The 57671-nt window shown below is 64.0% G+C and carries 48 protein-coding genes and 2 pseudogenes (2 of these 50 cut by a window edge); 32 read left to right on the forward strand and 18 right to left on the reverse strand.

Annotation, left to right across the window (positions count from 1 at the left end):
- Positions 1–9919: the 3' portion of a filamentous haemagglutinin family protein gene (locus AB4Z37_RS16930; RefSeq protein WP_441518029.1), read on the forward strand. It extends 2687 nt beyond the left edge of the window; only the last 9919 of its 12606 coding nucleotides appear in the window; its start codon lies off the left edge, out of view; it ends in the stop codon at positions 9917–9919.
- Between the two features lie 267 nt (positions 9920–10186).
- Here AB4Z37_RS16930 and AB4Z37_RS16935 read toward each other — a convergent pair whose 3' ends face one another.
- A complete protein-coding gene (locus tag AB4Z37_RS16935) occupies positions 10187–10510 on the reverse strand; it encodes a hypothetical protein (protein ID WP_441517905.1) in 324 nt (107 codons plus the stop codon).
- A gap of 63 nt (positions 10511–10573) precedes the next feature.
- Here AB4Z37_RS16935 and AB4Z37_RS16940 point away from each other — a divergent pair, with 63 nt between their 5' ends.
- The 6 genes from AB4Z37_RS16940 to AB4Z37_RS16965 all read left to right on the forward strand — a co-directional run bounded on the left by AB4Z37_RS16940 (position 10574) and on the right by AB4Z37_RS16965 (position 15338).
- Positions 10574–10933 (forward strand): hypothetical protein, encoded by a 360-nt coding sequence (locus AB4Z37_RS16940; protein WP_441517906.1) that lies wholly within the window; start codon positions 10574–10576, stop codon positions 10931–10933.
- Between the two features lie 176 nt (positions 10934–11109).
- A complete protein-coding gene (locus AB4Z37_RS16945) occupies positions 11110–11913 on the forward strand; it encodes an XRE family transcriptional regulator (RefSeq protein WP_441517907.1) in 804 nt (267 codons plus the stop codon).
- A 260-nt stretch (positions 11914–12173) separates the two neighbouring features.
- The gene (locus AB4Z37_RS16950; protein ID WP_441517908.1) at positions 12174–13349 is read left to right on the forward strand and encodes an alpha/beta hydrolase family protein; all 1176 of its coding nucleotides are present in this window, start codon (positions 12174–12176) and stop codon (positions 13347–13349) included.
- Between the two features lie 170 nt (positions 13350–13519).
- Positions 13520–14056 carry a GNAT family N-acetyltransferase gene (locus tag AB4Z37_RS16955; RefSeq protein WP_441517909.1) on the forward strand — a complete coding sequence of 179 codons (537 nt, stop codon included), beginning with the start codon at positions 13520–13522 and terminating at the stop codon, positions 14054–14056.
- Between the two features lie 175 nt (positions 14057–14231).
- Positions 14232–14678, forward strand: a complete 447-nt coding sequence (locus AB4Z37_RS16960) for a nuclear transport factor 2 family protein (RefSeq protein ID WP_441517910.1) — start codon at positions 14232–14234, stop codon at positions 14676–14678.
- Between the two features lie 6 nt (positions 14679–14684).
- Positions 14685–15338 carry a TetR/AcrR family transcriptional regulator gene (locus AB4Z37_RS16965; protein ID WP_441517911.1) on the forward strand — a complete coding sequence of 218 codons (654 nt, stop codon included), beginning with the start codon at positions 14685–14687 and terminating at the stop codon, positions 15336–15338.
- A 92-nt stretch (positions 15339–15430) separates the two neighbouring features.
- Here the strand turns inward: AB4Z37_RS16965 and rpsU are convergent, their stop codons facing one another.
- Positions 15431–15706: a 30S ribosomal protein S21 gene (gene rpsU / locus AB4Z37_RS16970; RefSeq protein ID WP_441517912.1), complete on the reverse strand. Its 276-nt coding sequence runs from the start codon at positions 15704–15706 to the stop codon at positions 15431–15433.
- Between the two features lie 413 nt (positions 15707–16119).
- Here rpsU and AB4Z37_RS16975 point away from each other — a divergent pair, with 413 nt between their 5' ends.
- The 4 genes and pseudogenes from AB4Z37_RS16975 to AB4Z37_RS16990 form a co-directional block, all read left to right on the forward strand.
- Positions 16120–16329 carry a cold-shock protein gene (locus tag AB4Z37_RS16975; RefSeq protein WP_441517913.1) on the forward strand — a complete coding sequence of 70 codons (210 nt, stop codon included), beginning with the start codon at positions 16120–16122 and terminating at the stop codon, positions 16327–16329.
- 97 nt (positions 16330–16426) lie between these two features.
- The gene (locus tag AB4Z37_RS16980) at positions 16427–16669 is read left to right on the forward strand and encodes a transcriptional regulator (protein WP_441517914.1); all 243 of its coding nucleotides are present in this window, start codon (positions 16427–16429) and stop codon (positions 16667–16669) included.
- A gap of 59 nt (positions 16670–16728) precedes the next feature.
- Entirely contained in the window at positions 16729–16944 is a 216-nt protein-coding gene (locus AB4Z37_RS16985; protein WP_441517915.1) for a hypothetical protein, read from the forward strand.
- Between the two features lie 149 nt (positions 16945–17093).
- Positions 17094–17231: pseudogene (locus tag AB4Z37_RS16990) on the forward strand (SDR family oxidoreductase); the annotation flags it as partial.
- Between the two features lie 49 nt (positions 17232–17280).
- Here the strand turns inward: AB4Z37_RS16990 and AB4Z37_RS16995 are convergent.
- The 10 genes from AB4Z37_RS16995 to AB4Z37_RS17040 form a co-directional block, all read right to left on the reverse strand.
- Positions 17281–18372: an LLM class flavin-dependent oxidoreductase gene (locus AB4Z37_RS16995; RefSeq protein ID WP_441517916.1), complete on the reverse strand. Its 1092-nt coding sequence runs from the start codon at positions 18370–18372 to the stop codon at positions 17281–17283.
- Positions 18369–20096 carry a dipeptide ABC transporter ATP-binding protein gene (locus AB4Z37_RS17000; protein ID WP_441517917.1) on the reverse strand — a complete coding sequence of 576 codons (1728 nt, stop codon included), beginning with the start codon at positions 20094–20096 and terminating at the stop codon, positions 18369–18371. Before AB4Z37_RS17000 ends, AB4Z37_RS16995 begins: the two co-directional genes overlap by 4 nt.
- The gene (locus AB4Z37_RS17005) at positions 20075–20923 is read right to left on the reverse strand and encodes an ABC transporter permease (RefSeq protein ID WP_441517918.1); all 849 of its coding nucleotides are present in this window, start codon (positions 20921–20923) and stop codon (positions 20075–20077) included. Before AB4Z37_RS17005 ends, AB4Z37_RS17000 begins: the two co-directional genes overlap by 22 nt.
- Complete coding sequence (locus AB4Z37_RS17010) at positions 20920–21933, reverse strand: ABC transporter permease (RefSeq protein WP_441517919.1); 1014 nt, start codon at positions 21931–21933, stop codon at positions 20920–20922. The genes AB4Z37_RS17005 and AB4Z37_RS17010 overlap by 4 nt, the downstream gene beginning before the upstream one ends.
- 41 nt (positions 21934–21974) lie before the next feature.
- Positions 21975–23621 carry an ABC transporter substrate-binding protein gene (locus AB4Z37_RS17015; protein ID WP_441517920.1) on the reverse strand — a complete coding sequence of 549 codons (1647 nt, stop codon included), beginning with the start codon at positions 23619–23621 and terminating at the stop codon, positions 21975–21977.
- A complete protein-coding gene (locus AB4Z37_RS17020) occupies positions 23618–24901 on the reverse strand; it encodes an acyl-CoA dehydrogenase family protein (protein ID WP_441517921.1) in 1284 nt (427 codons plus the stop codon). Before AB4Z37_RS17020 ends, AB4Z37_RS17015 begins: the two co-directional genes overlap by 4 nt.
- Complete coding sequence (locus AB4Z37_RS17025; RefSeq protein WP_441517922.1) at positions 24894–25994, reverse strand: LLM class flavin-dependent oxidoreductase; 1101 nt, start codon at positions 25992–25994, stop codon at positions 24894–24896. The genes AB4Z37_RS17020 and AB4Z37_RS17025 overlap by 8 nt, the downstream gene beginning before the upstream one ends.
- 162 nt (positions 25995–26156) lie before the next feature.
- Entirely contained in the window at positions 26157–27752 is a 1596-nt protein-coding gene (gene pdxR / locus AB4Z37_RS17030) for a MocR-like pyridoxine biosynthesis transcription factor PdxR (protein WP_441517923.1), read from the reverse strand.
- A gap of 154 nt (positions 27753–27906) precedes the next feature.
- Complete coding sequence (locus AB4Z37_RS17035) at positions 27907–29166, reverse strand: MFS transporter (protein ID WP_441517924.1); 1260 nt, start codon at positions 29164–29166, stop codon at positions 27907–27909.
- Positions 29167–29181: 15 nt separating this feature from the next.
- The gene (locus tag AB4Z37_RS17040; protein WP_441517925.1) at positions 29182–29907 is read right to left on the reverse strand and encodes a hypothetical protein; all 726 of its coding nucleotides are present in this window, start codon (positions 29905–29907) and stop codon (positions 29182–29184) included.
- 569 nt (positions 29908–30476) lie between these two features.
- Here AB4Z37_RS17040 and AB4Z37_RS17045 point away from each other — a divergent pair.
- The 8 genes from AB4Z37_RS17045 to AB4Z37_RS17080 all read left to right on the forward strand — a co-directional run bounded on the left by AB4Z37_RS17045 (position 30477) and on the right by AB4Z37_RS17080 (position 38810).
- Positions 30477–31277: an MOSC domain-containing protein gene (locus AB4Z37_RS17045; protein WP_441517926.1), complete on the forward strand. Its 801-nt coding sequence runs from the start codon at positions 30477–30479 to the stop codon at positions 31275–31277.
- 349 nt (positions 31278–31626) lie between these two features.
- Entirely contained in the window at positions 31627–32283 is a 657-nt protein-coding gene (locus AB4Z37_RS17050; RefSeq protein ID WP_441517927.1) for a YqcI/YcgG family protein, read from the forward strand.
- A gap of 351 nt (positions 32284–32634) precedes the next feature.
- Positions 32635–33780, forward strand: a complete 1146-nt coding sequence (locus tag AB4Z37_RS17055) for an ABC transporter ATP-binding protein (protein ID WP_441517928.1) — start codon at positions 32635–32637, stop codon at positions 33778–33780.
- A complete protein-coding gene (locus AB4Z37_RS17060) occupies positions 33777–34667 on the forward strand; it encodes an ABC transporter permease (RefSeq protein WP_441517929.1) in 891 nt (296 codons plus the stop codon). The genes AB4Z37_RS17055 and AB4Z37_RS17060 overlap by 4 nt, the downstream gene beginning before the upstream one ends.
- The gene (locus tag AB4Z37_RS17065; protein ID WP_441517930.1) at positions 34664–35494 is read left to right on the forward strand and encodes an ABC transporter permease; all 831 of its coding nucleotides are present in this window, start codon (positions 34664–34666) and stop codon (positions 35492–35494) included. Before AB4Z37_RS17060 ends, AB4Z37_RS17065 begins: the two co-directional genes overlap by 4 nt.
- 15 nt (positions 35495–35509) lie before the next feature.
- On the forward strand, positions 35510–36637 hold the full coding sequence (locus tag AB4Z37_RS17070) for an ABC transporter substrate-binding protein (protein WP_441517931.1): 1128 nt from the start codon (positions 35510–35512) through the stop codon (positions 36635–36637).
- Positions 36634–37575, forward strand: a complete 942-nt coding sequence (locus AB4Z37_RS17075; protein ID WP_441517932.1) for an arginase family protein — start codon at positions 36634–36636, stop codon at positions 37573–37575. The genes AB4Z37_RS17070 and AB4Z37_RS17075 overlap by 4 nt, the downstream gene beginning before the upstream one ends.
- Before the next feature lie 5 nt (positions 37576–37580).
- The gene (locus AB4Z37_RS17080; protein WP_441517933.1) at positions 37581–38810 is read left to right on the forward strand and encodes an SfnB family sulfur acquisition oxidoreductase; all 1230 of its coding nucleotides are present in this window, start codon (positions 37581–37583) and stop codon (positions 38808–38810) included.
- A gap of 414 nt (positions 38811–39224) precedes the next feature.
- Here the strand turns inward: AB4Z37_RS17080 and AB4Z37_RS17085 are convergent, their stop codons facing one another.
- Positions 39225–40166 (reverse strand): LysR substrate-binding domain-containing protein, encoded by a 942-nt coding sequence (locus tag AB4Z37_RS17085; protein ID WP_441517934.1) that lies wholly within the window; start codon positions 40164–40166, stop codon positions 39225–39227.
- Positions 40167–40510: 344 nt separating this feature from the next.
- On the opposite strand from AB4Z37_RS17085, the gene AB4Z37_RS17090 reads away from it, so the two are divergent.
- The 11 genes and pseudogenes from AB4Z37_RS17090 to AB4Z37_RS17140 form a co-directional block, all read left to right on the forward strand.
- Positions 40511–42238: an FAD-dependent monooxygenase gene (locus tag AB4Z37_RS17090; RefSeq protein ID WP_441517935.1), complete on the forward strand. Its 1728-nt coding sequence runs from the start codon at positions 40511–40513 to the stop codon at positions 42236–42238.
- On the forward strand, positions 42225–43205 hold the full coding sequence (locus AB4Z37_RS17095) for an alpha/beta hydrolase (protein ID WP_441517936.1): 981 nt from the start codon (positions 42225–42227) through the stop codon (positions 43203–43205). Before AB4Z37_RS17090 ends, AB4Z37_RS17095 begins: the two co-directional genes overlap by 14 nt.
- Before the next feature lie 13 nt (positions 43206–43218).
- Positions 43219–44085, forward strand: a complete 867-nt coding sequence (locus AB4Z37_RS17100) for a VOC family protein (RefSeq protein WP_441517937.1) — start codon at positions 43219–43221, stop codon at positions 44083–44085.
- 35 nt (positions 44086–44120) lie between these two features.
- Positions 44121–44948, forward strand: a complete 828-nt coding sequence (locus AB4Z37_RS17105; protein WP_441517938.1) for an alpha/beta fold hydrolase — start codon at positions 44121–44123, stop codon at positions 44946–44948.
- Between the two features lie 94 nt (positions 44949–45042).
- Complete coding sequence (locus tag AB4Z37_RS17110) at positions 45043–45828, forward strand: 2-keto-4-pentenoate hydratase (protein WP_441517939.1); 786 nt, start codon at positions 45043–45045, stop codon at positions 45826–45828.
- A 102-nt stretch (positions 45829–45930) separates the two neighbouring features.
- Positions 45931–46320, forward strand: a complete 390-nt coding sequence (locus AB4Z37_RS17115; protein WP_441517940.1) for a nuclear transport factor 2 family protein — start codon at positions 45931–45933, stop codon at positions 46318–46320.
- A complete protein-coding gene (locus tag AB4Z37_RS17120) occupies positions 46260–47792 on the forward strand; it encodes an amidase (RefSeq protein WP_441517941.1) in 1533 nt (510 codons plus the stop codon). Before AB4Z37_RS17115 ends, AB4Z37_RS17120 begins: the two co-directional genes overlap by 61 nt.
- 290 nt (positions 47793–48082) lie before the next feature.
- Positions 48083–49657, forward strand: coding sequence for a carbohydrate porin (locus AB4Z37_RS17125; protein ID WP_441517942.1), 1575 nt, complete (start codon positions 48083–48085; stop codon positions 49655–49657).
- A 246-nt stretch (positions 49658–49903) separates the two neighbouring features.
- Positions 49904–50275, forward strand: a complete 372-nt coding sequence (locus AB4Z37_RS17130) for a nuclear transport factor 2 family protein (protein WP_441517943.1) — start codon at positions 49904–49906, stop codon at positions 50273–50275.
- Positions 50276–50332: 57 nt separating this feature from the next.
- Entirely contained in the window at positions 50333–50938 is a 606-nt protein-coding gene (locus AB4Z37_RS17135; protein WP_441517944.1) for a flavin reductase family protein, read from the forward strand.
- A 189-nt stretch (positions 50939–51127) separates the two neighbouring features.
- Positions 51128–51352 (forward strand): annotated as a pseudogene (locus AB4Z37_RS17140) (autotransporter outer membrane beta-barrel domain-containing protein); the annotation flags it as partial.
- A 296-nt stretch (positions 51353–51648) separates the two neighbouring features.
- Here the strand turns inward: AB4Z37_RS17140 and AB4Z37_RS17145 are convergent.
- Positions 51649–52575 (reverse strand): AraC family transcriptional regulator, encoded by a 927-nt coding sequence (locus tag AB4Z37_RS17145; RefSeq protein ID WP_441517945.1) that lies wholly within the window; start codon positions 52573–52575, stop codon positions 51649–51651.
- Positions 52576–52873: 298 nt separating this feature from the next.
- Entirely contained in the window at positions 52874–53794 is a 921-nt protein-coding gene (locus AB4Z37_RS17150; protein ID WP_441517946.1) for a ring-cleaving dioxygenase, read from the reverse strand.
- Between the two features lie 436 nt (positions 53795–54230).
- Between AB4Z37_RS17150 and AB4Z37_RS17155 the strand changes: the two genes are divergently transcribed.
- Complete coding sequence (locus AB4Z37_RS17155) at positions 54231–54569, forward strand: autoinducer binding domain-containing protein (RefSeq protein ID WP_441517947.1); 339 nt, start codon at positions 54231–54233, stop codon at positions 54567–54569.
- A gap of 195 nt (positions 54570–54764) precedes the next feature.
- Positions 54765–55760: a tRNA dihydrouridine(20/20a) synthase DusA gene (gene dusA / locus AB4Z37_RS17160; protein ID WP_441517948.1), complete on the forward strand. Its 996-nt coding sequence runs from the start codon at positions 54765–54767 to the stop codon at positions 55758–55760.
- 13 nt (positions 55761–55773) lie between these two features.
- On the opposite strand, the gene AB4Z37_RS17165 is transcribed toward dusA, so the two are convergent.
- The 3 genes from AB4Z37_RS17165 to AB4Z37_RS17175 form a co-directional block, all read right to left on the reverse strand.
- Entirely contained in the window at positions 55774–56298 is a 525-nt protein-coding gene (locus AB4Z37_RS17165) for a TIGR02281 family clan AA aspartic protease (protein WP_441517949.1), read from the reverse strand.
- A 112-nt stretch (positions 56299–56410) separates the two neighbouring features.
- Positions 56411–56611: a DUF1289 domain-containing protein gene (locus tag AB4Z37_RS17170; protein WP_441517950.1), complete on the reverse strand. Its 201-nt coding sequence runs from the start codon at positions 56609–56611 to the stop codon at positions 56411–56413.
- A 51-nt stretch (positions 56612–56662) separates the two neighbouring features.
- Positions 56663–57671, reverse strand: partial view of a sensor histidine kinase gene (locus AB4Z37_RS17175; protein WP_441517951.1) — the 3' portion only. The gene runs 596 nt beyond the window's last position; 1009 of the gene's 1605 nt are visible here — the last part of the coding sequence; its start codon lies off the right edge, out of view; its stop codon occupies positions 56663–56665.

Consider the following 57671-nt stretch of genomic DNA (forward strand, 5'->3'; position numbering starts at 1 on the left):
CGCGGCCAACGGCAACATCAAGGGCGGCAAGGGCGGCAGCGTCACACTCGCCGCCGACGTCGAAATGTCAGGCATCACCGCCGTCGGCATCCTGACCCTCGACGGCAAGGTGGCCGGCTACGGCGTCAACGGCGGCGGGACGCTGAAACTGTCCTCCGGCACCGGCATCTCGATTGGCGGCAAGCTGACCGCGACCGACGGCGTGCTGGCGGCAGGTGAAAGGGCTGTGGTCGATCTCGTCCTCACCCAGGATTATCAGGTGAAGGCTGGCGAGATCCTGCCGATCGACTACAAATACACGGTCAAGATTGCGCAGCCGGGCGAGGCCGTTCCCTCGGTCGGTATCCAGCCCGGCGCGAGATTTACGCTTCAAGCGAATTGGACGCCCCCGCCAAACGGCGAATATCACTTGCGCGCGGATGCGTCGTTCTATGTCGACGGCAAGGGGCCTTATAGCCCCTTCATCGATGTCGGAACCTGGCGAGGGCCGCTCACGGCCATGAATATGCAAACGGGGCAAACCGAGCGCTTGCCCTATCTTCCGGCCGGCGTGTCTCTCTACGCCAGTGACAGCGGTGATGCCGGCCATTTTGGCGGGTATGTCGTTCCTAGGGACGTGTTTCCCAATGGCCTGCCGGTTCCGAAATACGCGAAGACCGTGAAGGTAGGTCGTCCATCGCCGGTCGATCTGTTGATCCCGGCAGGGGGCGTGTTGGCCGCGGGCGCGGTGCTGGCCAATCCGGCTCAGGTCAAACCCAACCTTCAGCTCGACAGCGCGCTGTTCCAGACTGGCTTCACCACCTACGACATCACCGGGCGTACGGGCGTGGCGGTGATGGCAGGCACCAGCATTGATGCGGTCGTGCCGGTTTATCGTTTCAATGCGGCGTCCTTCGGTGTCGCGACCGGCACCGAGCCGGCTGCAGCGCTGGAGCTGTGGACGCCGCCCGACTATCTGGCGGACGCCGTCAAGGGCGTTCTGAGCCGGCGCATCGGCGCCAGCCTGACGTTGCGGTCTGTCGCGACCAATGCCTCCACCTTGATCGTGGGCGCCAGCGGTCCCATCACTGTTGCGGCCAATGCGGCGGTCAATGTCGATGCCGCTCAGTCCATCAGCCTGGTGGGGCGCGATATCGTGGTGGACGGCCGCCTGACGGCCCCCGGCGGCACCATCACCATGGAGGTGCCGAACGCCAAGGCCTTCAAGGAAATCGGCGACACCAGCCCCGGCCTGATCTGGGTCGGAGGCGGTGCGGTGGTGGATGTGGCGGCGCGGGCGGCGACCGCCCTTGATCGGAGCGGCCGTCCCTACGGCATGGTGATGGATGGCGGCAGCATCCGCATCGGCGGCGCGATGGATTGGGAGGACAAGGGCGAGGCCTTCGCCCCCGATGCCTTTGTCGTGATCCAGAAGGGGGCAAGGCTGGATGCCTCGGGGACCACGGCCATGATCGGGTCCATCGAGGGCATGACGGCGGCGGCGAGCAACGGTGGCGTGATCATCGCCAAATCCAATACCGGGCTGATCCTCGACGGCACGCTGCGGGCTGAAGCGGGAGGCGCCGGGGCGGCCGGGGGCACGCTCGGGCTGGCGCTGGCGACGCCGACCTACGATCGGCAGAGCACCATGGGCGACGTGCTGCGTCACCGCGAATTCCTGCTGACGCAAACCCAGGGCAACAGCGGATTGGCCGCCGACGCCACGGCGCAGAGCGTGCGCGCGACCCTCGTTCCGGGCATGGCGCGGCTGGGTGTGGACCGCATCACCGCCGGCGGGTTCAGCTCACTCTCGCTGCTGGTCGACGGTCCGCTCAGCTTCGACGGCAATGTCGCGCTGAACCTGGGCCAGAGCCTGCGCCTCTATGCCGGAGCTTTCGGTCTGGCCGACGGCGCGGCATCCGACGCCACCGTTGTGCTGACCGCGCCCTATCTCCGTCTGGCCGGCGTCATCCGGACCGCGAGGGATGGACAGATCTTGCCGAGCGTTAAATGGGGGAGCGGCCCGTCGCGGCAGGCGACCAGCGCCGTTTTCCAGGCGCACGCATCGCAGATCGACATCCGCGATCGCGTCGGGTTCGGCGTGCGCGGTATCGATCAGGCCACAGGCGCGGAGGTGGACCGGCTGGGCTTCTCGCTGGTCGATCTGACCAGCACCGGCGACCTTCGCCTGCTAGGCGGCGCGATTGGCCGCGGCTTGTCTGGCAGTCTCACCACTGAACTCGCGACCTCCGGCAATTTGCTGCTGACGGCGGCGCAGATCTATCCGGCAAGCGATGCGAGCGCACGGATCATCGCCGGCTATGTCGGGGACACCGCGCCGTTCGTCGCGGGCACTTCGCTGACCATCCGCCGGGCCGGCTCCGGCATTGTCGCCATGCCCTATTCGGCGTTCGGTTCGCTGCAACTGAATGCCGAGACCATCAATCAGGGCGGTATCGTGCGGGCGCCGTTCGGCATGCTGATGCTTGGATCGGTCCCCTTCGGGGCTGTGTCCGACAGCGTCAACCTGCTCGCAGGCAGCATTACGTCGATCAGCGGCGCCGGGCTGATGATGCCCTATGGCGGCACCGTGGACGGCATCACCTATAGTTACAACGGTGCGGCGATCACGCTTAAACCGGTCGCCAACATGACCGACAGCAATCCGGCAAACGGGATCGGGTTCAATACCGCGCATCTGTCCGCCGATGCCGGCGCGACACTGGATCTGTCCGGCGGCGGCAGGTTGACCGGCGCCGGCTTCATCTCGGGGCGCGGCGGCTCCATCAACATTCTGACCGCGCCGCTCGCCGGCGCCGGTCCTGGCTACGGCTTCAGCGCCATGGGCAATGCCGTCTATGCCATCGTGCCGGGACGCACGGCGGGCTATGCGCCGGTGGCGGCAGAGAGCGGCTACGGTGCCCCATTGGTGGGACAGCAGGTCACCATCCCCGATGGCGTGCCCGGCCTGCCAGCCGGCACCTACACGCTGATGCCGTCGACCTACGCGCTGCTGCCTGGCGCCTTCCGTGTCGAGATCGGCGCCGGCAACCAAACCATGTTGGCCGGCGCCACGGCGCAGGGCAACGGGTCCTACAGCGTCGCCGGCCGGCTCGGCATTGCCGACACGGCGGTCCGCGAGGCGCTGCCCCATCATATCATCGTCACGCCGGCCAGCGTGGTGCGCCGCCACTCCGCCTATAACGAGATGGACTACAACGCCTTCGCGCAGGCCGATGCGGCAAGGCTCGGCGTGCCGCGCGGCCTGCTGACGATCGATGGCCGCGTTCTCGACCTCAAGATGCTGAAGAGCACCCTGCCGGGAGACGTGCGGGCGCCACTCACCTTCGCGGGCACGTTGCTGCAGGACGCGGAGAGCGGCAGCACCGGCTATGCCGGATTGGTCCAGGTCCGCGGCATCGGCGAGGTGCTGGCGACCGGCGAGGCGGCTGCGGCGGGCCTGAACGGCGTTTCCATCACCGCCGATGCGCTCGACGCACTCGACGCTCCGCGCCTGCTGCTCAATACCAGCCTCATGACGACGAACGGGCAGAAGGGCCGCTATGCCGAGCTCTCTGGCACCGGTGACCTGATCGTCCGCAGTGGCGCGAAGCTCATTGCCGGTGAAATCGTCCTGGGCGGCAGCCGCTCGACTTTCCCCATCAGGGACGGTGCAATCACCATCGAGGAGGGCGCATCGATCATCGCCCGGGGCAACGGACGGCGCATCTTCGATTCCCGTGATGGCTACGTGTTCCGGGCTGACGGCGTCCTTGTGGTGTCCAGCGGCTGGATCAACCTCATCTTGAGCGAAGCGCCATCGGGCAGCGACGCGAACTTCGGCGTCAACATGACGGTCGGCGCTTGCGTCACCGGCGAATGTGCCACGCCGACCCGGCTCCTGGCGGACGGCACCATCGCCGTCGCCACCCGCCGTTCGCTGGTCATGGCCGACAACGTCGCCTATGGCGCGAGGAATCTGGTGCTGGGTGTCAGCGCCGTCAACATCGGCGAGACCGCCGCGATCGCGGCGATGCAGGCCGCCGGCGAACTGCCCCCGGGGCTGGTGCTCAACCAGGCGAGGCTCGCGGAATTGCTCGCGGGCAACACCGCAGTCGGAGTGCCGGCGTTGCAAACCCTGGTGCTCAATGCCCACGACGCCGTCAATGTCTTTGGTGGGGTCACCCTCGACGCCACGTCGCTGGAACGCGTCGTCTTCGGCACGCCGGCGATCTACGGTTATGGCACCGCGGCCGACACCACCGTCATCCGCGCCGGCGAATTCGTCTGGACCGGTGCGGACGGTGTCGCCGGTGCGCCGATGGCCGACCGGCTCGGCGGCGGCCGGCTGGCCATCGATGCGAGGTCCATCCGCTTCGGCTACGGCCCCAACACCCAGCCATCCAGTGCCGCGGTGGACGGTCGCCTGGCGCTGGGATTCGCCGGCGTCAGCCTGAGCGCCAGCGAGACGATCGCCGCCAGCGGGACCAGCAGCCTGTCGGTCTATCGCGATCGCGGCGCCTATGTGACCGGGCAGGGCTGGCAGTATAGCGGCGGCGACCTGGCGATCTCCACGCCGCTGCTCACTGGCGGTGCCGGATCCAGGTTCACCGTCGCAGCAGGTGGCGATGTGACGATCACGGGGCAAGCGGCCGGCGCGAGCGACGCGCTGGGCGCGCAGCTGTCGGTGTCCGGCCGCACCATCACGGTGGACACCGCGGTGGTGCTGCCTTCGGGCAAGCTGACGCTGGCCGCCGTCCAGGACGTGCGTCTCGGCGATCACGCCCGCATCGATCTGGCGGGACGCGAGATCACCATGTTCGACACCCGGCGCTACAGCTGGGGCGGTGATCTCGTGATGTCGAGCGAGCAGGGCGACATCAGCGCCGCGGCCGCTGCGGTCATCGACCTGTCGGCGCGGGTCAACCGCGCCGGCACGTTGACGGCCACGGCGCTGAGCGCGACCGCCGGCCGGGTCAACCTTGGTGGCGTCATTCAGGGCGGTGCCAGCGGCAGCTACGATGCCGGCGGCACCCTGGTTCCGTTCGATGCCGCCGAACTGACGGTGCGGGCCCGCGTTCTGGCGGAGGCCGATTTCGCCGCGCTCAACGCTCGCCTGAACGCGGGGCAAGTGTTCGGCGCACGGCGCTTCCGGATCGGGCAGGGCGACCTGACCGTCGGCGACGGGGTCAAGGCGCGCGATGTGCAGATCGTCCTGGATGCCGGACGCCTGACGGTCAACGGCGACATCGACGCCAGCGGCGTCAAGGTCGGCAGCATCCGGCTTGCCGCCAGCGACGACCTGGTGATCAACGGCAAGCTCGATGCCCATGGCAGCGCCCTGCGGGTGGACAGCTATGGCAAGGTCATCGAGAGCCCCAACCGTGCCGTGATCGATCTGACCTCGACAGCGGGCCGTCTGATCCTTGCCAACACCGCGGCTTTCGACCTGCGGGCGGGGACCGGTGGCACGGCGGTGTCACTGGGCACGCTCGGCCTGAACGCGCCGCGTCTCGGCAGCAACGATGTGGCCGTGGATGTGATCGGCTCGCCCGTCATCCAGGGCGCGCGCAACATCAACGTCAACGCCTTCCGCACCTATGACGACGCGCCGCTGGCCGCATCGCCCGACGTGTCCGGCAGCCGCGCGCAGGACATCACGCAAGGCTATCTCGACGCCATCGATGCGGACAGCAGGACCTTCATCACCGCCGCGCTGGCCAATCGCGCGCTGTCCGGTCGCCTCGCCGGGCTTGGTGCCTATCATCTGCGCCCCGGCGTCGAGATCGTCAGCAAGACGGCCACCAATCCGACGGGCAATCTGACCGTGTCGGGCGACCTCGACCTGTCGGGCTATCGCTACGGGCCGGGCGCCGAACCCGGTGTGCTGGTGCTGCGCGCCAGGGGCGATCTGACCGTTCACGGCAGCATCACCGACGGCTTCGCCACGCCGGCGGCGACGCCGGACGACAGCGGCTGGACGCTGGTCCAGGGGATCACGCCGTTCGGCAGCGACATCATGGTGCCGCGCGATGGCGTGACCCTGGATGTCGGCACCACGTATCCGGCAGGAGTGACGCTCAACTATTCCGTACCGGTGGCGGCGATGACACTGCCTGCGGGCACGGTCCTGCCGGTCGATGCCACGTTGACCGCGTCCATGACGCTGCCGGTCGGAACGGTGGTGGCGGCCACCATCACCAATCCCGACGGCAGCGCCATTGCCGCCGGTACCGTGCTGAACGGTGCGGTGACCTTGCCGGTGGGCGCCAGGCTGGCGGCGGGGACGCCGCTGATGTCGGATACCGCGGTGGCGGGCCTGACCTGGCCCAAGGGCGTCAAGCTGCCGATCCAGATGGTCATCACCGCCCAGGTGCCGCTGGCGCGCGGCGCCCTGATCCCATCCATGACCGATGTCAGGCTGCTCAACGGCCAGATGGTCGACCTGCGCGGCGGGGCCATCAGCAGGAACTGGGCCGTGGCTCCCATGCTGCCGGCGGGCACTCCATCGTGGGATATTTCGCTGGTGGCCGGCGCAGACGTCGTCTCGGCCGACCGCCGCGCGGTGGCCCCGAATTCGCACGGGACGATCCGGCTCGCCGACACCCACTACGTCTATACGTTCAAGATGGGGTCCGTCGGCGGGACGCCGGCTCTGGTCTGGACGCAGACCGGGCAAGACTGGGCGTTCGGCAACCGCGGCGACCCCGTGGGCGACGATCCGGTCAAACAGGGATGGTGCCGGGATTACCCTCAGACATGCGAAATGGGATCTATTGGCGGCACCCCGGTCGTCCAAAAGGACCTGCCGCGTGACACCGCCTTCAGCGTGATCCGCACCGGCACCGGCGACCTGTCGCTGCTGGCGGCCGGCGACATCGGCGTGAACTCGCTCTACGGCGTCTACACCGCCGGCACGGCGACCAATGCCGACAGCCGCTATGACCAGCCGCGCGGCGTGCTCGGGGGCGGTTCGGTCCTCGGCGATCAGTTGGTCGATTATTCCGGCGCGCTGGCTGGCTATCACGCCTGGTATCCCGACCACGGCGGCAATTTGCTGATTGCCGCCGGCGGCAACCTGACCGGCGACATCGCGTTCGGGACCCTCGATTCCACCACCACCTCGCTGGTCGGCAACTGGCTGTGGCGCCAGGGCTCGGGCAGTGCCGCGGTCGCCACCCCGATCTCGACCGCGTGGTGGGTCAATTTCGGCACCTACGCCGGAAGCAAACCGTTCCTGGTCGGCTTCACCGGCTTCGGCACCCTGGGCGGCGGCGATGTCACGCTGCGCGTCGGGGGTGATGCCGGCAAGATCGTTCAACGGGGACTTGTCGGCGGGTTGGATGTCACGAGCCGCAGCCAGGGGCTGGTGGTCGCGGTGGGGTCCAGCGGCCGGGTCGGTGACGATGGCACGCTAACCCTGACCGGCGGCGGCGATCTCGACATGCGCATCGCCGGCGCTCTCAACCCGTTGGCGACGACCGACCTCGACTACGTCAGCACGGCGTTGTCCGGCAGCATCGTCAACCTGCGTGGCACGGTGCGGGGCGAGGCGGCCTCTATCGGCACGATCCGTACGTCCTATGGTGGCATCGGGAAAAACGATGTAGATCCGCGCGGCTTCGATCCGTTTGCCACCCCCAATGCCAGTTCCTATCTGGGCTTGACGCTGGTGCCGGGCGATTCAGCCGTCTATCTCCGCACCCTCGGCGACATGGTGATCGCCGGAGCCGGGGACGGCACCCGCAGCCGAATCCTGAACTCCGTCGGCGGTGACAATTGGTTCACCCTGTGGACCGATCACACCGCCATCAATCTGGTGTCGGCCGGCGGCAACATGGCTCCGAGCAAGGTGGCGAACGATCCCACGGCCGGCGTCCACGACGTCGCCGATACCTGGCCGGCGACGCTGCGTGTCGCCGCGCTCGGCGGCAACCTCTATTTCGGTCGTTCCGCCGGGGCCGACAATATGGCGAACTACACCCACGACGTGCTGGCCCCGTCGCCGTCCGGCGCACTGTCGATCCTGGCCGCAGGAGCGATCTACGGTGGCACTTTCTTCCCCAGCGATCCCTATATGGCACGCCACGCCCTCGTCATGTCCACAACCGGCACCCGTCTGCCGACCCCGTTCGATCCCGCGTTCACGGGGCAGGGGACAAGCAATGTCGATCCGTTCGGCGGGGCGGGGCGGGACATCAGAAGCAGCATCTATTCCCTTTTTGCTTTCGGCCCCAACACGGCGACGACTGCGGCTCCGCGCGGCGCGGATGCGGAGCCGATCCGCATCTACGCGATGAACGGTGACATCGTTGGTCTCTCCACTGGCGAAACGCTGACCTACCCAAAACCCTGGTGGATTGGCGGGAATCTCCCCACCTGGTACGTGGGGGGAGGGCCGCTGCGCATGAGGGCCGGTCGGGACATCGTTGCCAGCGGCTCCCTCGACCTTGCCTGGGCGAGCAGTCCGTTCAACGGCAGCGTGCCCAATCTCATTGTTCACAGCAACGCCACTGACGTGTCGGTCGTCCAGGCCGGCCGCGACATTCTGTATTCCAGCTTCGTCGTCGCAGGCCCCGGCACGCTCGAGATCAATGCCGGACGGCATATCCTGATGGAGGACAAGGGGGCGTTGACTTCCATCGGCTCGATCGTCGCCGGTGATAAACGCCCCGGTGCATCCATCGTCATGGCAGCGGGGCTCGGGGCGACGGGGCCGGACTACGCCCGGTTCGCCGCGCTCTATCTCGATCCGAACAACCTCGCCAGGACCGGCGTGCCGCTCGCGGACCAGCCCGGCAAGGTCGCCAGGACCTACGAGCAGGAGCTCGCCGACTGGCTCGCGAAGACTTTCGGCTTCACCGGCTCGATCGACGAGGCCCGGGCCATGTTCGTTCGCCTGCCTGCGGAGCAGCAGCACGTCTTCCTGCGCACGGTCTATTTCGCCGAATTGCGCGCCGGCGGCCGCGAGTACAACGATCCGTCGAGCACGCGCCATCAGTCCTACCTGCGCGGCCGCGAAGCCATCGCGGCGCTGTTCCCGGATCAGGATGCGGCGGGCCGGTCGATCACCTACGCCGGCGATATCACCATGTTCGGCGGCACCGGCGTGCGCACGCTGGACGGCGGCGGCATCCAGTCGCTGACGCCGGGCGGCAGGCTGATCATCGGCGTCGAAGGCGTGGTGCCGCCGGGATCGTCGGGCCTGATCACACAGAAGACCGGCGACATCGAGATCTATGCCAGGGGCTCGATCCTGCTGGGACTGTCGCGCATCATGACGACCTTCGGCGGCAACATCATCGCGTGGTCGGCGGAGGGCGACATCAATGCCGGCCGCGGCTCGAAGACCACCCAGGTCTTCACGCCGCCACGACGCGTCACCGATCTCTACGGCAATGTCACGCTGTCGCCGCAGGCGCCGGCGACCGGTGCCGGCATCGCGACGCTGCCGTTTCCCGAGGTCGCGCCGGGCGATGTCGATCTGATCGCGCCGCTCGGCACCATCGATGCCGGCGAAGCCGGCATCCGTTATTCCGGCAACATCAACCTCGCGGCGCTGCAGATCGTCAACGCCGCCAACATCACCGGGCAGGGCACGGCGACCGGCATCCCGACCGTGCAGGGACCGCCGACCGCGGCGCTGACGGCCGCCTCCAACACCACAGCGGCGACCCAGCAGACGGCGCCGCCGCCGGCCCGCAATGACGGCCAGGCGTCGATCATCATGGTCGAGGTGCTGGGGTATGGCGGCGGTGGTGACGAGCCCGAAGGGGAGCAACGGCGCGGTCCGAAAAGGCAGAGCAGCATCAACTACGATCCCAACGGAATGCTGCGCGTTCTCGGAAATGGCACCTTCACTGCGGAGCAGACCGCCGACCTGACGGCAGAGGAAAGGCGCAAGCTGCTCAGCCAGATCAACACCGGAGGCCCGTTGTAGAAACGGAAACGGCTCGACCTGCTTCGCGGTCGGCGAGGTGGCGGTCGCTTGAAGACCCCGACGGCACCACCATGCCTCCTGCGAGGTGGGGGCAGCACGGCACAAACGGTGCGTAAGGAGTGCGTGTTCGAAACGCGGGCGCGGCGCCGACCGCGTTCGAAGATGCGGCGCAGCCCGTCGTCTGCGCGTTCGCGGAGGCGCGTGTGATGGCAAAGGCCTGATGCGCGTCGGGAAACGGTTCTCCGCCGCAGAACGGACCGTCGTGATCTAGACGGATTTGTCGGTGATCAGCCCAGTGGGCGTTTCGTTGGTTTTTCCGGCCTGCTGCTTGATCATGTCGCGAATCTTGTCCTCGATCTTGTGTCGGGATGCCGCATCCATCGCCTTGAACTGCTCCTCGGTGATTCCCAGCTTGGAAAGCATCGAAGCCCGCATGCGCTGCGCTGGCGTCATTTTCGCGTAATCGAGAAAGGCCTGCTCCGCAGACTTGTCGCTCGCAGACTTGCCGCTCGCGGATTTGCCGGTGAATTTGCCAGGAGGCTGCGTGCTCGCTGAGGGGCCTGCGAGGGCGTTCAAAAGAGAAATGGTCATCGCTCATCTCCAGATCACGATCGGTGGATCAGCAAAGCTCGTGCCATTTGGAAACATGCGGAAATGAACGGAACGATCTCGCAGCGACGCATCGAGGTCGCACGGGCCCGGCAAGTCTTGCCGGGCGTGCTGGGAAAAATTGCCGAGCGCAACAAGGGCGCAGCGCGACATCGACGGCTGGACGAGCGTCAGGGAGAAGAAGTTGAAGGCAGGCATGGCCGACAGGCCAGCCTCCATCCACCGCCCAGGCTTCATGGCGAGCGTCACGCCAAAGCCGACATATTTGCAATCGCGATGCGTGCGCGCGGGGATCGAAGCGGACTGAATGTCGCGATGAGTTTCTCCATCGACATCTGCGACATGGCGTCTATCGCGTCTCGATGGCCGAGTAGATTATCATCGACCAAACGGCAACGGCCGTGAGATCCGGGTGAAGCTGTCCACGCTCGGGGGCGGACCTTGGTGGTCGCGAACTCCCAGAGCGATCTGGCACCGAACCGGCAATTCACCTTGCCGGATGCTTTTTCGATTGCATGCGGCGCCCGTCTGGCCTTTCATCCCGGCCACGCCATATGGCGGCGAGGTGCGGTAGCGATTCGATGACGAAAAAGGCCGGCGCGACGCCGATTTCCAGCAAGGCGGGAAGGTCGCCACGAAAGTCGCCGGGCAAGCGTTCCGTCTGGACGCGAGCGGATGAAGACCGGGATGCCGGCGCGATATTTGGAACGGCGATGCGGTCCAAGCGCGAGGAGCTGCAGCTCACATTGCTTGATGTCAGCAAGGCGACAGGCATCACCAGCAGCACGTTGTCGCGAATCGAGAACAGCAGGATGGCGCCGACATTTGCCGTGCTGCTCAAGTTGCTGTCGTTCTTCAAGATGGAATGGGCGGACCTTGTCGCGACGGCAGCTGCGGATTCCGGGCGCCCCGATGCGGCGCCGTTTTTCAGCGTAGCGAGCGCGGACAGTGCCAGCAGCGTGACGATCAATACCGGCACTTACACCTTCCCTCACGATGATCGTTATCCGTCGCCGTTCATGCCTTTGATTCTCGAAGTGACGGCCTCCAGGCCGGAGCAGTTCGGCGGCATGACCGGGCATGCCGGTGTCGAGTTCTGCTATGTTCTGGAGGGTCAGCTCGAGCTGCATATGGAAGGCCGTTCGCCCGTCTCGGTGAATCAGGGCGGCAGCATTTTCTTCGACAGCACGCAGGCACATGCCTATGTGGCGCGAGGCGGCCGAGCCGTCAAACTGCTCATCGTTTCCACGGCCAGGATTTTCTCGTCGTTCACCAGCTCGGTCCGCGATCTTGCGAGCCGAGGGGCCGTTGCGGGAAAGAGCGAGGCGCCGCTGAAAGCCGCCCGCGATGGTCGCCCTCGCCGGCGCGTGGTTCAGAAGAACTGAATTCGGACGTCGCCCGTGGCGTGAAAGCTCATGTTGTGAGCGCGGCAGAGCCGGCTCGCTCCGGCCGCCGTCGCCGACCCCATCGACAAATCAAGTGCGGAGCGCCATCTTTCTGTTGACTTGCGGATCCGCAAAATGCGAGTTTCCGATCCGCAAATTGATGCGCGATCGTCGACGTCGACGGATCGTCGTCATTTTGCTTCTGCCGGAACCGGTCCGTAGCGGCGCCTTTTCAGGCCCTAACAGTTGAGCACCGCAGCATGCTTCTGTCGCCCGACACCTCGCATCATTTCGAACTGCTCCGCATTATCGGTCACAGCTACTATGGCGGCGCCGACGTGCAGGAGTGCCTGCAGGTCGCCAGCGCTCTCACTCCCGGCGACGATGAGAGCTGGTATCGGGAATGGCATCAGCTTGCCGAGCGCGTGCAGGCCGCCGGCGATGCATCGCTGGTGCGCGGTCACCATCGCAGCGCATCGAAGGCCTACCTGCGTGCCGCGACCTACCATTTTGCCGCGGATTTCTATCTGCACGGCAATCCCGATGATCCGAGAATCCTCGCGTCCAGCCGAGCCAGTCGCCAGAGCTTCATGGCGGCCTCCAGGGGGCTCGATGTCGAAATCGACCGTGTGGAAATTCCCTTCGAGGGGACGACGCTGCCGGCCTATGTCATGAAGCGCCCCGGCCTCGTCGGTCGGCGTCCGACACTCGTCTGTCACTCGGGGTTCGATGGCACCAAGGAGGAAATTGCGATCTGGCCCGGCATGGCAGCGGCGGAGCGCGGTTATGTCGTGCTCGTGTTCGAAGGCCCGGGGCAGGGCGAAGTCGTTCGCGAACAGCGTCTGACCTTCCGCGCCGACTGGCACAATGTGGTTTCGCCGGTGATCGATTATGCGGTCGGTCGCGACGACGTCGATGCTGCGAAAATCGCGCTGATGGGCATCAGCCTCGGCGGTCTTCTGGCACCGCTGGCGGCGGCGCATGAGCACCGGTTGCGCGCGCTGATCGCCAACGGCGGGCTCTACAGCTTTTACGAGATCGTGCGCGGCCGCTATCCGGCGGAGTTGCCTGAAAAGGGCGTGTTGGAAGCGGGGCTGCGTGAGGCGGCCAAAACCAACACCACACTGCGCTGGAGCGTCAACCACGGGCGTTTCGTCTTCGGCTACAGCGATCTGCCTGACTATCTCGAACGTCTCAAGGCGTTCGAGGCGACGAATGCCGATCAGATTCGATGCGCGACGCTGGTGCTGGATGCGGAGCTCGAGGGCTTCTTCGCCGGCCAGCCGCAGAAGCTCTACGATCGTCTGAGCTGTCCGAAGACCCTGATGAATTTTACGATTGAAGAGGCCGCAGGCGCGCATTGCCAGGCCGGCGCCGAGGGCGTTGGCGCGCAAAAGATCTTCGACTGGCTCGACGAGACCATGCAAGTGACCTGACCGTCGGCATGCAGAGCGCTTTCCGTCATATGGTTGATCCTGGGGCGCGCGCTTGTATGACCGAGCAGGTGTTCGCTCAGGGGCCTTGCGGGAGGCGCGGCCTGCGTGCAGCTTCCTTGCGGTGTTGAAGCCGCGCGTGCCGCGCCGTGGCGGGAGCGAGGATCTCGGGAATGGCCTTGAAGGTTGAGCGCGTCCGCCATCTGACTGCTGCAGACATTGCTGCATGCGATTTCTCGTTTGAGGTAACCTCGGAGATGACGCCTCCGTACGAGGACTGTACCCGAGACGTCAAAGAGGTTGCCCCCTACCGAAAAGCCTATGAGTTCGAGGCTGACCTGTTCTCCTCGGACCGGGAACATGATGATTACCTGATCGCCGTGGCCAAGGACGGAGATAGGGTGCGGGGGTATCTTCTCGCGTCGCGCGGCTGGAATAACTATGCCCAGGTCGACGACCTCGCCGTCGATCGGGATGTCCGCAAGCTTGGGGTCGGCCGAGGGCTGATGGATGAGGCCGTGAGGTGGGCAAAGGAAAGCGGATTGCCCGGGGTGCGGCTTGAGACGCAATCCAACAACATGGCGGCCTGCCGTTTTTATCAGCGCTACGGCTTCACGTGCGGCGGCGTCGATCGGCTGCTTTACGCGGCCCTAGGGCACGAGCGCGAAGAGATCGCGCTGTTTTGGTATCTCATCCTGAACACGGCTTGAACGGTCTGCGTTGAGGTCAGACCATTCGCCGCGCGCAATGGCCCCGTCGGGGAGGGGCGTTCCTCGACGTTGGGAACGCGCGCAGCCATTGAGGGACGATCTCGTCCCGGTCACTACCTTGACATGTCAAGGTATATGCAGCTAGCCTTGGCCATCACACATGGGGAGGCTCGTGATGGTGACCAATACGGAGCGTTTCGTCAGTCAGCGGCAGGCTTTCGAGCAAACCTATCTGGATGACGACTGGACGCGCCTTGCGCCCTATTTTCATGACGATGTACGCTATGAAGTCATGAACATGCCGTTTCATTGCGTGGTTGAGCGGCGCGACGCCGTGTTCGCTGCAATGAGGCGATCGGTGGCGAGGTTCGATCGTCTGTGCACTCGAACGCTCGGTTACGATGCGACGCTGCTCGAAGAAGGCGACAATGTCTTCGTCTATGGGGCGATCAAATATCGCCGCGGCGACAGCCCGGAGATGGAGGTGCGCCTGTGGGAGGTCGCGACCTATCGCGACGGTCGGATCGTCCGCCTGATTGATCTCTACGATCTTGGGGCGCGCGCGGTGTATCAGAGCTGGATGGCGGCGTGGGGCGACGGCCTCGATCCGAGCTATCTGTGAGCGCGCATGGGCACCCCCAAGACACAGCGCCGGATTCGACGAAGCCGGGACGAGGCGCGCCAGCTGATCCTGGCTGCGGCGGAACAAATCCTGCGCGAAAGCGGCCCGGAGGCCGTCAATGTGCGGGCGGTCGCGACGCGGGTGGGGCTCACTGACGCGGCCGTCAATCACCATTTCGGCACGCGCGACGAATTGCTCGAAACGCTGCTACGCCATGCCGGCCGCCGCCTGAAGGACGCACTGGATGCCGCCGCGGAGCAATGGAAGGAGACCGGCGCCTCGGTGCGGCAGCTCGTGGACATCATGGCGGATCTCTATGCCGACGGAAGCTATGGTGAACTCGCGCTGCGGCTCCATCTCTCCGGCTGGCGCGACCGTGGCTCCGGCATGCTCGGAACCGTCGTGACCGTGCTGCACGAGCGGAGATCGCAGGCTTGTGTGGCGGCGGGAAGGGGGGCGCCGTCCATGGCCGAGACGCAATTCGTGGTCGGGCTGCTGCACCAGACCGTTGCGCTCGATCCGTTGTTCGGGGCCCCGTTCCGGTTCAGCGCGGGGGCGAGGCGCTCCGATGAGCCGGCCCTTGAGCAAAAGAAGAAGGCGTGGACGGCAATGTTCGAAGCGGCGCTGGCAGGTGAGCCGGCGCTGGCCGGCGGTGAGTGAGGGGCGCGCCTGCGAAGCGCGCGCGGCGAGCAGATACAGAGCGGCGGAGCTCGAAGGAACTCCGCCCGCAATCGTGCTGCGCGGCATTGATTTCAGGCCGCAGCAGCTTTGATCTCCGGCAACGGCGGTTTGCGCTCAAAGGGCTTTTTTTTAGGGGGCGCGGGCAACAATCCTTCCCGGATCGCCTGCTTCCGAGCAAGCTTGCGCGCGCGGCGAATGGCTTCGGATTTCTCGCGCGCCTTTCTCTCCGACGGCTTCTCATAGGAGCGCCGTTGCCTCATCTCCCGAAACACGCCTTCGCGCTGCATCTTCTTCTTGAGAACGCGAAGCGCCTGTTCAACGTTGTTGTCTCGTACAACGACCTGCATTGATTTTCCTCTCTTGAGGCTGCAAATGCGACACGTCCTGCAAGCAGCCAATTGCGCAGAAGCTTCATCGCGATTTTTCAGGATGGCGGCTGCAACATTCGTCGCCAGCTTCGAGGGCGATGCGCTCGACGCGCGATCCAACCTGGTGCGTCACGTGACCACTCTCGCGCGGACAAGTCAATCGACTGGGCCTGCCAGCATTTCGGCAGATCTGATTGCAATGGCCGGCAGAAAACAAATCGGCTTATGCCCTTGTAAAGCAACGGGCAGGGTGTATATTAAACATGTTCGATCAGCCGCTGTGCCTTGTTGAATGCGCCCGCGGGCTCCTTTTCCAAAGACATCGACGAAGTTGAAAATGTCCGCGTGATTGTCGCGCGGCATACATGCGCCATTGCGCTTTGGAGAAGAAAATGACGACAGGCACCGTAAAGTGGTTCAACGGTCAGAAGGGCTTTGGATTCATTCAGCCGAGCGACGGCAGCAATGATGTGTTCGTTCACATCAGCGCCGTCGAGCGAGCCGGCCTTTCGGGTCTTGCAGAAGGCCAAAAAGTGAATTTCGAGACCAAGACCGACAAGATGCGAGGCAAGGTCAGCGCCGAGAGTCTCTCGCTGGCTTGATATCTTGGCGCCGTTTCACGGATGTACTGAAACGGCCGCTTGGCCCGCTCGATCCCCGGATTGAGCGGGTTTCGCCGTCTGCAAAACGGAGTGAAGCATGAGCGCCAGGAAAACGGCCGAGCTGTCACCCGAGAGCATCGCGCGTTCCAATCGTAAGCGCCTGGCCGCTGAAGAAGGAGCGCGGGCTTTGGCCGATGTCGAGAAACGCGCCGTCGAGATTCGCAAGAACATGGCGCGGCTTCGAGAGGTTCGCGAGGCCAAAGAAGCGGCTGACGACGCGCTTCGAGCAAGTTTACCAACCGGCGCTATCAAGAAGCTGCCAAGGAAGCGGCGAACGTAGCAGTTCGTAACGCTTGCACCAAAAGATTGGGGCCGGTCATATGTCAGAAGGAGCGGATCGTGCGTAGAACAAAGTTGGACAGCGGCGGCACGATCACTTTCCTTCTCGCGTTCGGCGCAGATCGGCAGAAGTGCCAGCTTGCGACGACTTTCAGCACGCAGAAGCAGGCCTTCAGCTATCTGCAGAAGAATCGAAGGGAGTTCGAGCGCATCGCGCGGGCGCGTCTTGCGTCAGGCGAGCTCCAAGACGGGATCGTCGTCTTGTCGATGCTTTAATCAGGACTGCAAGTTTGCCGGAGCCAGTTTGCTGATCAGAGTCGGTGACCTGCCCCCCGCGGATTAGGGCAGTATGAACTGGAGTTTTCCATTTATTGAGCCGCCCCCAAAACCACAGCCTGTGCTGGAATTTTCCGGGGTTATAAGGCACGGGGTCCATCCCGCTCGGCCGGTATGGCCGCCCGGAAGAGCATGCGGATGTGGTCACGTTCCTGGCGAGCGTGCGGGCATCCTACATCACGGGCAGCGTTGTGCGCGTCGATGGCGGTCTCATCGCCAGCATTTGAGGACGCCGCGCCAGGTCCGCGCCGTTGTCGAAAGCGGACCTGACATTGGTCACCAGGATGGCTCCCAGCCGAGGTTGGGAGCCACCCTTTCGACGAAGTCGGTCAACAGGCGGATGTTCTCGGACAGGCTGAAGGCGGGCGGCAGGAACAGAACGATCTCGTCCGCGGCGGCGAGGCCGGGATCGCCGAGGATCGCCTGGGTCACCTGGTCGGGCGTACCCTGGAAGACCGGAGAAATGCGACTGCCAGGCGGCTGGTTGGTCGGTGCGACCGGTTCAAGGGCCCCTTTGGGACGTGACGCGGCGACGCCTTGGGTCCGGCGCTCGAGGTCGTACGCGGCGTATTTTTCCCGCAGCTCGGTCGTCGTGCCGGTCAGGATCGAGGCGGCGACAGCGACCGGTGGCAGCGCCTGACCTTGTCTCTCGTGCCAGGTGGCGCGGAAGGCATCGATGCTGCGGGCCTGATACGCCCCGAAGGTCTCGTCCTCGGCGTGATCGTGCTGCACGGTGCCGGCGATCAGCCCGATCCCGAGCTCGGCGGCCTGGACCGCGGATCCCAGACTGGATGATCCCTGCCGGATTCGCGCACGCAGGGTCGGGCTGTGCGGCGTCACGCGCAACTCGGTGCCCACCGGGGCGCCTTGCCCCGGTCCGGTGACGGTGTGCAGCGCCTCGCCGCGGATCGCGGCGAGGAAGCGTGCCTGGCGGCGTCGGGCTTCCGTGCGTGCATCGGTCCCGACGGTGCCGAACACCGCGTCGAACATGGCGTTCGCCCCCGTCGCGATCGCCAGCTCCAGCCGTCCGTCGATCAGCAGGTCAGTGGTGCCGGCCGCCTCGGCGAGCAGGATCGGGTCCTGGTAGCGCATCGGGATGACGGCCGATCCCAGCGTGATGTGGGTGGTGTGCTGGCCGGCGGCGGCGAAGAACGGCAGCGGCGACGACAGATAGTGATCGAAGTGGCGCTGGTAGGCCCAGCCCGACTGGTAGCCCAGCCGCTCGGCGGCCTTGAACAGCGCGATGCCGTCGCGAAGTCCCCGCGCCGGTCCGACGTCGTCATGGAACGGCACGCGGGTGTTGAACCCGATCCGCCGCTTGACGCGGAACGGAGCCGCTGAGGTACCAGCTGGTGCGAGGATGGTCACGCGTGTTCCGCCTGTTTGACGATGGATCGGGGACGCAGGCGCGGCACGTCGCGGTTCGCGACAGCCGCGGACGGGATCGCCGCCAGCAGCGATGCGGTGTAGGGATGCTGCGGGTTGCTGAAAATTTCGGCGACTGTCCCATGCTCGACGATGCGCCCGCGGTGCATCACCGAGACGGTGTGGGCGAGCTGGCGCACGAGGGCGAGGTCGTGGGACACGAAAACATATGTCAGGCCGAGATCGACCTGCAGCGACAGCAGCACCCGGACGATATCGGCCTGGACGCTGACGTCGAGCGCCGATGTCGGTTCGTCGAGCACGATGACATCCGGCTTGAGAACCAGTGACCGGGCGATGGCCACGCGCTGGCGTTGTCCGCCCGAGAGGGCTTGCGGCTTGCGCGCGAGCAGATGTTCGTCGAGCCCGACATTGGCAAGAGCCTCGCGCACGCGTGTGGTCCGCTCCGCCCGGGTCCCGATCTTGAACCGATCCAGCGGCTCGCGCACCAGTTGCTCGACCTTCCAGGTCGGGTCGAGGGAGGTGAACGGATTCTGGTAGACGAATTGAAGATGACGTCGCGCTGCGCGCAGTGCGTCCTGCGAGCGACCGCTGATGGGCTCGCCGGCGACCGAGATGTCGCCAGAATCGGGGTCTTCGAGCCCGAGCAGCATGCGGATGGTCGTCGTCTTGCCCGAACCCGACTCGCCGACCAGCGCGTGGGTGGTGCCGGCCGGGACGGCGAACGACACATCGTCGACGGCCGTCAGTGGCTGGCCGTCGACCGTGAAGGTCTTGGTGACGGCGCTGACCTCGATCTTCGGCGCTGTGCCGGGATTGCTGCGGCGAAAGCCGGCGTCGCGCAGTTCGGCGTAACGATCCGGATTGAGTGCGGGAACGTCGGCGTGCAGCTTTCTGGCGTAGGCAGAGGCCGGTGACGAGAAGACAGAAGCCGTGCGGCCGGCCTCCTGGACGACGCCATTCCTCAGCACCACGAGTTCGTCCGCGCGCTCGGCCGCAATCGCCAGATCGTGTGTGACGAGCAGCAGGCTGATGTCGAGCTCTTGCTGCAACCGTGACAGCAGGTCGAGGATTCGCTTCTGGATCGTGACGTCGAGCGCGGAGGTCGGCTCGTCGGCGACCAGCAGCGCCGGCCGGGGCAGGACGGCGAGGCCGATCAACACCCGCTGCAGCATGCCGCCGGACAATTGGTGGGGATCGGAGTCATAGACACGGCGCGGGTTGTCGAGCCCGACCTGCGCGAACATGTCGAGGATGAGCTCGGTGCGGATGGCCTTGTCGGGTTCACCGAGGAGGGCGGCTGCCTCCTCCGCCTGGACGCCGATCGTCCGTACCGGATTGAGTGCGTTGCCGGGATCCTGCGGGACGAAGCCGATGGCGCGTCCCCGCAGCGGCCGGAATTGCCGCTCGGACAGTCCCAGCACGTCCCGGCCATCGAAGGCGATGCGGCCGGTGGCGCGTCCTTCGCTGGGCAACAGCCGCAGCACCGCCCGGGCGATGGTGGATTTGCCCGAGCCGGACTCGCCGATGAGGGCGAGGCTGTCGCCGCGGCCGAGCGAGAATCCGACATCGGTGACGACGGTGTTCGGCCCGTAGGCCACCGACAGGCGCTCGACCTGGAGCAGGGCGGTCGCCTTCTGTGCCGTCGACCGTGGAGCGCTGGCCGTGCGGATGAGAGAGGCGGTCAATCTGTCTTGCGGAGCCATCGGCTGATCCTGTTCACGGAAAGCACAGTCGCGATTGTCACGAAGGCGGGCGCATACACCAGCCACGGCCATTTGAGGTAGTCCTTGCCGATCGAGATCAGCAGGCCCCAATCCGAGGCGGGCGGCGGGTCGCCATAGCCGAGGAAGGCCAGGCTGGCGATGACCAGGATCGACAGGCCGAATTGCAGCACCGTGAGCGAGAGCACGGAGCGCGATGCATTCGGCAGCACGTGGTGCAGCAGGATGTACCAGCGCGAGCCGCCCTGCAGGAAGGAGGCCTCGACGAAAGTGGCCTTCCGGATCTTGATGACTTCCGAGCGCATCACGCGGGCGAAGACGGCGATCGCGGATACGCCGGTCGCGATGGCGGTGTTGGTGGTGTCGAAACCCAGCGCCGTGACAATGATGACGGCGAGCAGGAAACTCGGAATCGCCAGCAGGATGTCGACGAGGCGCGCGAGCACGATGTCGACCCAGCCGCCAAGGAAGCCTGCCAGCAGCCCGATGAAGCCGCCGGCGACAACGCCGATGACCACGGCGATGAGCGCGCTCGTCACCGAAGAAGCCGTGCCATGAACGACGCGGGCGTAGAGATCGCGGCCGAGGTGGTCTGTGCCGAACCAGTGGGCGGTATTGGGGGCCAGCAGCTTTTCAGCGGGAATGCCGTTGATCGGATCATGGCTGGTGAACAGGCCGGGGGCGAGCGACCAGGCGATTACCAGTGCGATCATCAAAAACGATAATACGACGGTTGGCGGCATCCGCAGGGCGGCGAGCCGGCTGGTCACCGTGGCGCGCGGCGTGGAGGAGAGGGAGGTCATGGTCATGGCGTCACCGCTCCGGGCGTGCCGGCGGTGGGTGTTGTGTCGGCTGCCGCTGGCAGGCGCCGGGCATCCCCCAACAGCTTCACGCGTGGGTCGAGCAGCGGGTAGGCTAGATCGGCGAGCAGGTTGACGAGCACGAACACCACGGCAGCGAGCGATACGACCGCCTGCAGCACGGGCAGGTCCTGCGTGGCAGCCGAGCGCTGCACCAGGCTGCCGATGCCGGTGCGTCCGAAGACGGTCTCGGTGATCAGCGAGCCACCGAGCAGTTCGCCGATGGTCAGCGCGATGACGCTGACGACCGGGAGCGACGACGGCTTGAGAAGGTGTCTGATGAAGAGACGGGTCTGTCCGAGGCCGCGGCTGCGGGCGACGGCGATATATTCCTGTCGCGACTCGTGGTCGAGATTGGCGATCAGGACCTCGGCGATCTGTGCGGAGATGGGGATGCCGAGCGCGATCGCCGCGAAGAACGTCGCCCAGGCGCTCTCGGGCTCGATCACGCGGAACAGGCCGAGCTGGAATCCGAAGGCGTGGATCAGCACCAGCCCGATCACGAAGTTCGGCACCGACAGGAACAGCGACGGCAAGGCCCGCAGTACGCCCTGTCCCAGCCGCCGGGGCAGGAATTGCGTGCCGTAGGCGATCGCAACAGCGAGCAGCAGCGCCACGGCGAGGCCCGCAGACGCCAGGATCAAGGTCGAGGGCAGCACCTCGGCGATCAGCGTCGATACCGGCCGGGTCGATCGCATCGACAAGCCGAGGTCGCCGGTCACGAAGTGGGAGATGGAAGTCCCCAACTGGACCAGAAGTGGCTTGTCCAGGCCCTGGGCGGCAATGATGGCCCTGATCTGATCCTCGGTGAAGCCGTTCTGCGGGTCGCGCAGGATATTGGTGATCGGATCGCCCGGCAGAATGCTGACGACGACGAACGTAAAGACGTACGTCAGCACAATGACGGCGATTGCCTGGGCGAGACGTTTGGCGGCATCCGCCAGATAGGCATTCTTCATGCGCGGGGCCTCTTCACGCCGCCTTGGCAGGCCGCGGGCTCTCAGGTCTTCGTGGCCGTGTAGTAGCTGGCATAGGCGATGCCGTTGTAGGTCTCGCCCTTGAGCTTCGGCGACTGCACGTAAATGCGCTGGACGATCTGCGTTCGCGGGATGAAGTAGCCCTGCGCGAGGACGTAGGTCTGCAATTCGTCGAGAAGCGGGGTGCGGATCTCGATCGAGCCGGCACCGGCGATCCGGTCGCGCAGATCGTTGAGCGTCTTGTCGCTTTCACCGAGGGCGAACCAGTTTTCGCCATTGTTGGCATCGGTCAGGATGCTGGCCACGGTTCCGGCGTCGATGAAGCTGCGGGTCACCTCGTAGGCCGGCACGGCCGGACCACCGACGAGAACCTTCTGGCCGAACGTGACGACGTCATAGGCACGGATGTCGACTTTCCAGCCGATCCGGCCGAGCTGCTGGGCGATGAGCTCGTCGACCGCCTTGGCGGTCGCGAGATAGGGGTTGGAGTAGAGCGTCAGCGACAGCGGCTTTCCGTCCCTGGTGCGGATGCCGCGGGGACCTTTGGTCCAGCCGGCCTCATCGAGAAGCTTTTCGGCCTTGCCGGGGTTATAGGCGAGCAGGTCGCTGTGGTCGGTTGCGCCGGGAACGTTGCTCTGGATGAAGGAGGTCGCGAGCTTCCAGTCCGGCGTGTAGACGGTATCGATGATCTCCTGACGATTGATCGCGGCCTGGAGCGCCTGGCGCACCCGGACGTCGTCGTATGGCGCGAGCTTGGTGTTGATCGCCCAGCCGTTGACGAAGCCGAGGTAGCGCGGCGTCGCGACAGTGAAGCCGAGCTCCTTGAGAGACTTCAACTCCTGCGGCGACGGGCTGTAGGCGACGTCCGCCTGGCCGGATTGTACGGCCGAGACCCGCAGCGAAGGCTCGGACACCACCTTGTAGGTGATGGAATCGAGATGGGCCGGGCCGGTGTGGCCGACTGCGGCCGGACCCCAGTTGTAATCCCTGCGCTTCACCAGCTTGACGAAGTCGCCCTCCTTCCACGACGCGACGAGGTAGGGATCGCTGCCCGAGACCTTGGCGAGGTCCGCCTGCTGCGGGGCGGGCAGGGCGATGGTTTTCGGCGAGATCAGGATCGAGCCGTGGTAGCCGAGCGTCGGGATGAAGCCCAGCGTCGGCGCTTTGAAGAACACCTTCACGGTGGCCGCGTCGGTCGCTTCGGCGCGGGCGTAGGTCTTGGGAAAGAGGCCGATCGGATTGATGCCTTCCTTGACGCGGCCGGCGTACCAGATGTCGAGGTTGGCGACGACCGCGGCCGCATCGAGTGGAGTGCCGTCGGAGAACGTCACGCCGCTCCTGAGATGAAGGGTGAACTCGGTCGCATCGGCGTTCTGCTCCCATTTTTCAGCGAGCCAGGGGCTGACCTTGCCGTCGGCGTCGACATAGACGAGCTTGTCGGTGACATGGCCCCAGATATGGCCCTGGAAACTTGAAATTGCGCTGTTGTTGGGAATCCAGGTCGGCCCGAGCGAGTCGATGAGGAAGACAACGTCCCCGCCAGTCGGCCCGGAGAGCGGCTCGTTCGCCGTCAGGCCCGGGCGTGGCAGCGCGCTCGCCGCGGCCAGCGTGGCGGTCGCGGCCAGCAGGCGGCGGCGCGACAGCGATAGCGAAGAAAAGCGGTCGGTCATGAAGAGATCCTGAGGGTTCGGGGCGCGCCCTGCCGTTGCAGGGTGGATTGAGGGGGAGGGGCGAGGTCGCTTCCGTTCGGAACGGTTGCGAGGTGTGGGCTGTCGCGCAGTCCGGTCGCTGCGGCCGTGTCGCCAGGGCGCGCAAGAGCCGCCCGGCCGAGAATGGCAATCACGATGTCCTCCTGCGGCGCATGCACGAGCACCGACTGGATGTCGCGGAAGTGGCGTTCGAGGCTGCCGCCGCCGCTGAGGCCGGGATTGCCGAGCGCGCCGACGGCGATCTGGACCGCCTGCCGCAACTGGCGACCGGCGAGCACCCGGGCGCGCAGCAGCTTCTCGGGCTCGCCCTCGGCATGATCGACGGCGTCGAAGATCAGCTGACGTGCGCCGCCGACCAGGAGATCGATTTCGCCGGCGAGTGTGATGAAGCGTTCGGTGCGCGCGACGGGATAGCCGAGATTGGCGGGGACGCGATCCTCCGCGAAAGCGCGGAAGGCGTCCTGCGCCGCCTCGGCGACGCCGAGATAGATCGCCGTGAGGACCAGCGTGGCGGCCGCGTGGGCGCGATTGTCCTGCTGTGCCACATCCGCAGCCGTCAGGCCGATCACATCATCGCGGCCGACCTCCACCTCGCCGAATTCGACGTCGTGGGAGCCGGTGGCCCGCATGCCGAGGCTTTTCCAGTTCCTGACGATGCGGATGCCGGCGGCGGCGGCCGGCACCACGAAGGTGCCGACACGCGGCGGGCTCTCGTCGGTGCTGGCCCAGACAAGAAAGTACGACAGACCCTCGCATCCGGTAACGAAACGCTTGGTGCCGCTGATCGACCAGCCGCGGGTGGTGCGGCGGGCGACAGTCTGCGGCAGACCGCCACGCGCCGGCGAGCCGAGTTCCGGTTCTCCCCGCGCCGCATTGAGGAGCACGGGTCCTTGCCTTCCTTCCGCGAGCACCCGGCGATAGAGCGCCTCGGGCCATTCGCCGCGCTGCGTCTGGTGGCGATGGCTGAAAAGCGTCATCAGGCTGATGAGTGCGACGGAGGGATCGCCGCGCCCGAGTGCGGCGGTGAGCCGGGCGAGATCTCCGAGCGGGATGTTCCGGCCGCCGTATCGTTCAGCGACCGTCAACTCGAGCAGTCCGGCCTGGTGGACGGCTTCGATGCCCTCACGCGGGAAGGCCGCGGTGGCATCCGCGGCCGGCGCCGCGGCGCCAAGCCTGGCCACGACGCTGGCCAGTTCGATCCCCGCGACGACCGGTCCGTCCTGACGATGTTGGTCAGGCATGGACGGGCTCTTGGACGGTGCGGCGTTCGAGTTCGGCACGGACGAGGGGCAGGACGTAGCGTCCGTAATCGATGGCGTCGTTGAGATTGTCGTAGCCGCGAATGGAGATCAGGTCCGCGCCGAGGTCGATATAGTCGAGGATGGAATCGGCGATGGTCTGCGGTGAGCCGACCAGAGCGGTCGACGCGCCGCGCGCGTTGGTCGCCGTGACCGTCGGGTACCACAATGCGTGGTCATGCACCTCGCCGCGTGCTGCGATCTGCAGAAGCCGCTGGGATCCGACATTTTGTGGCGGGCCATTGGAGAGAGGGCGTGTCGGAGGCCCTTTGGCGGCATTCGCCTTGAGCGTCTCGAGCACCCGGTGCGCTTTCGCCCAGGCGAGCTCGTCGGTCTCGGCGACGATGGGGCGAAACGTCACCCAGATGCGCGGACGATCCTTGCGGCCGGCCTTCGCGGCCTCGTCATGAATGCGATCGATCTGCTCCCGGGTTTCCTTGAGAGGTTCGCCCCACAGACCGAAGATATCAGCCAGCGAGCCGCCCACCCGGTAAGCGTCGTCGGATGAGCCGCCCACCGACACGGGGATGGTTCCGTTCACCGGCAGGACCGCGTTGCTGAAGCCCTTGAACTGATAGTATTTGCCGTCGAAGTCGAACGGCGTGGATGATTGCCAGGCTCGCCGCAGGATGCGGATGTATTCTTCGGTCCGCTCGTAGCGCTGCTCTTTGGTCAGAAAGTCGCCCTCGCGCGCCTGCTCGACGGCATCGCCGCCGGCGATGAAGTGGACGACGACGCGGCCGCCGCTCAATTGATCCAGTGTCGCCAGCGCCCTTGCCGCGACGGTTGGATAGACCGTGTTGGGGCGGAGCGCGATGATCGGCCGCACGTGCCTGGTGTGGGCGATCACCGTCGCACCGAGCACGAAGGGATCGAAAGACGATGAGTGATACGGCAGCAGCGTATAGTTGAAGCCCGCCTCGTCCAGTGTCCGGGCGTAGCGCGCGAAATAGATGGGGTCGAGCGGGGCGCCGGGGCGAGGATCGAGATCGCTCGAGCTGTTCGCGTAGCTTGCGCTGATGAATTCCACGGTCATGGGGACGATGCTGCTTCGATGAAAGCGAAATCATATCGCCAACCGTCACCGGCCGCACCGTTGCACTGTGCTGCGTTTTTAACATTTTTTATCTATTATATAGATTATTATTCCACTGTTGCGTCCAGAGATTGCGGCTGTCAGGTCTGTGCCGGCGGAAGGTCACTGCGACGCTGCGTCGGGTTTCGGCGAGACGATTCTGAATTTTCTCTCGCTCGTCTTCGGCCGGCGGTTGTGATCGTCGAGGCATTCCGCGAGCATATCGATGGACCGCGCCAGCTGGATCTCGCTCACGAAGTTTGCGTAGCCCAGAAGCAGGCCCTGCTTGGGCTGCGCGCTGATATATCTCGAAGACAGATCGGAGACCGCGAGGCCTTTGCGGCTCGCGGCGTTGCGGATCGCGCTGTCGCTCCCTGCAGTATGCGTTGTTGCGAACAGATGCAGGCCGCAACTTTTGGGGCACACCGACAGCTGCAAGCCGAGGCGCGCGGTCAGGGCGTCGATCACCATCTTTCGCCGGGCGGTGCAAATGATGCGCGATTTCTTTAGATGAAGTGCGAAATGTCCTTCGGACATGAAGCTCGCGAGCACTTTCTGCTGCAAGATGGAAATTCCGTCGAGCATGGTGTCGGCGGCTTCCCGAAGGGGGGCGACCGCCGTATCCGGAGAGACGATGTAGGCGATCCGCAGGTTCGGATGCAGGGTCTTGCTGAAAGTACCGAGGTAGAAGGTGCGACCGTAGGCGTCGAGGTTGTGTAGTGTCGGCAGATGCTTGCCCTCGAAACAGAATTCGTTGTCGTAATCGTCTTCCACGATCCATGCGCCGGCCTCGGCAGCCCACTCGATCAGCGCGGTTCTGCGCCGCAATGACATACTGACGCCAAGCGGGCTCTGTTTGGTCGGCGTGGTAATCGCCATGCCGCCCTGCGCGCCGTATCGCCTGCCATGGTCGACGTCGATGCCCTCGGAGTCCACGGGGACAGGCAGGATATGCACCCCCAGTCGCTTGAGAACAGCTGAAGTCGGTGGATACCCCGGATCCTCGATCCAGGCCGATCGCTCCCGTGGCAGCACCGCGTGGAGGAGCAGGCCCAGCGACTGGCGATAGCCTCCGGTCACGAACACCTGCTCCGGGCTGCACCGAATCCCCCGGGCCACACCGAGATATCCGCATATTGCTTTCCGCAGCCCGTAATACCCCTGAACGTCATCAACCAGTTCGCTCATTTCCACACGGTCTCGCAGAATGCGCTGATTGATCTTGAGCCAGGCAGCCCGCGGAAAGATGTCGATCGCAGGAACGGACGTCTGGAACGGGCGCATCCCGCCGTGTTGTGCCGACAGCCCGAGATCATGGTCGGTGGTTTGATCCGGCGATGCATCCCGGAGAGATCCGGCTGTTGCGAGCGTCGGGGCGGCAGGAAGGACATTCTGCACGACCGGCTTGCGGGGGGCGACATAGGACACCGTCGTGCCAGACTGCCCATGGCTGACAAGAAGCCCTTCTCCGACAAGGAGGTCGTAAGCCCGCTCGATTGTCGCGCGCGCGAGGCCGAGCTCGGAAGCGAGGGTCCTGATCGACGGAACACGGGCGCCGTAGGGATAAACGCCCTGCAGGATCGCGTCTTTCAGGCGCTGATAGACCTCGCGATAGCGGGCCTGATGAGTTGTGACCTGAAATGGAGCTTCGCGGGCCGGCCGGGACATTCTTTGCACGGGAGCTCCTTCCAACTGGTAGTGGCTGGTAATCAAAGGCATCGTGCGTGTCGGGGATGACGACGATGCCGTCGGCGTCAGTCGTGCGCAGCGCGACCGGCCCGCACGGCGTGAGGCTCAGGTCAAAGGAATGGTGGTCCGCGATGCCCGCAACCAGGCGGTGATGTCCTGCGCCTCGCTCTTCCCCGGCGTCGGACTAGATTTTCCGTCGCATCAGCAGCACACCGACAATTCCGGAAAGAGAGATGCATGCCAGAATTCCCATCAGCAAGTTGTAGCCGGCGTGGGAATAGACATGGACGCCACCGCGCGTGAGGCCGCCCCAGGTCTGGCTGAGTGCAAATCCGAGAATGGGCTGGAGGCCGGCGGTCAGCAGTCCTGCCGACGTCGTATTGATCGCCGCGCCGGTACCGAGGCGTGCGACCGAATAGATGCTCCTGACGGCTTTGAGGATCATCGGCGTCATGCCACCGGCGATGAGGCCGAGCGCGGTGAAACTGGCGACGACGGTGCCGAGGCCCATCCATCCGGACACCGCGGGGGCCAGCAGGACGAGGCTCGCCGTGCGGACGAGGCACATCGTGACGTGCACGCGTCTCAGGGAGCGTGTGCGGTCCGCAATGAAGCCAAAGCCGATGGAGCCGATCATGCAACTCGTCATGAACAGCAACAGAATCGATGTTGCGCTGTGGCGCGGAAGGTCCAGCGTGTCCATCAGCAGCGGGACTCCCCAGACGCCCGAGATCGTGGTCACAGTGATGAAGTGCGACGAAAACGTCAGCAGACATCCCCAGCTCTCCCGACGTTTCAGTTCGGCAATGGCAGACGTCAAGACGGCCGCAAGAGTTGCCGGTCGAATGATGCCGTCCTGGCGCGGCAGGACGCGGGCAGCGAGGGCAAGGTTGATACAAGACAACAGGCCGATGACAGCAAAACTCGTTCGCCAGCCTGCGGAAGCGACGGCGACGGCGAGCGGCGTGGCGGCGAGAGCGCCCCCCGCGTATCCCGACAGCTGCGAGAGGCCCGACATGAGTCCGAACTGGCGTTCCCGGAATTGTTGCGCGACCAGCTTGATCAGGGCCGTGAAGATCAGTGCGTCGCCGCAGGCGATGGCAAATCGTGAGACAAACGCGAACGGCACGCTGGTCGACGCGGCGAACAGCAATGTGCCGACCGAGGATGCGGCCAGGCTCCATACAACGAGTTTCTTGACGCCGAATGTGTCGACGAGAACACCCGCGGGAAACTGCATCAGCATGTAGCCAATGAAGTAGGACGATGCGATGACGCCGAGTCCATCTGCTCCGATGCCGAAGTCGCGTGCCAGTTCGTCGCTGATCGTCTGCGGGCACACCCGCTGCAGGAAAGCGACGGCGTATGCGCAGGAGACGCAGCCCCAGCCGATGAGATTTCGTCGCGCGGGGGATGCCGCAAGCCGGGCGGAATTGATCAGCATGATGCCGGTCTGAACTTAAGTCGACGGCCGTGCGATGGTTCCAATCGTGAAGATCGCATCTCGCGTGTCCGGAATCACGCGCCTGAATGTCGCCGTGAGCTCGCCGTCGGATTCATAGGCTGGCTGGCTATGGTAGGTGATGTTCGGGTAGGAGTTGCGGATGATCATGTCCGGGAATTCGAGCTCCCGATCCGGATAAAGCGTGCGAGCGATCTGGATGGCCGCATCTTTCAATGTGTCGTCGCCGATGCCCTCCGACAATGACGGCAACAGCCGTTTGCAGACCCGTGCATGGGCGCTCCAGGCAACCGGATTGCGAGTTCTCCAGGTGTAGTAGATCTCCGATCCCGCGGGCACGGCGGACAGCTCGGCATCGAGGATGCCTTTCAGCAGCAGCCCGAACAGCCCCTTGCGCTGATGTTCCGGCCTGAGTTCGATTCCCGAACGACAGATTGCCGGCTGATTGTTGATCGTGAGCCGGCGCCATATGGAAAATCCGGCGATGTCATTGTCAAGTCGGACGAGGCCGATGCCGTACCCATCCTTGAACGGCGTCTCCGATGCGGACCACCAGGGGCTATCGAGACGCCAGTTCGTCGAAATGATCTCGTTGAGCAAGTCGATGATCCCCGACCTGCAATGCCCGGGAATGTCGACGGCAGAACGAAAGACATCGAGTTGATAGGAGCCGAGGCGGTGAGAGTGGGGTGCCGCGCCATTGTGTTTGCTGAACTGCTGCATCAGTGGCTTCCCTCGATCGTCGCAGTCCGCGTTGAGTACAGGACCGCAATCATGATGGCGAGTGAAAATCTGGCGACAACCTGAAGAAGAAAAGTTTGTGGTGCGGGGCGCGCGGATGGGAGCTGAGGCGTTCTCTGCGGGCGCGTTGCAGCCATCGTTTCTTTCAGCTCTCGCCTGTGCTCGCACGACACGACGGGCGGTGGCGATGTGTGGCGAAGGAATTGGCGGGCCCGCTTTCGACGGACCGTCGCTGCCATGGCCCTATGCAATCGGCGAACCATGTCCCTTTGGCATCATGGTCGCGCTTCTATGGTGCTGGTCGAACGGCAGGTGGTGTCGTGCAGGAGTCGGTGTCGATGGCGGCTGTATCCGGACGTGAGGTCCGGCGTCGCGGCGGCGCCGTCGTCAGTCTCGCCGCGCAGCGATGATCGAGGGCGCCTGCGCAATGCAGGCGACCGGAGTGGCGCGGGCGAAAGGCAACAGTCTTCGGAGGCGGGTGGTCTGGTGGAGCACGATTCCTGCCCGCTCGGGTTGGGCAGATATCGATCCCGCCAGCGCTGTTTTATCAAATGAAAATTCGAGAAATCTGGCTCTATCCGGTGAAGGGGCTCCGTGGGCGGTCGGTCCCGGATGCACGTGTCGAGCCATGGGGATTGGCTGCCGACAGGCGATGGATGGTCGTCGATGCAAGCGGACGCTTCGTGACCCAGCGCAAGCTCGCCATCCTGTCGACCATCGGCGCATGCCTATCGCCCGATGGGCTTCTGCTGTCGGGACCTGACGGCTCCTCGGTCAAGCTGCGCGTGCCCGAGCCGGCGGAACGGAGCAAGGTATCGGTGTGGGACGATCACACGGCAGCGGTGCTCGCCAACCACGACGCCAATACATGGATCAGCAGGCTTCTCGATGGCGATTACCGTCTCGTCTACATGGAAAGTCCCGGCACCGCACGTCCGGTCGACCCGAGGTTTGGAATAGCCACGGACCGGGTCTCGTTTGCAGACGAGTTTCCACTGCTGCTGGTCAACAAGGCATCGCTCGATGACCTGAATGCGCGCCTGGAGCATCCGGTCGACGTCAGGCGCTTCAGGGCGAACGTCGTCGTGGAGGACGCTGTGGCCTGGGCCGAGGATGGCTGGCGGGCGCTCGAGTTCGGGGGCGTGAGATTTCGCGTCGCCAAACCCTGCTCGCGGTGTGCGGTCATTACGATCGACCAGGAGCAGGGCCGCAGGTCGCGCGACAACGAGCCGCTGCGAACCCTTGCAACGTTCAGGCGAAATGCGCGTGGCGAGGTGATCTTTGGTCAATACCTGATCCCCGACGGTTCTGGCCGCATCAGGACCGGCGATGCCGTCAGGTGCGTGCGCTAGCGCGCGGGCCCCAGGGGATCGGTCGACGTGCATGTCATGGCTGGCCGTCGGAAGTGTCGCGAGCGGAGCGTCGGAATCATGGCGCCGCTCTCATCGCCGACGCGACGATGTGTGATGGAGATGACCCGATCTTTTTCCGACGTTATGGCCTGCCATGACCTGCCGTGATCGGCGACGCATGGCCCTTCAGGACCGCACGGCCTCTGCCGTATGGCTGATCTCTCCCGAAGACGGATCGATGCAAACGTGAGAGGCAGAGCACATGAGCCTAGTCGAGCAGACACAGGTCCTGAGGAGGTTTGAACGGACAAGCTGGCAGGGGAGGTGCTTCACACAACTGGCCGAGCGTTTGACACCGCCATCCGAGTTTCCCTGTATTTTCTCCCAAAATGCCTTTGGCCGCGGCCTCCTGCTGTTCTCCTTCGTGGATGACGGCTCGCCGCATGGTCTTGCCCGGGCGGCGGAAGATCTCTCGTCCTATGTCGAGCTGTCGCGGGATTGGGACGGCAAGGTCAGCACCGCGCGTCCGCTGGTGGTGGCGTTCTCGCGTGATGTCGCATCGGCGCAGGATGTTTCCGGTTACCACGACATCGGTTGGCGGATCTTGCAGGGCTGGCACGAGATCGACCGAACGCCATGGCCGGACGGTGTCGCAACCGATCCGCATTCGCCCTTCTGGACCATGTGCTTCAATGGCATGCAGCTGTTCGTCAACATGAGCAATCCTGCTCATGTCCGCCGGCGCAGCCGAAATCTCGGCGACAGCCTGCTGTTCATCGTCAATCCGCGCGAGCGGTTCGACATCGTGGCCGGCGATACGCCTGAGGGGCGCCGGGTCCGCCAGCGAATCCGCGACCGCATCGAGCGTTATGACGGCATCGGCCATAGTCCGCAGCTGGGCAGCTACGCCGCCGGCGAGATCGAGTGGTGGCAATACGGGGTCATCGAGGAAAACCGCGAGCGTACGGATCGCTGCCCGTTCCTCCACAAGAAGGCAGTCGCCTGATGAATTCAGGCGTTGGTCCAGATCGCGCGCGATGATGCGTCATGGGCTCCCCTTGCATCGGCGTGGCGGCGTCATTCGCGGCTTTCGACGCCGTCGAGATACCGGTGGACGTGTTGTCTGCGGCAGGACGACGCGTGATGAAATTGTCGGGATCGCCTTCGTGGGAAAACAGAGATCGCGTCGGCGGCGCCGGCGTGGTGGGTTTATCGCTTTTTCGCGACGGCGCTCGACACCGGGCGCAGATGGAAACATCATCGCGGATCTTGTGATCAGCATATCAATTGGGGTGGGCACTGGAATGGCGCCTGAGGCATTGTTTTGGCCGGACGCCGTCGCGAAGGCGAGCGGGTCGTGACGCCACCACCGTTCTTGACCATCGATGGTGTCAGCAAGCGCTTCGGTGAGGTCCGCGTCCTGGAGCGTGTTTCGCTGGACATCGCCCGCGGCGAGTTCTTGACGTTGCTGGGGCCGTCCGGCTCGGGCAAGTCGACGTTGCTGGGCGTTCTCGCCGGCTTCTCTGCGCCGGATCAGGGGTGTGTCTGCCTCGATGGCGCGGACATCACCCACCTGCCGCCGGAGGCACGTCGCTTCGGTGTCGTTCCACAAGGCTACGGCCTGTTTCCTCATCTCACGGTCTACGAGAACGTGGCGTTTCCGCTGCGGGTTCGCGGCGTCTCCAACGCCGGCATCGTCCGCCGGGTCGGGGATGTGCTGGAGCTTCTGCAGATCGGCGGCCTCGGTAGCCGGCGGCCCAAGCAGCTGTCCGGCGGACAACAGCAGCGCGCCGCGCTGGCGCGGGCCCTGGCATTCGAGCCGAAGCTGTTGTTGCTCGACGAGCCCATGAGCGCGCTCGACGCGTCGCTGCGGCGTGATCTGCAGGGCGAACTGGTTCGGCTGCATCGGGAGGTCGGAACGACGTTCGTCTACGTCACCCACGATCAGGAGGAGGCGCTCGCTCTGTCCGATCGCATTGCCGTGTTGAATCGGGGGCGCGTGGAGCAGCTCGGCCCGCCTCGGGCGATCTACGATCATCCGGCGAGCCGCTTCGTCGCGAGCTTTCTCGGCAAGAACAATCTGCTGAAAGCGGTGGCTGCCGGCGCGATCGACGGCCGGCCCCAATTCCACTGGAACGGCTATCGGATTGCGGCGGGGGCCTCGGTGTCAGCAGAGGTCGCTGGAGCGGCGTTCGTCGGGCCTTGCGTGCTCACGATTCGGCCGGAAAACATTGCCGTCGTCCCGGCGGGGCAGGCGTGGCCGGGCCTCGAAGAGCAGGTCCAGGGCAGGGTCGTCAGTCAGACCTATCACGGCGCCTCGGTGGATATCGTGGTCGCTGTCGGGCAGGAAACGCTGACGGTCACGCGGCCGGCGGCGGCCTGGTCGGGCGCGCCGGGGGAGGACATCTCACTCGCTTTCGACGCCGAGCGGCTGTGGCGCCTGCCGGGGGATGGCATGGTCGCAGTCGGTGCCCCGGCCGTGGTACGGGAGCTTGTGGCATGACGTCGACGCTGGCGCTGCAGGGCGAAGCGGCGCGGGGCGATATCCAGGATGTGCTGGTGCGGAGGCGATCGGCCCAGGACGTTCTGTTGACTGCTGCCGTCCTGGCGCTGGTGCTGTGCTATCTCCTGCCGCTGTCCGGGGTCGTTGCGCTGAGCTTCCTGACGCCGGTCCCTGGCATCGGCAACTATGGAGCGCTTCTCCAGAACCAGACGGTTCGTTCGGTCGTCGGCAATACGCTGTGGATCAGCGCGCTGACAGTCAGCATCACATTGATCCTGGCGTATGTGACGGCCTATGGCCTGGTGCAGGCCGGTCCGTTCGCCCGCAAGCTGATGCTGGCCTGTGTGTTGCTGCCTTTGTGGATTTCCGTCCTGGTTCGCAACTACGCCTGGATTGCATTGCTGTCACCAGGCGGAATTGCCAACAGCATCTTGCTGGGGTGGGGTTGGCTGGATCATCCGCTGTCGCTGGTGCGCAATACGTTCGGGGTCGTATTGGGCATGGTCCACTACATGCTGCCGTACGCGATCCTGCCGATCTATGCGCAGATGATCCGTATCGATGCGACGCTGCCACGGATGGCGCGTTCGCTTGGCGCAAACCGGCTGCAGGCATTCGTGCGCGTGTTCTTGCCGCTGTCGCGCCCGGGCGTGGCTGCCGCGGCATTTCTGGTGTCGATCATGTCGCTCGGCTTCTATGTCACTCCGGCGATCCTGGGTGGCGGAAAAACCGTCATGGTCGCCGAGTTCATCTCCGTCCAGGTGACGGAGACGTTGCGGTGGGACATCGCCACGACCTTGAGCACGCTGCTGCTTGTGGTCACGGGCGGGCTCGTGTGGCGGTTCAGCCACCTGCTCGACATGGCGACGGCGAAGCCTGTCACATGAGTGCGCATGCGCTGCGTGGCTCACTGGCGCCGGGGCCGATTGCGGCCGCCGCCGTCGCTGTCTCGGCCTTTCTCGTTCTGCCGCTGGTCGCCATCGTGCCGATGTCGTTCAGCGATACCCGGTTTCTGTCGCTGCCGCGCGATGGCTGGTCCATTCTGCATTATCGGCGGCTGTTCGGCGATCCGGCCTGGCACGACAGCCTGCTGCACAGCGTCGGCGTCGCGGTGCCTGCCGCGTGTCTCGCGCTGGTGTTCGGGCTCGCGTTCTGTTTGGGAGCCTGGCAGCGTCAGGGCGCCGTGGTTCGTGTCCTGCGGGTTCTGATGCTCGGGCCGCTGATCGTGCCCGCGATCATTCATGCGGTCGCCTACCATCGCATGCTGTCGCTGCTGGGACTGTTCGACAGCTTTGCCGGCACGGTGCTTGTTCATGCGGTCAAGGGCCTGCCGTTCGTCGTGCTGTCGATCTCGGCTGCCCTGTCGACGGTGAATCCGATGACTCTGCAACTGGCGCGCAGCCTCGGCGCGTCACAGGCCCGGGCGATCTGGTCGACGCTGGTGCCGCAGATCCACCAGGGGATGGCGATCGGCTTCATCCTGGCGTTTGTGACCTCGTGGGACGAGGTCGTCGTGACGCTGTTCATTACCAGCCGGCATGTGAACACGCTGCCCAAGCAGATCTGGCAGAGCCTGTTCCTCAATCTCGATCCCGCGGTCGCCGCGCTCGGCACCCTCACGCTGCTGGCGACGCTGCTGGTGGTCTTGGCGATGTCGTTGCGCGGCCATCGCGATCGTGCCCTGGCCGGCGCTTCGGAAGACGGTTTGAACTGAAAGGAAATGATGACTATGTCCGAGATTTTCCAGGATCCTGACTATCTGCGTCATCTCGCGAAGTCGGTGCGGCGTGAGACGCACGGCAAGACCGTTCATCGCCGCCACTTTCTCCAGCTGCTGTCGGCGCTCGGCATCGGCACGGGGACGCTCGGCTTCGTCGCATCGGCGAGCGCGCAGCAGAAGGAGCTCGTCGTCGCCAATTGGGGAGGCGATGCGCTGGCGGTGCACCGTGACGTCCTTGCCGCGGAATTCGCCAAGCGCTACCCGGGCAGCCGCGTGGCTTTCGATACCACCGGCCCGACGCCGGGAAAAATCAAGGCCATGGTCGAATCCGGCAACATCGCTTGGGACGTGGCTGACCGAAACTTGCTCTCGGCACTGGAACTTGGTCGTCAGGGGCTGCTCGAGAAAGTCGATGAAAGCATCGTCGACATCAATGCGGTGCCCAGCCAGTTCCGCACCGAATGGGGTGTCGGCTCGTACCTGTTCTCCTATGTCATTGCCTACGATACCGCTCGCTTTGGCGCGGCGCCGCCACGGACCTGGAAGGATTTCTGGGACACGCAGAATTTCAAGGGCAAACGTGCGCTTCGCAACAATGTCGAGGGGATTCTCGAATCGGCGTTGCTGGCTGATGGGGTCGCGCGCGACAAGCTCTATCCGCTGGATGTCGCGCGCGGGCTGGAAAAGGTGCGGGCCATCAAGAAGGACACGATCTTCTACAACAACGCTTCGGACGCCCAGCAGTTGCTGCGGTCGGGGGAGGTGTCGGCGGGCAGTCTCTGGAGTACGCGTGCGCAGGGCGTGAAGGAAGACACCAAAGGGCGGGTCGACTATCATTTCAATGAAGGCATTCTGCTGATCGCCGCCTGGAACGTCTTGAAGGGCGCGAAGAACAGCAAGGACGCCTGGCGCTGGGTTGCGCTGTCGCAAGATTCTGCATTGCAGGTGGTCCTGCTGGCCCGGCTCGGGTGGGGGCCGGTCAATCCGGCCGCCAACAAGCTGGTTCCGGCCGAGTTGCAGGGGCAAAATCCCGGATCGCCCGAGAACGTCGCGCGCCAGATCGCTGTCGATGCCGAATGGTATGCGCGCAACTATTTCGAGGTCCAGAACAAGTACCTCGACGTGCTCGCGACATGAGCGCGGTTTTGAACGGCGCTCTCGATGCCACCGCGCCGCTGACCTTCATGGGGGCGCCGTATGCGCCCGTGCTGCCGCCGGCATCACGGGTTGTCGTCGCCGGAGTGCCGTTCGATGGCGGCCAGCATGCGACGCGGCTTGGTTCTCGCCTGGGTCCGCGCAGCGTGCGTGAGCAATCGCTGCAGTTGCGCGCTGTCGATCCGGATGCCGATCTCGATGTTCTGGCGGCTCTGGGGCTCGTCGATGTCGGCGACGTCCGCGTGACGCATGGCGATCTCGATGCGTCCCAGCGCAGCGTCGCCGATTTCGCCGGGGCGTTGCTGGACGCCGGGGCGCTGCCGGTGATGATCGGTGGTGACGGCAGCATCACCTTGCCGTTGCTCCAGGCGGTGTCGCGGCGCCATCCCGGGCTTGCGGTGGTCCATCTCGATGCGCACACCGACGCCTATCCATTGGCCGGAAATGTCGGGCCGGCGGCGTTTCACCGGGCCGCGGAAGCCGGCCTTCTGGAGCCGGCGGCGTCGTTCCACATCGGTTTGCGCGGCCCTGTCGCGGCGACAGGGCTCTATGCCCATGCTCGCCAGCTCGGCTATCAACTGGTGACGGTGGCGGAACTGCTGGAGCGTGGCATCGCGTCGGTGCTCGACGATGTCCATCGCCGCATCGGCGATCGTCCAACGTATATCTGCTGGGACATGGACGTCTTCGATCCCACCGTTGCGCCAGGGGTCATCACGCCCAGCTGGGATGGCATTACGGCCCGCGAAGGCTTGCAGATCGCAAGGTTGCTGCGCCGGCTGAACATCGTTGCGATCGACGTCAACTGTGTCAGCCCAGTCCACGATGCCGCTGGTCTTGCGGCCTTTCTCTGCGCCCGCATCATCTTTGAATTTCTCGCCGGCCTTGCGATCTCGCGCCGGCCGCCCGGGAGGCTGTGATCGTCATGAATGTCGTGTCCCACCCCACGCAGGTCGATGGAACATCTTCGCGCAACGGTGCGCACCTGATCCGCACCGCGGAGGAAGCGCTGGCGATCGCGCGCCGGCTCGCTCCCGTGCTTGCCGCCGGCGCGTCCGAGCGCGACAGCCAGCGCCGCCTGCCGCACGACGAGGTCAGGCAGTTCGTCGGCAGCGGCTTGTGGGGCATCGGCATCCGCTCCGAATTCGGTGGGGCCGGTGTTTCATTCGAGACAATCATCGAAGTCGTCGCGACCATTTCGGAAGCCGATCCATCGATCGGACAGCTGCCGCAGAACAATTACCTTCTGCTTGAGAACCTTCATCGGATCGGAACGGAAGCGCAAAAGCGCTTCCTGTTTGCGGAGGTGTTGCGCGGCAAGGTCATCGGAAACGCGTTTGCCGAGGCCGGCGGGAAGGACGTGCAGGATATCCGGGGCCGGATCCGCCGCACCCCGGCGGGCCTGCGATTGAACGCGCACAAGGTCTATTGCACCAACGCATTGTTCGCGGACTGGATCCCCATCTCCGGTGTCGATGATGATGGCAATATCGTCTACGCCTACGTGCCGCGAGGCGCCGCCGGGCTCACGGTTCTCGACGATTGGAGCGGATTCGGGCAACGGACGTCGGCAAGCGGTACCATCATTGCCGAGAACGTCGAGGTCGATCCGGCCTATGTCATTGAACGCCACAAATCGGCGGCGAAGCCGGGGCTGAGCGGGCCGTTCGCCCAGCTCTTGCATGCGGCCATTGATCTGGGGATTGCGCGGGCCTCGTTTGCCGATGCCGTGCGGCTGGCCCGTTCAGCATCACGTCCGTGGATCGACAGCGGACTGGAGCGAGCGCAGGACGATCCCCACACCATTGCGCTGCTTGGCGATCTGCAAATTCGCGTGCACGCCGCCAATGCGATGGTGGAACGGGCCGCCCGCATCCTCGATGCGGTGCGGGACCATCATGACCAGGCTGATGTCGCGCGTGCGTCCGTTGCGGTCGCGGAAGCCAAGGTGCTGGCCAACGATGTCGCGTTGTTTGCGTCGTCCAAGCTGTTCGAGTTCGGTGGCGCAAGCAGCGCGCGGACGAGTCTCAACCTCGATCGGCACTGGCGCAATGCACGCACGCACACGCTGCATGATCCCGTGCGCTGGAAATATCATCTGATCGGCAACTATGTTCTCAACGACAGGAATCCGCCGCTCCATAACTGGGCCTGAGGAGAGGGCTGTTGCGGAGGCCGCTCCAGCCGCAAGAATGCAGGGGGACGCGGTCCGGCCGGCATTGTGATGCGACCAGGTTGAGCCGGCAGGGGATTGGGCCGGCGATCCATGCCGCGTCCCGACCGGGAGCGAGCCGGCTTCTCGCTGGCGCTGACCGCCGACGTGCGCTTTGCGGCGCCGGACGTGCGCATGAATGAGGCTACATCCGGGTCGGCGTCGGTGGTCGCGACATGGGCTCGGGTTACCTGCTGCCGCGGCTGGCCGACCTTGAGCCGCCCCCAAAAACCAGGCCAGCCTATGTCGTTTCCGACACCGGTAAGGCGGGCAAGTAAGAGCCGTCGGGCAAAACTTGATGGTAAATATCGAGCAGGGGGAGACGCGAAGTGGTGGCGCGCACACTAGTGCAGTGGGTTAGCGCGTCCTCGTCGCTACCCGAATCGCTTGGGCCGTTGCCGCACGACTGACATTCTCGATGATCCGGTGGATTTGCATCAGGAGATGATCTGCGGCGGGTGTCAGAGGCAATCCCGCCCGTCGGATGACGTAGAGGTCAGGGCCGTCGAATTGTTCCTCGATCGGTATGAAGCACAAAAGATCGCGCAGGAATGCAGTTTCGGCGAATGCCTTGGGCAATAAGGCGACCATGTCGCTGTTGATCAACAGCTCAAGGGCCGCAAAGGTGTTTTCGCAATGCACGACACTGCGTGGTCTGCTGAGGCCGCGAGAGGCGAAGATTGCATCGAATTCGCTCTTGAGCGGTCCGCTGACGGAGGTTGAGATCCAGTCCTGATCCAGCAGAGCTTCAAGATGCCGGGCGCCGAGCATTGGATGCCCCCGGCGACATGTCACCACCCGGGTGCTTGTGAAGACCTTGTCCACCACGATGTCCTCGCCAAACCCGTCCGGCGGCACCGGGCCGACAACGAAGTCGAGTTCACCGCTGCGGAGAAGCGGGACGGTCAATGCTGCCCTGCCGTCCGTGATTCGCATCTCCAGCTGCGGGTAGCGACGCCGGAAGGTCCGTAGCGTCGCCGAAAGAAACATCGCCGTTGCCGCGGGAGATAGGCCAATGGCCACGCGACCGCCAATGCCGGCATTGAGCTGAGAGACGGATTCTTTGGCGCGGCGCAACTCCTCGATCACGAGCTGCGCATGAGGCAGCAATGCCTCACCAGAGGGCGTCAAGACGACCCCGCGCGCGCTTCGCTCAAACAGAGGCGCCCCAAGCTCTTCCTCGAGCGTCTGAATGCTCTTGGTCAGAGAAGGCTGGGCAATCGATATCTCGCGCGCTGCCGCGCGCAAGCTGCCGAACTTCGCGACGGCGACGAAATCTCGAAGCTGATGAGGTTTCAAAACGTGATCAATCCCAGCGATCAGGTGAGCATAAATCCCATCTTCTTGGTGATCACAAAACCTGTCAACAGAGAACACAACAAACGGGCGCGGCGGCCGGTCAAAGGCCCTTCGGCGACTCGGATGAACAAATGCGCGGTGCCGCAAGGCGTCGCCGGGAGCAGAAGCGCTTATGATATTCGCGCAGGATTCGGCGAGAGCCGTGAAGTGGGTGTATGCCCCGTCGGCCAGCGATTGTTCGGCTGTGATGGTCGTCGCCGACGCGACGAATGCCGGACATTGCAGTGAGGCAGCGTCGCCCTGTCTGGCGCGCTCCGGCGTCTCCGACCAGGCACGGTAGCGGCATGTCCAGTCGTCGTGCTCGTCCGGACGTCCGCCGGGTGCAGGGAGTCGTCGTGGTCGGCGCCGGCCCGGTTGGTTTGACCCTCGCGATGGATTTGGCCTGGCGTGGTGTCCCCGTTGTCGTGCTTGAGCAGCGTGGTGAGGAAGACCCGGCTGCTCCAAAATGCAACACGACCAGCGCGCGGACGATGGAAATCCTGCGTCGTCTGGGGTGCTCCGAGGACTATCGGAGGTGCGGGCTGCCGCCGGATTATCCGAATGATGTGGTCTATGCCACGTGCTTTAGCGGTGGCCATGAGCTGGCGCGCCTCAATCTGCCTGCGTCGGGCGAGCGCTGGGGCGCCGACCGCTTCGCTTTCGACGGCGAATGGCCCTCGGCCGAGCGGCCGCATCGCGCCAGTCAAATGTATCTCGAGCGGGTTCTGCGGTCCCACGCCGCGCGGTTTGATCTGATTGACCTGCGTTTCGACCACGAGTTGCTCGATGTGGTCCAGCGCGAGGATCTCGTCGAGCTGACCGTCGGGACAGGTGATGCGGGGGCGATCGAGACGTTCGCCGCGCCCTTCGTTGTCGGGTGCGACGGTAGCCATTCGACCGTGCGGCACAAAATGGGTGTCCGCATGGTCGGCGCCGCGCCGACGTCGGCCAATGTATGGGCCATCTTCCTGAAGTGCCCGGAACTCGTGGCGCGCGGACCTCAGCCGCGGGCCTGGATGAGCTGGATCATCGGCTCGAAGGCGCGAGGGATGATCTGCGCCATCAATGGGACCGATACGTGGCTGGTTCACTGCACCGTCCCGCCGGGCATGGAGCACGATGACTTCGATTGGCACCAGGGTGTGCGCGATCTGCTGGGAATGGACGTTCCATTCGAGGTGATCGCCACCGAGAAATGGCGCCTCTCTCGCGCGGTGGCCGAACAGTATCGGGTTGGGAACGTGTTCCTGGCGGGAGATGCCGCGCATTCGTGGCCGCCGTTTGCTGGATTTGGCATGAACTCGGGTATCGAGGATGCGGTGGGCTTGGGTTGGATGCTCGCCGGCGTTCTGCAGGGATGGGCGCCCGCGACCCTGCTCGACAGTTACGACGCTGAACGCAAGCGTGTCGGTGAGCGGGTGTCGCGCGCCGCGGAAGCGATGGTCATGGCACAGCGCGAGATCGTCAACCATCCCGATCATCGCCACAATATCGATCGGCAGGGTGATGTCGCCAGAGCGTCCCGGGAATACATCGGCCGAAGGCTGCTGGCCGTGGATAGTCAGCAGTTCAATCCTGTCGGGCTGAACTTCGGCATCTGCTACGATCAGTCGCCCATCATCTGTTATGACGGAGCTGTGCAGCCGGAATTCGCAGTGGGCAAGTATCAGCCTTCGACGGCGCCGGGATGTCGTGCTCCTCATTTTGTTCTGGCAGATGGCTCGCCGCTCTATGACCTCCTTGGAGCGAGCTTCACCCTCCTGCGGACCGATCCGGCGATCGATGTCGCGCGATTCCTGCACAGCGCGGGCCAACGTCGCATTCCGCTTCTCGTCATCGACATTGGCCATGAGCCGAAGGCGATGGCTCTTTACAAACACAAGCTGCTGATCGTGCGTCCCGATCAACGGGTCGCCTGGCGGGCCGACCGAATGCCATCGGACCCTGACGCGGTGCTGGCGCGGGTGACCGGTGATGGAGCCAGGGGTGTTACAGGACACATGAGCAATGGAGAGCCGAATGTCGTTCAATGATTGGTCTGCGCTGCGTGAAAAGCGGCTGGCGGCGATGTCGCCGCGCGCGCGTGAGCGGCTCCAGCGGCGGATCAAGTCGATGCCGCCTTTCGAGGAGCTCGGTGTCGCCGGCCTTCGAGGCTTCCTTGATCATTTCATGGCGGCAGAGCTGGCTCCAGGCATCCGGCGCCGCGATATTGCAGTGCCCGGCCCGGCGGGATCCATTCCGGTGCGTGTCTATCGACCGGACGGCGCCACTGAACCGCTCGGAATCTGCATCCATCATCATGGTGGCGGCTTCATCGCCGGTGGAGGCTTCGACGCCTACGACGCTTTCAACTCCCGTCTCGCCAAGGAGGTGAACTGCCTGGTGGTGCACCCCGATTTTCGGCTCCCGCCAGAACACAAATTTCCGGCCGGTCTTGAGGACTGCTGGGCGGTTCTGAAGTGGGTTGCGCAGTATGGCGCCGAACTTGGAGGAGATCCCAGCAAGATCGCGGTCGGGGGAGGGTGCACGGGGGCGACCCTTTCGACCGTGCTGGCGCTGATGGCTCGTGATGCCGGCGGCCCGCACATCAAGTTTCAATGGCTGTTCGACGCGTACCTCGATGCTCGGTTCGACTATCAGTCGCAGGTCGAGAACGGTGAGGGTTACTTCCTGTCCCTGGAGGACAATAAGTGGGTCACCAGGCGATATCTCGAGCACCCTGAGCAGCGCTGGGACTGGCGGGTCTCACCGATTCTGGCCGGCAGTGTTCGCGGCGTCGCGCCGGCTCTGATCGTGGCGGGTGAGTTCGACATCCTGCGCGATGAGATGAGGCACTACGCCAACCGGCTGAGCGATGCGGGAGTGCCGGTCGAGCACTACTGCTACGCCGGCGAAGGCCACGCCTTCAGTTCTGGTCATGATCCCGACGATCTTTCCGAGGCGGGACGTGACGCGCATGCCCGCCGGATCGCCGGTCTGCAGCGCGCATTCAAAAGCTGAAAAGGAAAACAGCATGCCCCTCAAGCTTGCCTATATGGGTCTGAATGCGACTGATCTCAAGGCCTGGCGGACGTTCGGTTCGGTCATTGGCTTTCATATCGAGGACGCCGACAACACGTTGCTTTTCCGCCTGGACGAGAAGGCCCGGCGCATCATCATCCGGCGCACATCTGAAGACGATTACGCCTATTGTGGCTGGGACGTCGGCTCGGCCGAGGCTTACGCGGCGCGGATCGATATCCTGCGCGCCGGTGGTGTCGAGGTTGTCGAAGGCGACGCTGCCGGTGCCCGCGAGCGGGCCGTGGAGGCCTATGCAGGCTTTACCGATCCGAGCGGATTTCGCCAGGAAATTGCCTTCGGGATAAAGGACGCGGCCACGCCATTCAGATCGGAGTATGTCAAGAATGGCTTCTCGACCGGCGATGGTGGCTTTGGCCACATCCTGGTGAAGGTCAGCGATTACCGGGCGAGCGAGGCGTTTGCGTTGCGGTTTCTCGACGGCAAACTCAGCGATCATGTCGTGGTCGGAGAGGGGGCAGGGCGGACGGAGATGGCCTTCATTCACATGAATGAGCGCCATCATTCGATCGCCTTCTTCGAGGGGAGCATTCCGGCCCCCAAGAAGATCCATCATTTCATGGTCGAGGTGCCGACCTTCGAAGATGTCGGTCGAACCTATGATCGTGTTCGGGCGGCGGGCGTTCCCATCGGGTTGTCGATCGGTCAGCACTCGAACGACCGTGAGCTGTCGTTCTACTGCATTACACCAAGCGGTATCTGGCTGGAGGTCGGCGCGGGCGGGGTGCGGATCGATGATACCGCCTGGCAGCCCAGCCTCTACGACAATCCCAGCTCATGGGGCCATCAATTCGGGGGCTGAGCTCATCGCTTCAATCCATGCACATGAGATCACGGATGATCACCGCTTTTGATACACCAGCCGGTCGTACGATCAGCCTCGCGGACGGACATTGCGTCCACATCGTGGATGAGGGATGCGGGCGGCCGATAGTCTTTCTGCATGGCGCGGGCCCTGGCGCGTCAGGATGGAGCAATTTTCGCCAGAACATCCCCCATTTCGTGGCCTCGGGTTATCGATGCCTGGCACCAGATCTTCTCGGGTTCGGGCAATCGAGCAAGCCGCAGAACATCGATTATACGTTCAGTGTCTTTGGTCGCGCGCTGGCCGAAGCGCTCGCACAGCTCGGCGTTGACAGTTGCATGCTCGTCGGCAACTCGCTTGGAGGAGCCATCGCTATCCGAATGGCCATCGAATATCCGGATCTGGTTTCCAAGCTGGTCGTGATGGCCCCGGCATGGCTCGATGAGCGCGATGCGGTGATCAGCACCCAGGGTGTCCGCGCCATGACCGGAGCCTTTTCGGGGCCTGAAGGGGTCACGCGCGACAAGATCCGCGCAGTATTCGAGCTGATGTTTGCCGGCGGCCAGCACATCACTGACGATCTCGTCGAGGAGCGCTTTCTGGCCGCGCAGCAGCAAAGCAGCGCGATCTACCGCCAGATCCGGGGCGAGAACCTTGCGCCGTTGCTAAGCAAGATCCGCCAGCCCGTTCTGGCGCTGTGGGGCGTCGAAGACCGGTTCAATCCCGTGGGAGGCGCGTACAAGATTGCCGAAGGCTGTCCGGACGCTCGCGTCATCATCAGGAGCAATTGCGGACATTGGTTCATGATCGAGCACCGCGAAATGTTCGATCGCGAGCTGCTCGCATTTCTTCGCGAATAATCGGCGCGCCGGAATTAGCGTCGTTCGGTCGGCTCGCGAAGCCGCGGGGGGGGGGGCGCGTCGCCGCGCCGGAAACTGTTGAGAGGATACCGTTATGAACAGATTGGACGTGATCGAGAACGTTGCCGTCCAGCTCGCAACCGCCGAACGCGAGGGAAAGCCGATTGCTCCCATCGGAGACATTGTGGGGCGCGGCGATGTATCCGCGGCCTATGCAGTTCAGGCTGCAGTCACTCGCTCAGGCCTTGCGATCGGCCGTCGTCGCGTGGGGCGAAAGATCGGTCTGACGTCCAGGGCGGTTCAGGCTCAGCTCGGAGTTGAGCAACCCGATTATGGAGTTCTGTTCGCCGACATGGCGATCGACGATGGCGATCGCATCGCAGCCAATACTCTCATTCAGCCGCGCATCGAGGCAGAGATTGCCCTCGTTCTGTCTCGCGATCTTCCGGCGGCCGATACGACCTCGGCCGAGCTGCTGAGGGCTGTCGATCATGCGGTGGCTGCGCTCGAGATCGTCGATAGCCGTATTGTCGATTGGCAAATCAGCATCGTCGATACCATCGCTGACAACGGGTCGAGCGCGCGATTTGTGCTGGGCCTGGAGCCTCGTCGTCTCACCGACCTGAACCTCGAAACGTGTGGAATGGCGTTGAGCCGTAACGGAGACGTGGTTTCCGTCGGTGCAGGAGTCGCGTGCCTCGGGCATCCGTTGCGATCTGCGCTCTGGCTCGCTCGCACAATGGCCGCGGCGGGGGAGCCGCTCCGGGCCGGAGAGGTTATTCTGACCGGGGCACTTGGTCCAATGGTTTCCGTTGCTGCAGGCGATTACTTCGAGGCGCGGATCGGCGGGTTTGCGCCCGTTCGGGTCAGTTTCCAGTAGAGCGCGGCAGCGGATCAGCAGGTCTTTTGGTGAAGGACTCAAGTGGTGGCGGGTGCCGACCCGCTGCGACATGACGATGCATAAACATGGAAGAGAGGGCATATGACGGCGCACGGGTTTGAAAGCATCGATGGCCTGGTGGAGGCCTATTATCAGGGCATGTACGCGGCCGATGGCGAGCTGCTGCGTCGCGCGTTTGATGCAAGCGCGCGCATCTGCGGCTTCTTTGCCGATCGTTACGTGGAAGCGGATCTCGACCAGTTCATATCGCGCCTGACGTCGGGACCGAGCCCGCAATCCCTGGGGCAGCCGTATCATCTGGAGGTCATCACGACGTTGACCGACGGCAGCATCGCGACGGTCGTTGTTCGCGACAGTCTTCATGGCATGACTTTTGTCGACCATCTCAGCCTGATCCGTGGCGACAAGAGTTGGAAGATCGTGAGCAAATCCTACACAACGCCGACGGCGCTACCGACTGGTCGAGGTTGATGATGATGTCGACAAACCTGCAATCGGTCGACGTCGAGCTCGATCGTCAAGATGGCCTTGGCCTGGCGCAACTCGTCCGTTCGCGGCAGCTCAGTGCGCTCGAGCTGCTGGAAGCGGTGATCGCACGCGCGGAGCGGCTGAACCCGCAGCTCAACTTTATCGCCACGCGCATGTACGATAGAGCGCGGGCGACGGCTGCCGAACCACGCTTCTCTGGGGCCTTCGCCGGGGTTCCTCTCGCCGTGAAGGAGCTCGGCGCAATGGTTCAGGGGGCCCCGGCCACTGCGGGCAGCCGCCTGATGGCGGGTGCCGTCGCCCCGTTCAACAATGAATTGGTCGGCCGGTTGCGTGCGCAAGGTTTCAATCTGTTCTGCTCCACGACATCTCCGGAGCTGGGCCTCCATTTCGTGACCGAGTCCGCATTGCATGGCATCACCCGAAATCCCTGGAACCCCGCCTTGACGCCGGGGGGATCGAGCGGCGGTTCGGCTGCCCTGGTTGCGTCGGGGGTCGCTCCGATCGCACATGCGAATGACGGTGGCGGCTCGACCCGCGTCCCCGCATCGTTCTGTGGCCTGTTTGGCATGAAGGCGACCCGCGCCAGATCTCCCGCTGGCCCCATGATGGAGGTCTTCGGCGGCATGGTGAGCGACAGTGCCGTGAGCCGATCCGTGCGTGACAGCGCTGCATTTCTCGATGGGATCTCTGGACCGGAGGTTGGCTCACCGTACTGGGCGCCGCCAAAGGCGGGGCCATACCTCGCGGAAGTGGGGCAGGATCCGGGCCGGCTGCGCATTGCGTTGATGCGCGGCTATCCGGGGCGCCCGGTCGACCCGGAATGCGTGGCGGCCGTCGAGGACGCGGCGAGGCTTTGCGAGGAACTCGGCCACGATGTGGTCGACGATCAACCCGCGATCGATTTCGACACCATGTCGCGCGCGCACTATCTGATTGCGGCCGCAGCAACCGCCGCGATGGTCGAGATGATCGCAGGCATGCGCGGCCAGGCTGTGAAAGAGGATGAGCTCGAACCCCTGACGCACATGTTCCTCAGTGAGGCCCGGCGCACGTCGGCGGTGGATCACGCGCGAGCGATCATGGCAGCACGTGAAGTCGGCCGCCAGTTCTCGCTGTTCATGGAGGGATATGACGTGCTTCTCAGTCCGACGGTCGCACGGCGTTCGGTCGAAGTCGGCGAATTCCAATTCACGGACGCCGGCGGGGCTCTCGAGGACGCTCGCGTGCGGCTGATGAGTTTCGCCAATCTCACGCCATTGCAGAACGTCACCGGGCATCCCGCCGCTTCGGTACCACTGTTCTGGGCTGCGGATGGTCATCCGATCGGCGTTCAGATTGGTGGCCGGTTCGGGCGCGAGGATGTCTTGTTCCGTCTGGCGGGGCAGCTCGAAGCCGCGCGTCCGTGGCGCCACAGGCGCCCCATCGTGTCCGCTTCCACGTCCCTCGCGTCATGAGGCGCTGTTCGCGCATGAAGGCGGGTGCGGCGGGCCACCCTAAACCTTAGGGCTTCTTGCGAGTGATAGCTGAGAGTTCGGCTCTCCCTCGCACGATCGCTCAAGATTCAAAGCGACCAGATGTGCTGTGGCACCGCCGGTCTTCGCTGACGCGAAGCCGGAACGGGAAGTGGCGCGCCATGTCCACGTACTGGTGAGGTCGGGCAACAGTCCAGAAGATAGCAAACTCAACAATGTTTACTTGATGGGGAGGGAAAGCAATGAGGACGTCAAACACGAGTAGAGCGTTAGTGGAGACAAGACAGGCGTGGCCCTGCGGATCCGCAGCCGCACTTTTTGTTGTTCTTCTGTTGGCATGTGAACAGCCGGCGGCAGCGGCAGCAGGCTATGCGGAGCCTGAATCCGGGCAAGCAAAGCCGACGTCGGTGGCAAAGAAGCGCACGAAGACAACGGCCAAGAATCGGCTTGAAATGCCGGCCCCCGCGCTCGCAAGGAAAGTTGCGCCGAATTCAGATTCTGATGTTGTGCCTCAAAAGTCGCTGGCAGAACTCAATGAGCGTTATGGGGTCAAGGGGTGGAACATTCCGTACCCATCATACCAGGACTCGCTTCTGCAGGATGCGGGCGGATGGCGCTCTGCTCTCGCCTCGGTCGGGTTGGGATTCCAGGCGTATAACGTTGCGATATTTTCCAACAATATGCTGAACACTCCAACGCAGGTGCCGAGCACTTTCCCGCCTTGTACCGCTCGATATGCCCAAGCATCTGGCACGCTCTGTGCAGGAAACCAGATCTATTTTGGCCAGCGGCCGAGCTACATCAGCACGCCCATCGTTTCGCTCACCTACGACCTCAGCCGCTGGGGAGTGCCTGATGGGCAGTTGATCGTATCCGGGCAGCACAGTATCAGCAACGACGCGGCCTTCATGCCGAACCTTCTCCAGGTTGCCGAGCTGGCCTGGTATCAGACACTGTTCGACAAGAAGGTGGAGGTGAAGTTCGGGTACGTCGACAACAGTCACGAGTTCATCGGCACCTTCGTCGGATCCAACTTTGCGAGCACATTTGGTCCGAGCGCGGCGATTCCCATCGAGTTGGGTCTGTCGATCGCTCCAACGCCAACTTTCAGAACGACATGGCATGTTACCGACACGATCTATGTCGAGAGCGCGGTCCAGCGTAGCCTGGCGATCACTGGTCCCACGGGCAACGTGGTTTTCGACGAAGCGCTGACCAATCCGACTGGCCTGAACTGGAATGGGCCCGCAGGAACCCGGATGCTGTCGATCAGCGAGCTCGGCTACAAGCGGGAGGCGAGTCCGGGAAGCCCGCAGACATGGGCAAGACTTGATGTTCTCTACAACAATTCCTCGTTCAGGGATCTCTCCAAGCTGACGACGGATCCGAATGCGACGCGCGATGGAAATTTTGGCGCGACGTTCCTGCTTGACCGGCAGCTATGGCAGCAGGATCCGTCGTCGCGTTTCACCGCCTACAGAGGGATTTATGGCGGCATATCCGTCATGTACGCGTCGCCCGAGATGACGGCCATTTCGCAGTATTACGAGGGGCGGGCCTACTGGATCGGGCCATTTGATAGCCGTCCGACCGATATGATCTCCGTCGTCTATGCGCGGAACGTGGTCAGTCACTACCTGGCCGATGTGACCAACCTGCTGTCGTCTTTAACCGGGGTCTATGCGGCGCGAAACTCGAATTCCGTCACGGCGTCCTACACGGCCCATTTGCGGCCGGGTCTCTGGGGGACGCTCGGCGTGAGCTATACGGATCACCCGAGCTTCGCCTACTTCAAGACCGAGGGCAGTTCCCTGAGCTTTCTCGCGTCGATCGTTGCGAACCTGTAGCCGGTATCTCCACAAGAAGTGCAGTCGACGCGGTTGATTGCAAAGCTGAAACAGACCGGGCCTCTTTCGTTTCGTTCGTCGAATTGGGGAGGCCCGGTTTTCGCCGCGATTGCTGGCCTCGTCTGAAGCCATCACGCGCTCCCCGGACGTCGCCGTCAATCGCGGCGGCGCGGATGCATGGCATTCATATTCGCTGCGTCGGGAGGGCGAATTAAATGTCGAAGAGTTTTATCTAGGAGGACAAGCATGAGCAAGAAAATGAGCGTGGAGCGTGCAACCGAGTTCGGCAGTTCATGGAACAGCAGGGATCCGGACCTTGTCGCAAGCTTCTTTATCGATGATGGCGTTTATCATGCCTCTGTGGGGCCGGATCATCTCGGCAAAAGCTACTTTGGCAGGGAGGACATCCGCAAAGGCGCCAAAGCATTTTTCGATCGGTTTCCTGACGGAAGATTCGAGAATCTGAAGGTGGTCGTCGCGGGTGACATCGGGACATTTGAGTGGGACTTCGTCGCGACGGATTCGGCGGGAACGCTGGTGAGCACCGCGGGCTGCGACCTGCTTGAGTTCAGTGGCGAGATGATCGCGAAGAAGAACGCGTTTCGGAAAGCGCGCTGATCGGAGAGAAATCTCCATCGGCATTCGGTGTCCATCGGGAAAGAAGCAGAATTATTCATGTTCTATCGACCTGAAAAGAACGATCACGGTTTGAGATTCAATCCAATGAAGGCGCTGGTGATACCGCGGCCCATCGGATGGATCACGGCGATGAGCGCTCAGGGCGACATCAACCTGTCGCCATACTCGTTTTTTAATTTGCTGTCGGTGAATCCTGACATCGTTGGATTCGCGTCCGAGGGGCGCAAGGACGCACTGGTCTTTGCCGAGGAAACGAAAGAGTTCGTTTGCAACCTGGCGACGTGGGATCATCGCGATGCGATGAACGGCACGGCGAGGCCAGCGCCGCGCGGTGAGAACGAGATGATCAGCGCCGGCCTTGAGGCGGAGCCGTCCGTGTTGGTGGCGCCACCGCGGGTGAAAGGCGCTCCCATTGCTCTCGAGTGCAAATGGTTGCAGACGATTCCTCTCAATCCGTTGGATGGAAGCGCGTCGCGGTATGATCTTGTTCTCGGCCAAGTTGTCGGCGTCTATATCGATGATCGATACATCAAGGACGGGATCGTCGACAGTGCCGCAATGAAGCCGATCGCGCGGGCGGGCTACCATGATTATTTCGTGTCGGACACGTCGACGAAATTCTCGATGCACTGGCGCGCGTGACGGGAAACGGCGAGAACGGAGGCGGGGCGAAATGACTTTGGTGAAAATCGGCCGGGCATCGAAAATGCGGCCGATTTGACCTAGCCATTTGGTCCCCCCCCCTCGCTGAGTGTCACGGTGACTGCGACGATCGACGTGGTGACGGACGAGATTGCTTGATCATCGATGCGCCGGCGATCTGCAAGAGGGGCGCATGACTTCAATCCAAGCCGCGCGGTCGGCGCCGCCTTCCAGGCGCTGCCCGGCGCCAGCTTCGTCGTGGGCGGCGCGGCTCAGGCCAGTGACTCCGTGTTGACTACCGCCTCCGCCGAATGGAAATGGCTCAACGGCTGGTCCGCGGCGGCCACCTTCGAGGGCGAGTTCTCGAACGTGACGCAGAGCTACGCCGGCAAGGGTGTCGCGCGTTACGCGTGGCGAGCAGCGCAGCTCGCACAAAGAATATTTATAGAGAGATCAACGCTATGCGGGCGGCGTGTGGACGTCTGCCCGCGCGTGCGCGGTTGATCCCGGAGGGGCATCAAGTGGCTCTGCGTCGATTGGAGGCAGCTGGGGCGCGCCCCGCGTCCTGGATCCAGATTCTGCTCGAATTCCAGCGGGACTGGACCCGGCACGAGACTTACGATGGTGCACGAGCGATCGTGGAGGCTCAGGCTGACGGCTATGGCATCGGTCTAGCTTGCGCGCGCGACATGATTCATCCGGTGTGACGTTTACCCTTCCAGCCTCGCGCGCCTCCAGGCGCCGGGGCTGGTCCCGACGTTTCGTGTGAAGACCCTTGTGAAGTAGCTTTGATCTACGAAGCCACAGATCAGTGCGATATCAGCCAGCGGCAGCTTGGTTGTGAGCAGGAGGCGTTTCGCTTCGTCAATTCGCATGCGTGAAAGAAATTCATGCGGCGCGATGCCAGTCGTGCATTTGAAGGAGCGCGCGAAGTAGCTCGGTGACAATCGGCACTCTGCTGCGATGTCCGCAATCGTCAAGGGGCTGGAAAATCGGGCCCGCATGATCTCCTTGGCGCGGCGCTCCTGCCACGGTGCCAATCCGCCTTGAACGGCGGCATCCCGCGCGCGAAGGCCGCCGTAGGTCTGAGCAAAATGAGCCAGCAGGCTCAATCCGACCTGATCGACAAACAGTTGATTGGTCGTCCGCTCTTGTTGGACGGCGGTCAGCAGAAGCGCCGACAGCGCTGATACGGTTGGATCGCGCTCATCGCGCGTCCATTTGAGCGTAGCGATGGGCTTCGCGCCATGCTCGTGAGCAAACTCGTCGAGAGCCGTCCGCGGGATATAATACTGCACAACGTCGAATTGGCCTCTGAACTCGCATTGGGGATTGTCGCGAAGATCAATGGCGCTGACGGTGTCGGCACCAAATGCGGCCGAATAACGTGGCCGCCCGGCGAGCCAGCAGGAATGGCGCTCCAGGTCCTTGAGCTGGTGCAGAATGCTGAAGGCTGGCTCCGAAGGGATCGGGGTCGTGCGATCCCGCGAGATGCGCGAGCAGCTCACCCGCGTCGCTGCGAGCGTCAAATGTCCCTGACGCTTGACCTCAAGAAAGCAATCGCCCTCCATTTCGAGGTGGCTGCTGAGGCGCCGGCCAAAGAACCCGTCCGGCATGGTGTCTGCATTATCGGTCATCAGGGTTCTACGGTTATCGTGTACTGGTTTACGAAGCGAGATCGTGTGGTCGAATCTCGCCTCCCGGTTGCATGAACGCACGCTCGCAGGCACCTGGCGGATCTCGATGCCTGATTGGTTTCCAGTTCCGACCTGAACCGAACTTTGACAACTGTCAAGCCGACATGAACCAAAGTATGAGGCTGGCAAGAGCGGCTCTTGGCGAGATGTTCATCTCAATTCCAAGAGTTCTGCACGCCTCGCACACAGTTCACTTGTCGACGCGACGGTTGGCCGCGGCCGAAGTATTGCAGTCGTTTTAAGGAAGCGACGGGAGAATGGATTGCAGCTCGGGACGACGCTCTTCTAAAAAGGGTGGTAATGCCAATCCCGTTCCGAGCCGATCGGGGGATTCATCGATTGCAAACCCCGGACCATCTGTCGCAATCTCAAAAAGGATGCCGCACGGGGCGCGGAAGCCAATTGCGGTCAAGTATGTTCGCTGAATCCGTTCCGTAACCGAAATATTGTAGGTCTTGGCAAGTTTATCCGCCATATCAGAGAGATCATTCTCGTCCGTAGCGCGGAAAGCAACGTGTCGGATCGTTCCTCCTCCAAGGCGCCCGCGGGAGGAGGGGCCAATGGTACGGAGTGTGACAGAGCCGCCAAGCCCCTCATGCGCAATGAAGCGCGTACAGTTGTCGACCTGCAAGATCCGATCGAAGCCGAAGACATCTTGAAGGATATCGATTGTCGCGTCCGCCTCCCGCATGGAGAGAGTTACCTCCTGGAGGCCGTGGACCAAAGGAAACGCATGGGTCGATACCGACGAAGAGAGCGGCGTCCCCGTCGCTTCCCTCAAGGCGATCGACGTCCCGTCCGGATCGGCAAGCAGGATCATCGGCTCTCCGAACGGAGATTGGTCCGACATGCAGGGCACATTGGCGGCCGTGAGGCGTTCGATCCAGAATCCGATCGATCCTTCGGGAATGCGGAAGGTCGTTTGGCAGACTTCACCGACGCCGACGAGACCTTGAGGTACACAACGCCAGGCAAGGGTACTGATAATGGTGCCGGGGCGCCCCAGCGGGTCGCCATAATAGATGTGGTAGCTACCCGGATCGTCGTAGCACACCGTCTTTTTGACACGGCTCAGTCCGAGAATGGCCGCATAGAAACGCGCGGAGCGATTTACATCTCCGATAATCGTCGTGACATGATGCAATCCTCGAGAGCGCACGTGAGTATCCCAGGTTAATTACCGCGGTGAGCGCCTTCGAGCCAAATGAGTGAAATTATTGCGTAACCGAATTGCTCGGATGGCGGAATTCGACATCTGTTTGAGGATCCAGGTCGAGGTAGATGCAGCTCTCATCATTGTTTTCAGATAGAGAGCCGATCGCCCTTCGCCGTCTTGTATTTTTCGCCGGACAATTTGGAGGGAGGGGAGTGGGACCGGTCAAAATGACCAAAGAGTGGACAAAATACCAGAAATGCTTGGGATTGCAATTTTCGCGCGCTTTAGTTTTCGGTGGCGTCCTTGCGGTTGTGCTCCGGTGACTGCTGTTTTCGAGGCAGCTCAGGCTTGTCGGCAGTCCTTCCCGAGCTGAGCGGCTTGCATCCGGGATGCCCGTCGCGTCTGTGGAGGCAGGCTTCCTTGTCTGGGGACCTCCCGCATGAGGCGCGCCAGATCATCTTGGCTGGATCCAGGCTGCAGCCTCACGAAGGCACTCGAACATCTGCTCGAAGAGTTTGCTGATGCCATTCACACGGTCGAGGGAGAGAGCGGCTTTGAGCGGGTCGCAAGGCGTGTGGCTGAGCAGTTGGGATTTCGCTGGTTCGCCTATCTGGACGTCGCGAGCGATAGACCTACGATTGTTTCGCCTTCCCCCAAGACTTGGACACGGCATTACTGCGAGCATGATTATCAACGCCTCGACCCAGTTGTGCGCCGTGCCATCGCAAGCGCCCATTCCTCGCCGTCCTTGCGGCGGCGGAAGGTCTCGGCCACATAGCGGGTCTTGCGGCGGATCTGGACGCGCCAGTTTCCTGATGCCATCTGAGGAAACGTCGCCACGCGTGTGCACTCCGGATTTCGTGTGCGCTATGTGTGCACTGAGAGGTCAAAACGGGTACAAGCGTGTGCAATTTCGCCCAGTTTAGTGCGCATACGTTCGTGTTTCATCCCGTTGAGAGCATAGGGTAAATCATTGGAATCGCAAGATTATCGCTTTTCTGTGGCGCCCATGATGGACTGGACGGACCGGCACTGCCGCGCGTTCCACCGCCGGCTGTCGCGTCGTGCCCGGCTCTACACCGAGATGCTGACCACCGGGGCGATCATCCATGGCAACCGTGCGCGGCTGCTCGGCTTCGATCCGAGCGAGCATGATGTGGCGCTGCAGCTTGGTGGCTCCGACCCTGCGGCGCTCGCCGAGAGCGCGCGGATCGGCGCCGATTTCGGCTATGACGAGATCAATCTCAATGTCGGCTGCCCGTCCGACCGGGTGAAGGACGGTCGCTTTGGCGCCTGCCTGATGGCGGAGCCGGCGCTGGTCGCGGCCTGCGTCGCGGCGATGAAGCGCGCGGTGACCGTGCCGGTCACCGTGAAGTGCCGCATCGGCATCGACGACCAGGATCCGGAGGTCGCCCTCGACACGCTGGCGCGCGCGGTGGTCGACGCCGGCGCCGATCTGCTGATCGTGCATGCCCGCAAGGCCTGGCTCAACGGCCTGTCGCCGAAGGAGAACCGCGACATCCCGCCGCTCGACTACGACCGCGTCTACCGTCTCAAGGCTGCGATGCCGCAGGTGCCGATCGTCATCAATGGCGGCGTCGGCAGCATTGCCGAGGCCAAGCGCCATCTCGCCCATGTCGACGGCGTCATGCTCGGCCGCGCCGCCTATCACGATCCCTGGCGGCTGCTCGCGGTCGATCCCGAGCTGTTCGGCGAGATAGCGCCGCACGCCGACATGAAGGCGGCGCTCGCCGCGCTCGAGCCCTATCTCGAAGAGCAGCTGGCGCAGGGCGTGCGGCTGCACGCCATCACCCGCCACATGGTCGGCGCCTTCCAGGCGGTGCCGGGCGCGCGCGCCTTCCGCCGCCATCTCGCCGAGCACGGCGTCAGGCCGGGGGCGGGGATCGAGGTGCTGCGCGACGCCGCAGCGCTGGTGCGCGAGGCGCCGCTGGTGGCGGACGCGGCCTGAGGCCGTCGGGCGCTCACGGATAGCCGCGCAGCATCAGCCGGTCGGCGCGCACTTCCCAGCTTTCCAGCCGGTCGAGGAAGCTCATGCCGAGCAGGTTGGTCTTCATCTGCCCGCGCGGCACCACCAGCGCCGGCACCGAGCGCTCGACCAGCTTGCCGATCGCGAGGCGATCGAGGGTGAGGCGGGCGGCGCGGGTGTGGCCGTTGGCGGTCTCGATCTCGACATTGTAGTCGAGCAGCTCGAGAGGCAGGCCGGCGGCCTTCGCCGTCTCGTAGGTCAGCACCACCCAGGTCGCTCCGGTATCCACCACCATCGGCGTGGTGACGCCGTTGATCCTGGCGCGCAGCGAAAACTCGCCACCGCTGCCGCGCGGCACCTCGGCGACACGGCTGCCCGTAGCCGCCGGCAGGGCGGCCTGGGCGCTGAACACATGGCTCACCGCATCGCGGGCCTTGGCGATGTCGGCGGGGTCGCCATAGGCGAGCACCGCGCCGAAGGTCGCACCGAGCAGCACGAGAAGCGCAAGCAGCCGGTTCATGCGGCGCTCCCTCGAGCGCGTTCGCCTCTAATGAAATCGCGAACGCGCCCTAATTTTTTGTTTTGACGCGTTTTCTTCACGCGAACCGGTGCCCACTTCGCTCGAAAACGCTCTAGGAGGCGGGGTCCGCGTCCGGCGGCGCCAGTCCCGTGGTCGCGAGGCGCGCGGGCAGGGCGGCCATGATCGTGCGCCGCTCGTCCGCGGACAGCGTCGTCCAGGCGCCGATCTCGGCGAGCGTGCGGCCGCAGCCGCGGCACAGCCCGCTCAGCGGATCCATCACACACACCTTGATGCAGGGCGTCTCCAGGCTCATGCGGCTGTTGAGGCACATTCGTCCGCGCGCGGCAACGGTTTTCGTTCGTGGTCACGACAGGCCCGTTCCCGCATTCATGATCGAGTTGCCACGGCGCTGCGCGGTGTCGCCGGACAGATAGCTGCGCTCGGCGGGCTGCAGCGGCGGCGCGGGCTCGCGCATCGGCGCCAGCGCCGACATCACCCGCTCCGGCGGGAAGGTCACGATCACCTCGGTGCCGATGCGCAGCTTCGACTTCAGCGTGAAGGTGCCGCCGTGCATGTCGACGAGGCTCTTGGCGATCGGCAGGCCGAGGCCCGCGCCCTGTTCCGCCGACTTGATCGAGTTCGAGCCCTGGCCGAACGACGCCAGCACGATCGGGATCTCGTCCTCGGGAATGCCCGAGCCGGTGTCCTTGACGCTGAGATACTGGCCGCCGGAGGCGGTCCAGCCGACCTTGAGCCAGATCTCGCCGCCCTGCGGCGTGAACTTGATGGCGTTGGAGAGCAGGTTGAGCACGATCTGCCGCGCCGCGCGCTCGTCCGCCCACAGCCGCGGCATGTTCTGCTCGAACACCTCGTGGATGGTGATGCCGCGGTTGGAGGCGCGCAGCTTGAGCAGATGATGGCAGTCCGCCACCACATGGGTCAGCGAGATCGCCTCTTCGTTGAGCTCGTAGCGGCCGGCCTCGATCCGCGACAGGTCGAGGATCTCGTTGATGAGGTTGAGCAGGTGGACGCCGGAATTGTGGATGTCGGCGGAATAGTCCTTGTACACGGCGACCGCATGCGGGCCGAAGATCTCGCTCTTCATCACCTCGGAGAAGCCGAGAATGGCGTTGAGCGGCGTGCGCAGCTCGTGGCTCATCTGGGCGAGAAAGCGCGACTTGGCGACGTTGGCGGCTTCCGCACGGTAGCGCGCCTCGTCGGAAATCGACTTGGCCTGCTCGAGTTCGCCGATCAGCGCGTCCTTCTCGGCGCGGGCTTCCAGCGTCGCCAGCGTCGTCGAGTGCAGGCGGTGGGCGAGCAGCGCAAAATAGCCCTCGGCCGTCACGGCGAGAATGGCGAGGATGTAGTCGTCG

It is taken from the genome of Bradyrhizobium sp. 2TAF24, assembly GCF_052115025.1.
Lineage (GTDB): Bacteria > Pseudomonadota > Alphaproteobacteria > Rhizobiales > Xanthobacteraceae > Bradyrhizobium_A.

Coding starts and splice junctions, on each gene's coding strand:
- AB4Z37_RS17145 (WP_441517945.1), bottom strand. CDS start 52,575: ATGACCGATAATGCAGACACCATGCCGGACGGGTTCTTTGGCCGGCGC.
- AB4Z37_RS17155 (WP_441517947.1), top strand. CDS start 54,231: ATGAGGCGCGCCAGATCATCTTGGCTGGATCCAGGCTGCAGCCTCACG.
- AB4Z37_RS17060 (WP_441517929.1), top strand. CDS start 33,777: ATGACGTCGACGCTGGCGCTGCAGGGCGAAGCGGCGCGGGGCGATATC.
- rpsU (WP_441517912.1), bottom strand. CDS start 15,706: ATGCAGGTCGTTGTACGAGACAACAACGTTGAACAGGCGCTTCGCGTT.
- AB4Z37_RS16935 (WP_441517905.1), bottom strand. CDS start 10,510: ATGACCATTTCTCTTTTGAACGCCCTCGCAGGCCCCTCAGCGAGCACG.
- AB4Z37_RS17170 (WP_441517950.1), bottom strand. CDS start 56,611: ATGAGCCTGGAGACGCCCTGCATCAAGGTGTGTGTGATGGATCCGCTG.
- AB4Z37_RS17005 (WP_441517918.1), bottom strand. CDS start 20,923: ATGACCATGACCTCCCTCTCCTCCACGCCGCGCGCCACGGTGACCAGC.
- AB4Z37_RS17165 (WP_441517949.1), bottom strand. CDS start 56,298: ATGAACCGGCTGCTTGCGCTTCTCGTGCTGCTCGGTGCGACCTTCGGC.
- AB4Z37_RS17100 (WP_441517937.1), top strand. CDS start 43,219: ATGCCCCTCAAGCTTGCCTATATGGGTCTGAATGCGACTGATCTCAAG.
- AB4Z37_RS16960 (WP_441517910.1), top strand. CDS start 14,232: ATGGTGACCAATACGGAGCGTTTCGTCAGTCAGCGGCAGGCTTTCGAG.
- AB4Z37_RS17010 (WP_441517919.1), bottom strand. CDS start 21,933: ATGAAGAATGCCTATCTGGCGGATGCCGCCAAACGTCTCGCCCAGGCA.
- AB4Z37_RS17135 (WP_441517944.1), top strand. CDS start 50,333: ATGTTCTATCGACCTGAAAAGAACGATCACGGTTTGAGATTCAATCCA.
- AB4Z37_RS17045 (WP_441517926.1), top strand. CDS start 30,477: ATGAAAATTCGAGAAATCTGGCTCTATCCGGTGAAGGGGCTCCGTGGG.
- AB4Z37_RS17065 (WP_441517930.1), top strand. CDS start 34,664: ATGAGTGCGCATGCGCTGCGTGGCTCACTGGCGCCGGGGCCGATTGCG.
- AB4Z37_RS16965 (WP_441517911.1), top strand. CDS start 14,685: ATGGGCACCCCCAAGACACAGCGCCGGATTCGACGAAGCCGGGACGAG.
- AB4Z37_RS16940 (WP_441517906.1), top strand. CDS start 10,574: ATGAACGGAACGATCTCGCAGCGACGCATCGAGGTCGCACGGGCCCGG.
- AB4Z37_RS17075 (WP_441517932.1), top strand. CDS start 36,634: ATGAGCGCGGTTTTGAACGGCGCTCTCGATGCCACCGCGCCGCTGACC.
- AB4Z37_RS17015 (WP_441517920.1), bottom strand. CDS start 23,621: ATGACCGACCGCTTTTCTTCGCTATCGCTGTCGCGCCGCCGCCTGCTG.
- AB4Z37_RS17000 (WP_441517917.1), bottom strand. CDS start 20,096: ATGGCTCCGCAAGACAGATTGACCGCCTCTCTCATCCGCACGGCCAGC.
- AB4Z37_RS16950 (WP_441517908.1), top strand. CDS start 12,174: ATGCTTCTGTCGCCCGACACCTCGCATCATTTCGAACTGCTCCGCATT.
- AB4Z37_RS17090 (WP_441517935.1), top strand. CDS start 40,511: ATGTCCAGTCGTCGTGCTCGTCCGGACGTCCGCCGGGTGCAGGGAGTC.
- AB4Z37_RS16980 (WP_441517914.1), top strand. CDS start 16,427: ATGAGCGCCAGGAAAACGGCCGAGCTGTCACCCGAGAGCATCGCGCGT.
- AB4Z37_RS17110 (WP_441517939.1), top strand. CDS start 45,043: ATGAACAGATTGGACGTGATCGAGAACGTTGCCGTCCAGCTCGCAACC.
- AB4Z37_RS17020 (WP_441517921.1), bottom strand. CDS start 24,901: ATGCCTGACCAACATCGTCAGGACGGACCGGTCGTCGCGGGGATCGAA.
- AB4Z37_RS17115 (WP_441517940.1), top strand. CDS start 45,931: ATGACGGCGCACGGGTTTGAAAGCATCGATGGCCTGGTGGAGGCCTAT.
- AB4Z37_RS17095 (WP_441517936.1), top strand. CDS start 42,225: ATGTCGTTCAATGATTGGTCTGCGCTGCGTGAAAAGCGGCTGGCGGCG.
- AB4Z37_RS17070 (WP_441517931.1), top strand. CDS start 35,510: ATGTCCGAGATTTTCCAGGATCCTGACTATCTGCGTCATCTCGCGAAG.
- AB4Z37_RS17035 (WP_441517924.1), bottom strand. CDS start 29,166: ATGCTGATCAATTCCGCCCGGCTTGCGGCATCCCCCGCGCGACGAAAT.
- AB4Z37_RS17080 (WP_441517933.1), top strand. CDS start 37,581: ATGAATGTCGTGTCCCACCCCACGCAGGTCGATGGAACATCTTCGCGC.
- AB4Z37_RS16955 (WP_441517909.1), top strand. CDS start 13,520: ATGGCCTTGAAGGTTGAGCGCGTCCGCCATCTGACTGCTGCAGACATT.
- AB4Z37_RS16975 (WP_441517913.1), top strand. CDS start 16,120: ATGACGACAGGCACCGTAAAGTGGTTCAACGGTCAGAAGGGCTTTGGA.
- AB4Z37_RS17025 (WP_441517922.1), bottom strand. CDS start 25,994: ATGACCGTGGAATTCATCAGCGCAAGCTACGCGAACAGCTCGAGCGAT.
- AB4Z37_RS16945 (WP_441517907.1), top strand. CDS start 11,110: ATGACGAAAAAGGCCGGCGCGACGCCGATTTCCAGCAAGGCGGGAAGG.
- AB4Z37_RS17130 (WP_441517943.1), top strand. CDS start 49,904: ATGAGCAAGAAAATGAGCGTGGAGCGTGCAACCGAGTTCGGCAGTTCA.
- AB4Z37_RS17040 (WP_441517925.1), bottom strand. CDS start 29,907: ATGCAGCAGTTCAGCAAACACAATGGCGCGGCACCCCACTCTCACCGC.
- AB4Z37_RS17105 (WP_441517938.1), top strand. CDS start 44,121: ATGATCACCGCTTTTGATACACCAGCCGGTCGTACGATCAGCCTCGCG.
- pdxR (WP_441517923.1), bottom strand. CDS start 27,752: ATGCCTTTGATTACCAGCCACTACCAGTTGGAAGGAGCTCCCGTGCAA.